The organism is Sphingopyxis sp. NFH-91 (assembly GCF_021401285.1).
GTDB classification, from domain to species: Bacteria; Pseudomonadota; Alphaproteobacteria; order Sphingomonadales; family Sphingomonadaceae; genus Sphingopyxis; species Sphingopyxis terrae_A.
On sequence record NZ_JACBGA010000003.1, the window covers coordinates 112,207 to 167,767 of the forward strand.

Sequence of the window (55,561 nt, forward strand, 5' to 3'; positions counted from 1 at the left end):
GTCCCCTTGCGGCGCTGGATCGCGATCGCGGAGGCGACGCGCTGGCGGCGCACCGGCTCCGGCCAGCGATTGTCCCAGCTGTCCATCGACAGGCCCCATGCGAGCCATGGCAGCATGTCGGCGGGGCAAGTCGCCGGGTTCCACAGACGGGTCGGCAGATCGACGTCGATATCGCCGACGCGCGCCGTCGCCTGTTCGATTGCGCGTTCGAGCGCCGTCGAGGTCGGCGGCAGGATCGATGGCCGGTCGGTCATTCACCCGTCCCGGCATGGGTCAAAGTGATCGCGGTGCAGTTCGACGCCTGCGTCCGCGACAGCTCGACATCGGCGGCGGGGCTGATCAGCGTCACCTTGCTCACGCCCTCGGCATGCAGGGCGGCGAAGATCGCCGATCGCACGATATCGCGGCCAAGGCGTTTCGACTGTTCCCGATAATCGGCGACGCGCGCCTCCGCCTCGGCGATGACGATCGTGCTGTCGGGACCGGCGAAGGTCTCGATTTCGGCCTCGATCGCAAAGTCGATGATCTCGGCGCCCTGCACGGTGACATGATCGGTCAGCGGGCGCACGTCGTCGGCGCTGACCGCCGCTTCGACGGTCGCGAGCAGATCGGGCGGCGCGGTGCCGTCGCCGGTGCGCGACAGGACGGTGACGACGACCTCGCCCGGCGTCGGCGAAGTGGCCGATGCGTCAAGGACGTCGGGATCGGCCGACAGGGCGTGAAAGATATAGGCCCCCTCGGGACCGGCGACCGAATAACCCTCGGGCGCGAGGATGATGCGCCGACGAAAGTCGGCGTCCGATTCCATCACCGCCGGGGTGCCGGTCAGCGGATCGGCGGGCGTGATTTCGAGGCGATAGGCGCCGAGCAGCGCGCCGAGATTGTCGAGATCGGCGCCGACCGCGAAGGCGACCAGGCACCCCCTCGCCCGCTCATTGAACGTCGCGCGCAGCAGCAGCTCACGATAGGCGCAAACCTCCAGCAGCTTTTGCACCGGGTCCGATTCCACCGCCGCCGAAAAGTCGGGGAAACGATCGAGCATGTCGGCGCGCAGCGCGGCGAGGATCGCCGCATAGTCGAGCTGCTCGACGATCTGCGGCGCCGGAAGCCGGGAAAGGTCGATCGCGGTGGCGGAGGTTGCGGACATGCCGCCATGGATCGCCCGCCGCGATCAAGGCGCAACGGGCTGCTCCTGTATAAGCGGGTTATACAGGAGTGGGGTTGAAACCCAGCGCCTCGCCAACATATCTGCAGCGGAGGAGATCCATAATGCCAAAGCGCGGATCGAAGGAAGATCTAGCAAAGGTTCGCAGCATTCTCCTGCGCGAAGTCGCAGCAGGGGCCTCATACGAGGAGGCTTTCAGAACCGCCTATGCGGAAGACCCTGATTCCTATCGACGTGCCGCTGGGATGAAGGCGCGCGCAAAATCGCGATAGCGCTCAGGCGTCCACGCCGTCCAGCACAGCTGCCAGCACGGCGTCTTCATCGACTGCGCTAAAGCCGAGCAGCTCGCGCGCCGGGTAGCGGACTTGCGGGGCGCCGCGGAAACGGGCGACGCGGTCGCGCAGGCCGAAATGGTGAACCTCGGCGGTGCGGGCGACCTTGGGCGCGAAGCGCAGCTCCACCTGGTCGGCCGTCGCATCGACGGTCATGTTGCGCGCCAGCTTGATCTTGGGGAACATGCGACCCTTGTTGCGGACTCGATCCTTTTTCCGGTCGCGCAGCGGGCGCTTCTTGCGCGGCTCCATCGCCGAGCCGTCCGGCTGGACATTCGCGGCGATGCGCGCGGCGTTGACGCGGCGGAGGGCGATGCCGATCTTGCGCGCGATCTTGCGCATATTGCCGTCGCCGAAGCGTTCGGCGATCGCCGCGACCCAAGGCGCGAGCTGGTCGAAATTGTCGCTCATGGCACATCAAGCGGCACGAGCCGTTCAGCCTTCCACCAGATTTCCTTAAGCGGCACCGGCGGCTGCGGGGCGAATTCGTCGGGGAAGCATTCGGGTTCCTCGACAATCTGCATGTCCCAGCCAGTACCATCCTCCCTTTCGACGCGGCGCACCGCCTCGGTCAGATCGAGGTCGATCGACAGGTCGATCGCGTCGTCGGTCATGATATCGGCTTCGAAGCTATAGCCGGGCGCCGCCTGACTGGCGACCAGATCGGGCTGATATCGGCGCAGCCATTCGTTGAGCAGCGCAAAGATGATCAGCGGTGCATGCGTCCAGTCGATAACGACGATGTTGAGCCGATAGGCGATCTCGAACGAAAAGCTGTCGGTCTGGCGGGTCCGGACGCTGCCCTTGTCGATCCACATGCGCAGCCGCTCGGGATCGCGGGCCAGCTCGGGCAGGCTGGCGGCGAGCATGGCGCGAATGGCGGCGGGCTTGAGCATCAGGGCGTCGCGGCTTCCACCACCGTCGCAGGCGCCGGGCTCGTCGGCACCGCGGCGGCGGCGGTCACGAAGCCGATCAACGCCTCTAGCTGGGCGAAGGCATCGGCAGTGCGGGCAAGGTCGGCGACAGGAACGATGGCCGTTCCGGCATCGTACACAGATCCGGCGGGCATGGCGGCAGGGCAGGACAGACCGGGTTCGCCGGAGCGACCCGGATCGGCTCGATCGGCTTCAGGCCGCAGCCACTGAGCAAGCAGAGCGCGATTGCGCTCGCGAAGAATTTCATTCGCATGTTGGGCCTCCTGATATTGGTCGCGCCACTTCGTTTCGACGTCGACCTTGTTGGCATTCGCCAGATCCTGCGCGCCGAGCGCCGCAGCGGCGACGCGCTCCTTGGTTTCCATGTGGGCCTTGCGCTCGGCCGTCAGCGAGGTTCGGAGCTTGTCGCGCGCGCCATCGATCGACCAGGCGGACCACCAGCCCGCGACCGCGGCGATCGCCAGCACGGCAATCAGCAGGCGCACCGGGCGTTCGGTGAGCCAGTCAACGAGATCGACGATCCAGATCAGCGGACGCCCCTTGAGCGCGACCGACAGGCCGATGAAGGCGACAGCGCCGCCAAGCGACGCGAGGGTGCCGAAGGAAAACATCAGCCGAGCGCCCCGATGCGGCCATCGACCCAGCCGGGCATGAAATCCTCGAACTTCGTCCCGCCCTTCGCCAGCCCGTAATAGTGCATGAACTGCAGGCCGTTGAGCGCCTTCAGCATCAGGCGGCGCGCGCCCGCATCGCCCCGCTTGCGGCGCAGGGCCTGAAAGGCGGCGATCGAGCCGCGCCCGATGATGCCGTCTTCGGCGATGTCGGCATAGTCGACGCCGCGGCGGTTGAGGACGTTGAGCGCCTGCTGAAACCACAGCGCCGCGCGCTTCTGACCGGCGTTGACGCCGCTGTCGATTACTTCCTCGGCAACCGCCGGGTCGATCTCGGCAATGCCGAGGAAGCCGGGCTTCACGATATATTCGCGGTAGTAGATATCGCGCGCGACCGCCTGCGGCATCACACGCATGTCGCCGGTGTAGCCATTGGCGCGGGCGACGCGTTCGGTGATTCCCCAGATGGTGGCGCCACCGGGGTCCGAGGGATGATTCACATATCCTTTTTCGCGCCCGATGATGCCGTCGATCATGGCCGCAATCTGCGGGTTCATGGCCTGTCTCCCTTTTCCTGACTGCGGAGCTGCGAATAGAGGCCGAGCGGGCGTTCGCCGCCGCGCCGAAGCTGGCAATTGTGCCAGACGGCCTTCACGCCCGCGCCGACCGAGAAGATCGACGCGAGCAGGACGAGGATGAGGATAGGGGTCGGAAGATCAGCCATAGCCATTGCCTCCATTGGAGTTGTCGCCCCCCGAAAGCGTGCCGCCGGGCGCGTCGGGCAGGCCGAGCCGCTGGCGGAAGAGCCACTGCACCCCGTCGAGCAGCATCGTGAAGCCGACCGCGCCCAGCGCCATGCTGATCAACACCGACAGGATCGGTTCGGCCTGCCGGTGAACGGTGATGGCGATCGCGATCGTCGCAAAGGCGGGCAGCGCCGACAGTTCGGCATAGGCGAGCCAGCGGCGCCGGCGGCGCCAGTGGGCGGCAAGCACCGGATCGCTCGGCGGGTCGGGCGCCATCTTCCACAACAGGACGCCCAGCTTGCCGCCCACGACCGTCGCCCCCGCGAGCAGCGAGCAGAACCACCAGAAAAGAAAATCACGCCAGTCGGTCACTTGCTTCAGCTCCACAGTTGGACAGTTTCGAGCATGCGGGGCGAAGGCGAGCGCGCGGGCAGGATGACCTCTGCGCCCTCCGGCAGCACGACGCTGGTCAGTCGTGGATTCAGGGCAAGCACCTGCTCGATCGCATCGGCCGAGCCGAGGGTGCGCCAGCAAAGGTGATCGAGGGTTTCGCCGCCGATGGCGGGCTCGACGGTGGTGAGGTCGGCCATCAGATCAGCTCCACCGCGACGCGCGTGGTGCCGAGCATGTCGCGCACGGCATGTAGGCCGATGCGCTTCATCTCGGCGGCGACCTGCGGCTCTTCCTCGATCCGGTCGGCTTCGTCGTTGGTGGCCGAGCTGTCGCGCGCCATGTCGGCCAGTTCGGCAGCGGCATAGAAGCGCACGGCGCGGACGAAGAGCAGCGAAAGGCGATGTTGTTCGTCGATCTGTTCGTCGGGTCGAACGTCGGCGAGCGCGGCGGCGCCGCCCGCAACCCACGTTGCCTTCCACGCCGCAAGCTGCATCGTGACGGTTAGGATCGCGCCGCGCAGCGCTTCGACCAGGCGCGGGTGCGGCACTTCGCCGCGCAGGCGCATCGCGTCGCGAACCATGTTGACGTCGATGTCGGGAAACCAGCCATCGGCCTTGACCGTCGCCGCGGGGGGCGATTGCGGGGCGGGCGGGTTCGCCACAAAGCCGGTCATGACAGGCGGTCTCCAAAACAAAGTGCGGGGGTGAGGAGCGCATAACCGGAGGCGGATAGTCCGACCGGTTCACGCACCGCCCCCGCGGCGCCGTGGGGCGTCAGGTTGGGGGCGCGAGCTTCTTCAGTTCGCGCTCCAGCTTTTCGATGTCCTTTTTCACGCCAACCTTGTCGTCGAGCGTGACCGCGCGGCGCAGCGCCGTAAGCGCGGCTTCCATGATCGCGGGCTTGCCGCCGGCGGGCGCGTTGTCCGATTCGGAGTCGAAGGCCTCGGCTTCGGCCGCGAGCTTGCAGCCGATCGCGCGCTGCAGCTTGGCGCACACTTCGTCGGGCATGTCCTGTTCGGCGGTCAGGATATCGGTCGCGACCAAGGTGCCATGATCAACCGCATCGATATCCTTGATGCTGGCGTCGGCGACTTCCTCGGCGATCACCGTTCCCGCGGTGCGTTTCACGAAGCGTTCGAGCGAAACGCCATGGGCAAGGACATGCGCGCCGATCTGCAGCGCATAGGTCCAATCCTGAATGTCGAGGCTCCAGATCAGCATCGCGGCGACGATGTCATCCTGCGCCGCCTTGCCATCGGCGCCGGCGCGCAGCGCGCCGTCGACCCAATCCTTGTATCGCTCGATCATCCCGCGCTTGGCGTCGATCTTGCGCTCGATCGACTGGATATTGTGGAGCGTGTGCAGATCCGCGCCCAGCACTTCGAGCAGCGCGGCATAGTCGGGATCGAGCGATTCGGGCGTCGCGGCGGGCGCGGCCTTGGCAGCTGCGGCGGCAACGCGGCCTGCGGCGTGGCGGGCGAGATGGCGGGAAACGAGGCTCATGCGGTGGCTCCATGAAAGTGGGGAAGGTTCGGGCGACCCTCCCCCGTTTTTCGTGGCTCCCCCATGGGCCGGCTCGCCCGCCAGCCCATGGGATCAACACCGTCCGGGGGTGTTATTCCGGGCGTCAGGGCTTCTTGCCGATGACGATGTTTTCGACGAAGGCGGTGATGTCGTAGTCTTCGACGACATAGGCTTCGTTGACGCTCTCGTAGTTGGCGATCCGGTTCTTTTCCGGTTCATCCTTCAGGAAGCGGCGGCGGGTGCCCTCCTGATAATAGATCGACAGATTCTTGAGCGTCGTGATCAGGATGGCATTGGCCGGGAAGAAGGGAACGCGGACAGCCGGCAGACCGCCGAGCTGCTTTTCGGAACGCAGGATGCGATCCGCCGCCTCGATCTCGGTCGCCTTGTCGCCGGTGGCATTGACGATGTTGAAATATTTTTCGTCGACCAGGTCATGCCCGACGACGACGACCAGATCGGTGTCACCGCGGCGCCATTCGGGGATCATCTTCTTGGCGTCGAGGACAAGCGCGTCGAGGTTCTGGTAATCGACTTCGACGCCGACTTCGCCGGGCGCAACATAGATCGCCTTGGCGGGCGCAACCGAAAGATCGCCATCGTCGAGGACATGCGCCGCCGCGTAGGTGCGGATCTTGTGCAGCCAGCCTTCGTTGACGTCTTCGAGATTGGGATTGGCAACCCGATCGGTGTCGTCGGCCGCTTCGATTCCGTGCCAGCCGATCATGATGCGATCGCGGCCCTGCTGCTTCGCGATGGCGTCGCGCAAGAGCGTCTGGAAGTCGGGCTTGTGGCGCCAAGCGTCGAGCTTCGAATATTTCAGCGAATAGTCGTAGTCGGTCTGGTAGCAGATATAGCGCCCCTTATCGCCGGTATCGGTCGGATCGCCCGGATCGCGACGCCCGGCGCCGCTGGTGTCGGTGCGACCCGCCATGGTGCGCGTGACGCCGACGCCGACCTTGTCGCCCATCTGCTGGATGACCGGCTCAATATTGATCTGCTGCAGGAACTCGCTGCCGTGCTTGATCACTTCTTCGAGCTTCTGTTCGACCGCCGGATCGACGGTGAACTGGGTAAGGGCGGACTCGACGTGGTTGAGTTCGGCGACGCGTGTCAGAAAGGTGGTGAAGAGCAGGCGGGTGCGATTCTGCATGACTTTGTTCCTTGGCGGCAGAGACGGTGCGGGTTGGGCTGGGTCAGCAGTCGGTCTGGACCATCTGCTCGGTGACGCCGGTCGAAATCGGGCGGCTGAGATGGCCGTTCTGCGGCGTGGCGTTGATCTGGTCGCGCAGCGTCTCGACCTCGCCGCGGATGCTGGTCAGCGACTGGGTGGTGCTGGTCGCGAGCTTGTCGATCGCGCCGGCCATCTGGCCGACCGCGAGCGCAATGGCGGCGACTTCGCCGCCGGCGGCGGGCTGCTGCGCCTCCTGTTGCCCGGCGGGCGGGGTGGTGAGCTGCTGCTGCTGCGCGGGCGGATTGAAGCGTTCGAGCAGGCCCTTGATGGCGCCGAAGACGCCGGTGGGATCGGCGTTCGGTGCGTCGTCGAGCAGCTCGATCGTGGTTTCGGTCGCGACCGAGAAATGATTTCCGGGCTGCTGCTTGAAGCGGGCGAGCGGGCTGTTGGCGCCGAGCTTGGCCGAAAATTCCAGCATTTCGGTGCCGAGCGATGCGGGCGTGTCGGTGACCGCGAGGCCCATCAGATAGGCCTTGCCGGTGTCGGCGAAGCTCGGGTTGACCTCGATCGAAGTGTAGAGCTTTTGCCCCTTGCGCACGAGTTCGACCAGCGGATCGAGCGCCTCGATCTCCGCGAACAGGGCGAGGCGCTTTTCGGTCTTGCCGCCGAGCGCGATGTCCACCGTCTCGGTCTTGACCGACAGGATGTCGCCATAGGCGCCGAACGGCGAGTTGTTGTTGCCGAGCGGCGCGATGCCGCGGATATGTTCGAGGTTCACGCGCGCCGCATAGGTGGTGCGGTTATAGGTCGCGGCCATTTCCTCCAGCCATTTCCGGTCGATCGTGCGACCGTCGACGGTGGCGCCTTCGACGGCGACGCGGAAGAATTTCGACTTGGGCATGACAGGCTCCGGGCTGGCGTGGTGCGGTTGATCCCGTGTTCACCACTGCCGCGCGCGAAGCCGCAACGACTTGCTCCTGTATAAGCGCGTTATACAGGAGCAGGAGGGAGGATGGATTGCCCGCCGCGCATAGTTTGCGCGGGCCATGGCCCCTCCGCCGCCCATCTTCATCCCGCCAGAGACGGCAACCGCGATCCGACCGCCGGAGGCGTCATCGACGCCGCCGCGGCGCCGTGCGCGCTCGCTGTATTGGCAAGGCTGGACGATCACGCAGATCGCCGAAGAGCTGGACATTCCGGGCAGCACGATCGCGAGCTGGAAGGGCCGCGACAAATGGGACGAGGCAAGCAGCGTCCAGAAGTGCGAAGATCATGTCGAATGCCGCCTTGGCCAGCTGCTCGCCAAGGAAAAGAAGACCGGCCATGATTTCAAGGAAATCGACCTGTTGTGGCGCGGTCTGGAAAAGGCGGCGCGGATCCGCAAGTTCGAGCGCGGCGGCAATGAAGTCGATCTGAACCCGAAGGTCGCAAACCGCAATTCGCCCGAGGTCCGCGAAAAGAAGAGCAAGGCCAAGAACCTGATCGACCGCGACGGGCTGGCCCAGCTCGAGGCGGCGTTCCACCGCGACAACTTCCTGTATCAGGAGACGTGGTGGGCGAACGTCAGCCGGCGGACGCGCTTCATCCTGAAGAGCCGCCAGATCGGCGCGACATGGTATTTCGCGCGCGAGGCGCTGCTGTGGGGCCTGAAGACCGGCAACAACCAGATATTCCTGTCGGCGAGCCGCAACCAGGCGAATATATTCCGCCAGTATATCGTGCAGTGGGTGCAGGAAGTCCTCGGCCTGTCGCTGAAGGGCAATCCGCTGGTGATCCAGCGCGGCGAGGACGAGAATGGCGAGCCGTTGCCGCCGTTCGAGATGCACTTCCTCGGCACGAATTTCCGCACCGCGCAGGGCTATCACGGCGACATCTATGTCGACGAAGCTTTCTGGATCTTCGGCTTCGAGCAGCTCAACAAGGTCGCGCAGGCGATGGCGACGCACAAGCGTTACCGCCGCACCTATTTCTCGACGCCCAGCGTCCTCGCGCACGAAGCCTATCCGCTGTGGTCGGGCGAGCGGTTCAACCGGCGCCGGGCGAAGGCCGACAAGGTCAAAGTCGATATCGGCCACGACGCGCTGAGGCATGGCGCCGAAGGCCCCGACCGCATCTGGCGCAACATCGTCACGATCGACGACGCGATCGCGGGCGGGCTGGGCGAGCTGGTCGATCGCGACGAGCTGGAGTTCGAACATTCGCTCGACGAATTCGACCTCCTGTTCCTGTGCCACTTCCTCGACGATACGCAGTCGGTCTTCCCCTTCCAGATGATGCGCCGCTGCGGCGTCGATGTCTTCGACGCGTGGAAGGATTTCAACGAGTTCGGGCAGCGGCCGTTCGGCGACGGCGAATGCTGGATCGGTTACGATCCCAACGGCGAGAGCGGCAACGGCGACGAAGCTGGGCTCGCCGTCCTCGCCCCGCCTGCCAAGCCCGGCGGCAAGTTCCGCATCCTTGAGCGCAAGCGGTTTCGCGGGAAGGATTATCAGGAGCAGGCGGCGGCGATCCGCGCCATGTGCGCCCGCTATCACGTCACGCATATCGCGATCGACACCACCGGCGTCGGCAGCGCGGTCTATAGCCTGGTCAGCGCGTGGTTCCCGAACACGCGCGCGATCCGGTACACGCCCGAGACCAAGGCCATGATGGTGTTCAAGGCCAAGAAGGTCATCGCCGACGGCCGACTGCAGTTCGCTGCGCATTGGACCGACATCATCAACAGCTTCATGGCGATCCGCCCCAAAGTTACGCGCGGCGGCAAGACCATCACCTTCGTCGCCAGCCGTTCCGGCGACACCGGCCACGCCGACCTTGCGTGGGCCGTCATGCACGCCCTGTTCAACGAAGCGCTCGACCCTGAAGCGGTCGCGGCGCGCAGCACCGTGGAGATTTGCTGATGACCGAAGACCAGACCAAGGCCGCTCCCGGCGGCGTCGAAGCGTTCACCTTCGGCGAACCGGAAAGCGTCCTCGATCGCAGCGAATTCCTGCTGATGCTGGAGGCGGCGGACGCGGGCCGATGGTATTCGCCGCCGATTTCGATGATCGGGCTGGTCAAGGCGCACCGCATGTCGGCGCATCATTCGAGCGCGATCACGCTGAAGCGCAACCTGCTCAGCATGTCGCTCAAGCCCACGCCGCTGCTAGCGCATGCCGAGTTCGAAAAACTGGTCACCAACTATCTGGCGACGGGCAACGCCTATCTGGAGCGGATCGACAATATCGCCGGGCGCGCGCTGCGCCTGAAGAACAGTCCGGCGATCCACACGCGCGTCGGCAAGGAGCCGGGGCAGTTCTTCTTCAACCAGCCCGGCAAGCCCGACCATGAATTCAAGCGCGGATCCATCTGCCACCTGCTCGAACCCGATCTGGCGCAGGAAATCTATGGCGTCCCCGAATGGTATGCCGCGCTTCAGAGCGGCCTGCTCAACGAAGCCGCAACGCTGTTTCGCCGCCGCTATTACAAGAACGGCAGCCATGCCGGATATATCTTCTATGTCAGCGAGGAAGGGCTGAGCGATCCCGACAGCGAGGCGATCCGCGAGGCGATGCGCCAGTCGAAGGGTCCGGGCAATTTCCGCAACCTCTATCTCCACATCCCGAAGGGGAAGGAAAAGGGCGTCCAGATCCTGCCGATCAGCGAGGTCGCGGCGAAAGACGAATTCGTCGGCATCAAGAATGCGACGCGCGACGATATCCTTGCCGCGCACCGCGTCCCGCCCCAGCTTATCGGCGTGGTGCCGACCAATGCCGCGGGCTTCGGCAGCATATCCGACGCGGCGCGGGTCTATTTCGATCACGAGATCGTGCCGCTGCAGCGCCGCTTCCTGCAGATCAACGAGTTCCTTGGATATGAGGCGATCGCGTTCAACGGCTACGCGCCGAGCAGCGCCGCCGCCTGACCGGATTTCCCGTCGCTGGCGCCGCCGGCGACGGGGGACGGGCTGAGGGAGTCAGCCCGAACCGGCGGTCCTATTATCCGCCATGGCCCCAACAGGATCCGAATCAGGGTCCACCCCGCCGTTGCCGGCGAGGGAACATATAGAGAACATAGAGCCATGGAGTCCAGAGTGCAGCTTTCCCCCGAATACCCGATGTCGCCCGCCCCCAAGGCCAAGCCGGTCGCCCCCTATATCGGCGGCAAGAAGAACCTCGCCGGGCGCCTGGTCGAACGGATCGAGGCCGTTCCGCATCATGTCTATGCCGAGGTGTTCGTTGGCATGGGCGGCGTCTTTCTGCGCCGCAAGCAGCGCCCGAAGGCCGAGGTCATCAACGACTGGTCGCTGGACGTGACCACCTTCTTTCGGATCCTGCAGCATCATTATGTCGCCTTCCTCGACATGCTGCGCTTCCAGATCACGACGCGGGCCGAGTTCGAACGGCTGTCGCGGGTTGACCCGGCGACGCTGACCGACCTGCAGCGCGCGGCGCGCTTTCTGTATCTGCAGCGCGTGGCGTTCGGCGGGAAGGTGCGCGGGCGCAATTTTGGGGTCGATACGGGCCGCTCGGCGCGGTTCGACGTGACGAAGCTGGCACCGATGCTGGAGGATCTGCACGTCCGGCTCGCGCCGGTGACGATCGAGCGCAAGCCGTGGGCCGACTTCATCATGACCTATGACCGCCCCGGCACCCTCTTCTATCTCGACCCGCCCTATTTCGGGTGCGAGCGGGACTATGGCGACGGCATGTTCGCGCGCGAGGAATTCGAGCAGATGGCGACCGTGCGGCGCGGCCTGAAAGGCCGGTTCCTCCTGTCGATCAATGACAAGCCCGAGGTCCGCGCGCTGTTCGACGGCTTTGCCATGGAGGAGGTAAGCTGCCGCTACACGATCGGCGGCACTGCCAAGGCCGGGACGTTCGGCGAGCTGATCATCTCGAACTGATCAGCGCGGGCGCCAGTCCTTATGGCGCAGCTTTCGCAATAGCTCCTCATAGGCGGCGGGAAGAGGTTTCTCTTTCCGCCGCGCCCTGTTCGAGTGGAAGAACGCGGCCACCTGATTGGCCCATGACAATTCGCGCGGCTGCGATTCCGGGGGCGGAGGGAGTGCCGCACTCGCCGGCAGGATCAGCACGTCGTCGCTCGATCGACAGCCGCGGCACCGGAAATGCTCGCGCGCCGATGCAAGGTCGAGTGGCCACCCCTTGGCGACGAACCGGGCCAGCACTTCGCCCGCGTCCAGCTCCGACGCCCGCGCGCAGGTGTAGCACCAGAGGCGCAGGCGCAGGCCGCGCCACGCTATGTCCTCGATCGTCTCGAATCGCCGCGCCATCGCCAAGGATGGAACATATCATGAACACATGCGCAAGCGTGGACCGCCGGGCAAGGCCCACCGCCGCGAGACCTCTCAACCCGACCCAGCGCGCCGCGCTCGCCCCCACGCCTCGCCTGCTCGCTCTTTTGGTGGTTTTGACGCAGCCGAGCGCCGAGCGATCCACCAAGAGACCCGCGCCATAGAGTGAGACATGGATCATGCCGAGCCGACGCAATTGATCGCAGATCAATGCAAACCCCTGCTTTTCGCGGGAAAATTCTCAGCGCCCGAGCGAAGGAATGCACCGATATCGGCGCGACCTAATTTTCCGAACTAGCATCCTTTTGCATATCTAACTGACTGTTTTTAAGCGATAAAAATATTAGAAGCGCCATCTTACCAGTGCCTAACTTTTCGGGCGCAGTCTCACTAAATCTCGCTAATTCAATAGGTTAGATAATTTTAAAAGTTAGATTGGTATATCCTAATCTGGTTAGGCAAAAATGCGGTCAAAATTAGGAGGTAAGGTATTGATATTACAGGCATGTTAGAAAGGTTAGGTCATCCCCGCGCGCACCCGGATAATGAATTGCGCTCTTCCGTGAATTTGTAATCACACGTCGATCGCGGATAATGTCATCGCGATCGGAGGTTCAATGTCAGATCGAACGGTGGAAGATGATGAGCGCGCCTATATGATTATGGGTGAGGACGAGAACGGCGACATGCACCTGGTCGGGACCAATGATCCGGCGCGCGCTCTATCGCACTACGTCCGCATGGCAGAGACCATGGCACACGTTCAGGGTAACGCTGCCTTCAGGGGCATAGCTGATCCAGCCCCGGGCCGCGCTAATTAGCATCCGAGACAGACCGGGAACATATTTCGGGAATTCTGCGGGACGCTCATGTCCCACCGTTTTCATTTGGTTCCGCTCAATGACGCCCGAAAGACCTTGACGGGCAGAGAAAATGCCCGCATTTGCGCCGCTCCCACGCGATGGGGCGCTTAGCTCAGTTGGTAGAGCATCTCGTTTACACCGAGAGGGTCGGCGGTTCGAGCCCGTCAGCGCCCACCATCCCCGGCCGGACCCGAATGGGGCGGGCCGCGTCTCTTGATCCAGCGCAATGACCGCGCGCCGCGCGCGCGTCAGAACTTCGGTGTCGCACATGCAATCGGGAGTCTGGAGATGTTTGCACGCAATGTTGGCACAATCGACCGCCTGCTGCGGATCGTCATTGGCGTAATGCTGATCGTTCTCGCCGCGTACGAGCGTATCGGCCCGTGGGGCTATATCGGGGTGGTGCCGCTGCTCACCGGCCTGTCGAGCCGCTGTCCCGCCTATTCGCTGCTCGGGGTCAGCACCTGTCCGCGCGGCTGAGGCGGCGCACGTTCCACAGCGTGAAAAGGCCGATCGCGGCCCAGATGATGTTGAGGCCGGCGGACGGCAGGGCACCGTTATAGCCCGAATTGATGACGAAGCCGGTGGCGCCGACGACGTTCATCCATTGATAGGCCGCGCCGCGCGGTTCGAGCTTGCCGAGCGAGAGCAGCACATAGCTTGCCAGAATGATCGCGGCCGCGGTCCAGCCGATCACCTCGATCATGATCTGAAGCAGGTTCATCGCCCTATTCCCAAAGAAAACGCCCGCCCCGGTAAGGGGGCGGGCGCGTGTTGCCGATTATCCTGCGGCAATCAGGCCGCGAGCTTGCGCAGCACATAGTGCAGGATGCCGCCGTTCATATAATATTCGACCTCGTTCGCGGTGTCGATGCGGCACAGCGTATCGAAGCTGAAGGTCGAGCCGTCGGGGCGCGTGACCTCGACCGTCACCGTCTGGCGCGGCTTGATGTCGGCGATACCCGTGATGGTGAAGCTGTCGTCGCCGGTCAGGCCCAGCGTCTCGCGGGTCTGCCCCTCGAGGAACTGGAGCGGCAGCACGCCCATGCCGACAAGGTTCGAGCGGTGGATGCGCTCGAAGCTTTCGACGATGACGGCGCGGACGCCGAGCAGGTTAGTGCCCTTCGCCGCCCAGTCGCGCGACGAGCCGGTGCCATATTCCTTGCCGGCGATCACCACGAGCGGGGTGCCATCGGCCTTGTGGCGCATCGCGGCGTCGTAGATCGGCATGACTTCCTGGCCATAACGCGACATGCCGCCTTCGATGCCCGGGACCATTTCATTCTTGATGCGGATGTTGGCGAAGGTGCCGCGCATCATCACTTCGTGGTGGCCGCGGCGTGCGCCATAGCTGTTGAAGTCGGCCTTGCTGACCTGATGTTCCATCAGCCATTTTCCGGCCGGCGAGTCCGCCTTGATGCTGCCCGCCGGAGAAATATGGTCGGTGGTGATGCTGTCGCCGAGGATCGCAAGCGGCTTTGCGCCGACGATGTCGCTGACCGGTGCCGGCGTCATCGACATGCCCTCGAAATAGGGCGGGTTGGCGACATAGGTCGAGCCAGCGCGCCACTGATAGGTGTCGCTGCCCTCGACCTCGATCTTCTGCCAGTGCGCGTCGCCCTTGTAGACGTGCGCGTAGCGCGCCTCGAACATGTCGCGGTCGACCGCGCCGGCGACCATGTCGGCGACTTCCTGGTTGGTCGGCCAGATGTCCTTGAGGAAAACGTCCTGCCCGTCCTTGCCGGTGCCGATCGGGGTGGTGGTGAAATCCTCGATCACCGTGCCCTTGAGCGCATAGGCGACAACGAGCGGCGGAGAGGCGAGGAAGTTGGCGCGCACGTCAGGCGACACGCGGCCTTCGAAGTTGCGGTTGCCCGAAATGACCGCCGCGGCGACGAGGCCATTCTCGTTGATCGCCTTCGAAATCGGCTCGGCAAGCGGACCCGAGTTGCCGATGCACGTCGTGCAGCCATAGCCCACGAGGTTGAAGCCGATATTGTCGAGATGCTTCTGCAGCCCGGCCTTTTCGAGATAGTCGGTTACGACCTGCGATCCCGGCGCGAGGCTGGTCTTGACCCACGGCTTGGGCTTCAGGCCCAGCTCGTCGGCCTTTTTGGCGACGAGCCCCGCGGCAACGAGAACGCCGGGGTTCGAGGTGTTGGTGCAGCTGGTGATCGCGGCGATGGTGACGTCGCCGTCGCCGATGTCGAAATCCTTGCCCTCGACCGGCACGCGCGTCTGCGCCTTGTTATAGACCTTTGCCATGTCGGCATTGAACACATCGTCGACATCGGGAAGCGAGACCCGGTCCTGCGGCCGCTTCGGCCCGGCGAGCGACGGGACGACGGTCGACAGGTCGAGTTCGAGCGTGTCGGTGAAAACCGGGTCCGCCGCGCCGTCGACGATCCACAGCCCCTGCGCCTTCGCATAGGCTTCGACCAGCGCGATATTTTCTTCGCTGCGGCCGGTCAGGCGCATGTAATCGATCGTCTTGTCGTCGATGCCGAAGAAGCCGCACGTCGCGCCATATTCGGGCGCCATATTGGCGAGCGTCGCGCGGTCGGCGAGGCTCAGCGAGGCGAGGCCGGGGCCGAAATATTCCACGAAGCGGCCGACGACGCCCTTGGCGCGCAGCATCTGCGTCGCGGTGAGCACGAGGTCGGTCGCGGTGACGCCTTCCTTCAGCTTGCCGGTGAATTTGAAGCCAACGACTTCGGGGATCAGCATCGACACGGGCTGGCCGAGCATCGCGGCTTCCGCTTCAATCCCGCCGACACCCCAGCCGAGGACGCCGAGGCCGTTGATCATCGTCGTGTGACTGTCGGTGCCGACGCAGGTGTCGGGATAGGCGACGGTGGTGCCGTCGGCATCCTCGCTCGACCACACCGCCTGCGCGATATGCTCGAGGTTGACCTGGTGGCAGATGCCGGTGCCGGGAGGCACCGCCTTGAAGTTCGACAGCGACTTCGACCCCCATTTCAGGAAGTCATAGCGTTCGCCGTTGCGATAATATTCAATCTCGACATTCTGCTCGAACGCCTTGGGCGTGCCGAATTCGTCGACCATGACCGAGTGGTCGATGACGAGGTGGACGGGGACGAGCGGGTTGATCTTGGTCGTGTCGCCGCCGAGCTTGGCAATCGCATCACGCATCGCGGCAAGGTCAACGACGCAGGGAACGCCGGTGAAATCCTGCAGCAGCACGCGCGCCGGGCGATACTGGATTTCGCGGTTCGAATGGGGATCCTTCTGCCAGTCGACCAGCGCCTGGACGTCATCGGTCGAAACGGTGAAGCCGCCGTCCTCGAAGCGCAGCAGATTTTCGAGCAGCACCTTCATGCTGAACGGCAGGCGCGAAACGTCGCCCAGCTTTGCTGCCGCCTTTTCGAGCGAATAATAGGCGTAACTCTTGCCGCCGACATTCAGCGTCGAGCGGGTTCCGAGCGTGTCGTGGCCGGTGGTGGTCATAGGTCAGCAGTCCCCATGTTGGCGCGGCGGGGAATGACGGCCGGCCGCCCAAGCCAGGAGAGCGGGGCAAGCGGAGTCGCACGCGCGGGTTTATGTCCGCGCCGCCTTACGCCGGAAGGCAGGAATTGCAAGGGGGTGGCGGTGGACGATGCACGCGAACCCGGCCTTTCGTCCACGGGCGGCGCCCGAAATTTCCCCGGACCAGGACACAAAGCGCCGCGGTCCCGAAGCTTTGTTATTCGGGATGACGATCCCGCCCGAACAATCGCGTCAGGCAGTACCGCGCACCGCGAGGCGGACGGGTATGCGGGTGCCGTCGCGGGCGTGGGCATCATCCTCCAGCGCCATGGCGACGAGCGCCTCACCCGCGGCGTCGAAATCGGGCTCGATCGTGGTGAGCGCTGGGTCGGCGAGCGTGCCGGCGCGAATGCCGTCGAAGCCGATCAGCGCGACGTCGCCGGGCACGCTGCGCCCCATATCCTTGATCCCCTGTAGCACCCCCAGCGCGAGCATGTCGCTGGCAGCGAAAATACCGTCGATGTCGGGATGCGCGGCGAGCAGAGCACGCGCGGCGGCGATGCCCTCTGCATGGCGATCTTCCGCCGGCGGCGGCTCGGCGAGGATGGGGGCGAGGCCTTGCGCGGCGAGCGCTGCGGTGAAGCCGTCGCGGCGCTCGTCGAACTGGCGCTGCGGCGAGCGCTGCGGGCCGACGAAGGCGAGGCGGCGACGGCCTGAGGCGACGAGATGATCGGCGGCGAGGCGCCCGCCCACCTCATTATCGCTGCGCATCCAGTGGAAGTCCCCGCCGGGGCTGCCCCAGCAGGTGAAATCATGCCCCGATGCCTGCGCCGCGGCGAAATAATCCCACGCGGCGCGGTTGCTGGTCGTGCCGATGACGATCATCGCGTCGGCGAGCCCCGAGCGAACGAAATCGGCGCGGAAATTGGCTTCGCTCTCCTGAAAGGAAACGAGCAGGTTGAAGCCGCGTGCCGAGGTGGCGGCGGCGATGCTGCCGAGCAGCGCAAAGTAGAAAGGGTTGATCGCGCTGCGGTCTTCGCCTGGGCGGCAGATAGTAACGAGCGCGATCGTCTCGCTGCTTTTGAGGCGGAGCGACGAGGCGTGGCGATCGACAACATAGCCAAGCTCGGCCGCCGCCTGCGCGACGCGGGCGCGCGTTTCGGCGTTGACGCCGGGGCTGCTGCGCAGCGCGCGCGAGACGGTCGACTGCGACACGCCCGCGCGCTCGGCGACGTCGAACGATGTCGGGCGCAGGGTTTTCATGTGCAGTCCGTCTCCCCTCTTACGCCGTCTCTTGCGTCCACGCCGGGGCTTGTCAATCGGCGAGGCCGTCCAATGCCAGGAGCGCGAAGCTCGCGAGCCAATGTTCGCCCATATAGTCGCCGGTGACGTGCGGGAGCGCGGCGGCGAGGTGCTGCTCGGCGGCAGCTTCGGCGACGGGGGCAACGGGGTGCGCCGCGCCGAGCTTGGCGGCGATCGCACGCCAGCACCAGGCGCGGCTGAGATTGAGGCCGTCGAGATGCGCGATCTTGCCGTCGCTGCGGTCCGACACGGTGGCGGGGGTGAAAAGCGTTGCGGGTTGATGCGCAGCGGCGCGGGGCAGGAAGACCTCGAACCACACCGGGAAGGCGTCGCCGAGCACGACCGCCATCAGATGCGCCTCGGTCAACGCCGAGGAGAGAAATTCGTCGCCGCCGGGTTCCCATGCCTGACAATCGCGGTCGCCGGCGAACCAGTCGCGCGCGCGGGCATCGATAAGCGCGACGAGCGCGGGGTCGCGGAGCGCGGCCCAGTGGCGCGCGAGGAGCAGCGCGAAAGCGATGTTGAAATGGGTGCCGACGCGCAAGGGATAGGTGAGCTTGGGCAGGAAGGCGTGGAAACGCGCCGCAAAGGCGAGCGCGAGCGGTTCGAGCGCGACGGCCCAGGGGGCGTTGTGCTGTTCGGCCTCTGCATGGAGCGCGAGGAGCCACGCCCAGCCATAGGGACGTTCGAAACCCGCCGACATCGGCCGGTCCAGAAAGGCAAGCTCGCCCGCGACCTTGCCCGGCACGAGCATCGCATCGGCGCGCGCGCGGATCTCGGCCGCAACGGGAAGATCGGGATAGAGGCGCGCAAGGCGAAGGATCTGCCACCAGCCATGGACGCAGCTATGCCAGTCGAAACTGCCGTGAAAGATCGGGTGATGCTCGCGCGGGGGCCGTGCGTCCTCCGGCCCGTTCAGCACCAGGTCCATCTTGTAGGGATATTCGCGGCCGAGATGCGACAGGGTCGCGGTGGCAAAGCGGACGGCGTGGTCGGGGGTGAGGTCGGTCATTACCGGAATTTCTCTATCCGTTTGTGCTGAGCTTGTCGAAGCACCGTTCTTGTCTTTCGACGCTGCAGAATGAAGAATGGCCCTTCGACGAGCTCAGGGCGAACGGAAATTTGAAAGCGGCGCTAAAACGCAAACAGCCAGATGAAGAGGATATTGACCGCGAGCAGCGGGATCGCGGTGCCGATCTGCACCTTGATGACGCCATAGGGGTTTTTCAGCTCGAGCAGCGCGGCGGGGACCAGGTTGAAGTTCGCCGCCATCGGGGTCATCAGCGTGCCGCAGAAGCCCGCAAGCATGCCGATCGCGGCGACGACCGCGGGGTTGCCGTCATATTGCTTGATGAGCAGCGGCATGCCGACCGCCGCGATCATCACCGGAAAGGCGGCGAAGGCGTTGCCCATCACCATGGTGAAGAGCGCCATGCCGAGCCCGAAGGCGACGACGGCGCCGAACAGGCTGCCTTGCGGGATCGCGGCGCCGATCAGGTCGCCGACGACTTCGCCGACCCCGGCGAGCGCGAACACCGCGCCGAGGCTGGCGAGCATCTGCGGCAGGATCGCCGCCCAGCCGACCGCGTCGAGCAGCCGCCGCCCCTGCTGCGCCGGGAGCAAGAGCGCGGGCCGCAGCTGCGCCATGCCTACGGCGAGCGCGATCACCACGCCGATGCCGAGCGAGATCAGCGTCGCCTGCTTCGGATCGGCGAGCCCCGGCACCCATTTGAAGAGGAAGGTGCCGGCGAGTGCGACCGCCGGGATGATGAGCGCGACGACAAGCAGGAAATTGCCGTATTTCGCTGCGCGTTCGGCCTGCACGCCCGCCGCCACGTCGCCGCCCGGCGCGCGGCCGATCTGGCCCGCCCCGGCGATCGCGACGAGTGCAAGCACGAGCAGCCCGTTGCCGAAATCGCCGAGCCGGTCGCCCGCGAGCATCGACAGTGCGAGCAGCCCCCAGAAGGCGGCGTTGCCAAAGCGTTTGGGATTGCTGCGATCACCGAGGCCGAGCGCGGCGAAGATCGCGAAGGTCAGTCCGGCGAGGACATAGACGAAACCGAGCGTGATCATGCGCCGATCCCTTGCCCCGGCGCGCGCAGCATCCGCTTTTCGAGCAGCCGCAGCCGGAAGCCGTGGATCAGGAAGGCCGCGATCGCGGTCGGGATCGCCCAGACCGAGAAATGCAGCGGTTCGATGACATAGCCATAGCCTTCGAGCAGCCCCTTCATCAGCAGGATCGACCCGATGGCGAGGAAGATATCTTCGCCGAAAAACAGTCCGACATTGTCGGTCGCGGCCGCATAGGCCCGGATCTCGTCGCGCTGGGCATCGCTCAGCGCGACGCCCTGCGCCTCCGCGGCGGCTTCGGCCATCGGCGCGACGAGCGGACGCACCGTCTGCGGATGCCCGGCCACCGACGTCAGCCCGACCGCCGACATCGCCTGGCGCAGCAGCAGATAGGAGGCGAGCAGCCGGGCGAGCGTCGCGCCCTTGATCCGCCCGATCAGCGAGCGCGCATGCTGCTGAAGCCCATAGGCTTCGAGCAGGCCGATGACGGGGAGCACGATCCAGACGATGCTGACATAGCGTGTGTCGTTAAACGCCTTGCCGAAGGCGGCGATGATCGCGGTGACGTCAAGCCCGGCGGCCAGACCCGTCGCGAGCGCCGACGCCATGATGACGAGCAGCGGATTGAAGCGGAGCAGGAAGCCCGCGATGATGATGGCAATCCCGATCAGGACAAGCATCTAATCCCCCTCCGCTTCGCCATAACCGCCGCCGCCGGGGGTTTCGATGACGAAGGCGTCGCCCGCGCTCAGGTCCGCGCTGGCAGTCGCGCCCAGTTCTTCGGTCGTCCCGTCCGCGCGCTCGATCCAGTTGCGGCCCGGTGCGCCGTCGGCCCCGCCCGCAAGGCCGCACGGCGCGATCCGACGACGATTAGCGAGAATATTCGCAGCCATCGGTTCGCGAAACCGGATGCGGCGCGTAGCGCCGTCGCCGCCGTGCCAGCGGCCCGCACCGCCCGAACCTTTGCGGATCGAGAATTCCTCGACGATCACCGGGAAGCGCGCCTCCATCACTTCGGGATCGGTCATCCGGCTGTTGGTCATGTGCGTCTGGATCACCGCGGTGCCGTCGAAGCCGAGGCCAGCGCCCGATCCGCCGGCGATCGTTTCATAATATTGGTAGGCCTCGTTGCCGAAGGTGAAATTGTTCATCGTCCCCTGCGCTCCCGCCATCGCGCCGAAGGCGGCGAACAGCGCGTCGGTGATGACCTGGCTGGTCTCGACATTGCCCGCGACAACCGCGGCTGGAAAGCGCGGCGAGAGCATTGAATCGTCGGGAACAATCAATGTCACCGGCGCCAGGCAGCCCTCGTTCATCGGTATCGGGTCGTCGAGCATCGTGCGCAGCACATAGAGCACCGCCGCGCGCACGACCGGCAGCGGCGCGTTGAAATTATCGGGGAGCGTCGCCGACGAGCCGGTAAAGTCGATGGTGACGTGGCGCGCCGCGCGATCGACTGACACGGTGACGACGACTTCGGCGCCATTGTCCATCGCATAGCGGAAATGACCATCGCCCAGCCGCGCGACGAGCTGACGCACCGCCGCCTCCGCCTGACGCTGACCATGTGCCATATAGGCGGCGACGGTCGCGCTTCCGTGCGCGGCGGCGAGGTCGGCAAGGCCGCTGGCGCCGCGCTGGCAGGCGGCGACCTGCGCCTTCAGATCGGCGATGTTGAGCGCCGGGTTGCGCGCCGGCAGGTCGCCTGCGGTCAGATGCTCCTGCACGGCGGCGTCGCGGAAATGGCCGTCATCGACGATCAGCATATTGTCGAAGATGATGCCTTCTTCTGCGATATTGCGGCTGCCCGGCGGCATCGATCCGGGCGCTATCCCGCCGAGATCGGCGTGGTGGCCGCGCGCCGCGACGAAAAAGGCGGGGGTATCGGCACCCGTATCGACGAACACCGGCATGATGACGGTGATGTCGGGCAAATGGGTGCCGCCGTCATAGGGGGCGTTGAGCGCATAGGCATCGCCGCGCCGGATGCCGCGTCCGTCGCGCGGGCGACCGTCGGCGCCCGGACCGCGCTGGCGCAATATGGTCCGCACGCTTTCGCCCATCGACCCCAGATGCACCGGCATGTGCGGCGCATTGGCGACGAGCCGCCCTTCGCCGTCGAACAGCGCGCAGGAGAAATCGAGCCGTTCGCGAATATTGATCGACGAAGCGCTGTGCTGAAGCGCGCCGCCCATTTCCTCGGCAATCGCCATGAACAGGCTGTTGAAGATTTCGAGGCGCACGGGATCGGGTGCTGCAGGATCGTCACTGCCTCCTTGCGATGGCAAGGCGACGGGACGAATGGCCGATGGCTTTGCGAGCCGCAGCGTCCCATCGGGCTCGACCGTTGCCGTCCAGCCGGGTTCGACGACGGTCGTCGACAGCGGATCGACGATGATCGCCGGGCCAGTGATGCTGCGGCCGGGAGCAAGCGCGCTGCGCTGATGAAGTGGGACGGCGCAGGGTCCGCCCGCGAGCCAGGCGGTGACGGTTTCCGCCTCGACCTCGGCCGCTGGCGCGGGCGCGGGAAGAGCCGCGGGCGCGCCGCCCGCTTCGGTCAGTTCGACACGGATGCGATCGACGACCAGATCGTCATGCGGCGCATAGCCGAAACGCCCGCGGAAGGCGTCGATGAAGGCAGCGCGCACCGTGGCGGGATCTCCGGTCGGCAGCTCGATCGCATTGTCGCTGTCGGCAAGACGCACGAACAGCAGGGTTTCGTGCGTCACCGTTACGTCGGGTGCAAGATCGCCGCGCGCCTGAGCGACGAGTTCGGCCTCCGCGCGGTACAGCGGTTCGACGCAGCTCGCGCCGAGCGGCAGCGCAAGCGTGCGCTCGCGGATCGTCGAGGGCCGTGCGAGGCCCATACCATAGGCTGACAACACCCCGGCGAGCGGGTGGAGCAGGATCCGGTCGATCCCCAATGCGTCGGCCACGAGGCACACATGCTGCCCCGCGGCGCCCCCGAAGCCGACGAGATGGTAGCCCTGTGTCACATCATGTCCGCGCGCGATGGTGATACGTTTGATCGCGTTCGCCATCTGCTGAACCGCAATCGCTAGCAGCCCCTCCGCAAGCGCCTCGGGCGTGATGTCGCCGACTTCGGCCGCCAGCGCAGCGAATTTTTCGGCGACGATGGCGCGATCGAGCGGCTGGTCGCCGGCCGGTCCGAAGAGCCTGGGGAAATGTTCGGGCTGAATCTTGCCGAGCAGCACGTTGCAGTCGGTGACGGTCAGCGGCCCGCCGCGGCCATAGGCGGCGGGGCCGGGATTGGCGCCCGCGCTTTCGGGTCCGACGAGCAGGCGCGCACCGTCCCAGCGGCAAATCGAACCGCCCCCGGCGGCGACGGTGTGGATACGCAGCATCGGCGCCCGGATGCGCGTGCCCGCGACGATGCTTTCGTTATCGCGTTCGAGCCGCCCGGCATAATGGCTGACGTCGGTCGAGGTGCCGCCCATGTCGAAGCCGATGAGGCGATCCTCGCCCAGCGGCGCGGCGCTGCCGACCATGCCGACGATGCCGCCCGCCGGACCCGAGAGAATCGCATCGCGGCCATGGAACGCCGCGGCCGATGCGAGCCCTCCCGAGCTTTTCATGAACTGCGGACGGCTATCGTCGCCAAGCTGGGCGCAGAACTGGCCGACATAGTGCCGCAGCACCGGCGACAGATAGGCGTCGGCAAGCGTCGTGTCGCCGCGCCCGACCAACTTGATCAGGGCGCTCACCTCATGGCTGACCGAAATCTGCGCGAAGCCGAGTTCGGCGGCAATCTCTGCCAGGCGCCGTTCGTGCGCGGGATAGCGATAGCCGTGCATCAATATGATCGCGATGCTGTCGATTCCCGCCGCACGCGCCTTTTGCAGCGCGGTGCGCGCGGCGTCTTCGTCGAGCGGGATCAGCAATTCGCCGTCGGGACCGACGCGCTCGGCGATTTCGGCAACTTGGGCGTGCGGCGGAGGTGTGCGGTCGAGCCGGCGCGCGAACAGGTCGGGGCGATCCTGATAGCCGATGGTCAGCGCATCGCCGAAGCCGCGCGTGATCGCGAGGAGGGTCGGCGCGCCCTTGCGTTCGAGCAGCGCGTTGGTCGCGACGGTCGACCCCATGCGCACCGCGAGCGGCGGCAGCGCGCCTGTCCCGGCGCCGGTCAGGTCGCGGATCGCACCCACCGCCGCGTCGCCAGGGCGCGCCGGGTCTTCGGAGAGATATTTGGCAGTGACGACCGCGCCCGCCGGCGAGCGCGCGACGACATCGGTGAAGGTGCCGCCGCGATCGATCCAGATATGCCAGCGCGGATCAGGCGGTGGCGACACGATCGGGCCAGCGAATGACGATGGACAGGCCGTGATCGGCGGCGGCGCGGGTCCATTGCCCCTTGAGCTGGCGTTCGATCAGCGAGCGGATGAACTGGGTGCCAAAGCTTTCGCTTTCGATGTGCGGGGTTTCGGGCAGGCCGCTTTCGATCCACGACAGCTCGACATCGCCGCCGTCGCGGCGCCAGCCGACCGCAAGATCGCCCTTCCCGCCGAGCGCGCCATATTTGACGCTGTTGGTCACCAGTTCGTGCACGGCAAGCGCAATAGCCTGCGCGCCCTCTTCGTCAAGCCGCACGTCCGGGCCTTCGACCGCGGCAAGCCGCTGTGCGTCCCAGCCCGCAATGTCGAGCTCGCGGCGGACGATACGGCCTAGGTCGACCGTATCGACCGCGCCGGTAACCAGCATCTGCTTCGAATCGGACAATGCGCGCAGTCGCCCGTCGAATTTCGTCTCGAACGCCTCGAGGCTGTCGACCTCGCGCAGCGTGATCCGCGCGAGCGCGCCGATGCGGGCGAAGGCGTTTTTCATGCGGTGCGCCATTTCGCCGATCATCAACTCACGATCTTCGGCATGACGCTCCTTCTCCTCCGCCAGCGCCTGCGCCGCGCCGAGGCGGCGATGCTGCAAGCGGTGCAACTGCACCGCGAGCCAGGCGAGCGCAGCGCCGAACAGCAGGATCGCGAGCGGACGGCCCAGCCGGTCGATGAAGCGGCCGTAGGACAGCCGCATCGTCCAGCGGCGATCGGCGACGCGCAGCGTCTCCTCATGCGCGTCCCAGCCAACCTTGCCATGACGGAAGACGAGCGGCGCCGACGGGCCTTCGCCGGCATAAACTTCGATCCCGTCGACCGTATCGAGCTGGTTTCCCAGCACCGCGCGCATCAGATTCTCGATGCGGAACGGCGCGTAGACAAAGGCCTCGATCGGTTGCCCGGCCGAGGGCGGCGGCACCGCCGAAGGCGCGGCGTCTGCAGCCACGGGCGGGTTGGCGTAGACGGGCACATAGATCAGGAAGCCCGGCTGCTTATGCTGCGCACTACGTTCCTGGATCAGTTCGACGATCCCGCTCGCTGCCGGCTGACCGGTCTGCCAGGCGCGGCGCATCGCCTCGCGCCGGATCGATTCGCTGTACATGTCGTAGCCGAGCGCCCCGCGGTTGCGAGCATTGTCGGGTTCGACAAGGACGATGGGAAAGCCGATCGGCTCACTTGTCCGCGGCCAGACCTTGATCTCCCTGCCGTAATTTTCGAGCAGCTGCGCTTCGGCCGCGGCGGGAGTATCCTGCTGGATCGCGACGGCGATGCCGACCCCCTGCATCCCCGGCGCGCGCACCTGCGGCCGCAGCGCCGCGAGGAAGGCGCGAACTCCCGGCCCGCTCGCCGCCGTGTCGGACTGATAGAGCGCGCGGACCCCTTCGAGCACCGCGAGCTGATCGCGCAGCCGGACGTTGACCTGCATCGCGACGCGGGTCGCCTGCTCATCCTCCTGCGCCTTGTTGTAGAAGAAGCTGGCGACCGCCGCGGCTAGGGCCGCTGCCAGGATGCCGAGCCCGACGAAGCGGACCGAAAGGGCCATCAGCCGATCTGCCCAGAGCGAAGGGCGCATTACACATATCCTGATGATTGCTGCCGTAGCAGCGCCCCCCTCTGTCACAAATAGGAGCATGCCAAGCGACCGATAGCAAGCAGCATTTCTTGCGCATCGCTGCAATCATCGAACAGGTTGCAGTGAGCAACCGACCGCCTATGCTCGGGCTGGAATCAGGAGGATGTCATGATGATAGTCTATGGGTCGATCGTATCGCCGTTCGTACGAAAATTGCTGGGGTTTCTGGGCGAAAAGGGCCTCGATTTCGAGCTCAAGGGCGTCGGCATCGGCGATCCTGATCCCGGCTTTCGTGCCGCTTCGCCGCTCGGCAAGATGCCGGCGATCGACGACGACGGCTTCCTGCTCGCCGATTCGAGCGCGATCATCCACTATCTCGAAGCGAAATATCCCGAACCGGCGCTGATCCCCGCCGACCCCGAAGCGCGCGGCCGCACCGTGTGGTGGGACGAGTTCGGCGACACCGTGTTCGCGGCCTGCGGCGGCAAGATGTTCTTCAATCGCATCGTCGCCCCCAAATTCCTGGGCCGCGAAGGCGACCTCGCCGCCGCCGCCGAAGCCGAAGCCGACGAACTGCCAAAATTGCTCGCCTATCTGGAAAGCGCGATCCCGGCGTCAGGTTATCTGGTCGGCGACCGGCTGACCCTCGCCGATCTGGCGGCGGTGTCACCGCTGGTCAACGTCCGTCACTGCGGCGTAACGATCGATGCCGCAACCTATCCCAAAATCGCCGCGTGGAGCGAGGCGATCCTGTCGCGCCCGAGCATGGCGCCCTGGATCGCCAAGGAAGAGCGGATGATGGCGAAGGTGCTGGCGGGTTGATCCGGACCGGCGCGGCGATCGCGGGCGCGCTGGCGCTCGCATCCCCGGCGGCCGCGCAACCGTCGATGCCGGTGGCTCGTGCCACCGACGCCGACCGGTTGCTCGTCGGCCTCGCGGACGAAGCGGCGGGCGAAGCGATCGTAACGCTGCGCCATGACGAAGCGAGCAACGCGCCGACGTGCAAGGCTGGCAGCGTGCGAGGCGGGCCGGCGATCGCCGATGCGTCCTGCGCGCTCGCGCTCAAAAAGCTCGGCTGGGCAGCGGCGGGGGTCGATCGCAACGGTAAACGGCAAGCATTGCCGCGCCTACGCATCGCCTGGACCAAGCCCGACAAGGCAGGCGCCGAGCCCGACGCCACCGACGACGATGGCCTGACGCCAATAAGCCCCGAGCGCTGGGTCCTGCCTGCCGATTATCCCGGTACACGGGCGCAAGGTGCCAGCGAGTTCATACTGGATGTTGCACCTTCGGGCCGCCCGACCGCTTGCCACATCACAAAATCGGCCGGCAGCGACATCCTTGATCGCAAGACCTGCGAGGTCCTGATGCGAAGCGGGCTGTTCCTGCCCGCCCTCGACGCGCAGGGAAAGCCGCGCCCCGCGCAGTTCCGCTCGCGGCTGAGTTGGGCCATCGAATAGCGGGGGGGGGGGCGGCCAGCGAGACGCAGCGTGTGCCGCTCTCGTCATCCCATGCGCTATCCAGGAAAGCGAAGCGGCAAAGGAATTGCGTTCGGCCAAACTTCGCCTTGAAATCCCTTGCATTTGCGAATCAGTCGCACTAGCGGCCTCCTCAACAGGAGTTGAGAATGATTCGCAAAATTGTCACTGCGGCGCTTGCCTGCACCGCACTTTCCTCCCCCGCGCTCGCGCAGTCCGCGGCGCCTGACACGAACGCCGAGGAACATATCGTCGTCACCGCGGCGCGCACGATCCTACCGCCCAACGCCCTGCCGCTGACGGTCGATGTCATCGGCAAGGACGCGCTCGATCAGCAGGTGCTGATTTCGGGATCGGTCACCGACGCGGTCGCAACGCTGACCCCCAGCTTTTCGCCGACGCGGCAGAAATTGTCGGGCGCGGGCGAGACGCTGCGCGGGCGCTCGCCGCTCTATGCCATCAACGGCATTCCCCAATCGACCCCGCTGCGCGACGGCAGCCGCGACGGCTTCACCATCGACGGCTTCTTCATCGACCGCGTCGAGGTCATTTATGGTTCGAACGCGCTGCAGGGGATCGGCGGCACCGGCGGCATCGTCAATCAGGTGACGGTCGGCGCGCCGAAGACCGAAGGCGTCAGCGGCCGGCTGCTGCTGCAGGGCACCGCCGACGACGAATTTTCCGAAGCCGGCATGGGCGGCAAGGCGGCGGGGCTGATCCAGTATCGGGCCGGTCGCTTCGACGCGTCGGTCGGCGCCGCCTATGAGGTGCGCGGGATCTTTCGTGACGGCGAGGGCCGCCCGGTCGGGATCAATCTGACGCAGGGCGAGACGCAGGATTCCAAGACGCTCTCGCTGTTCGGACGCTTTGGCTACGAGGTCACGGACACGATGCGGCTCGACCTGATCGCCAGCCGTTACGAGTTGAAGGGCGACGGCGATTATGTCGCGGTGGCAGGCAATCGTGCGACCGGCCTGCCGACCAGCGCAGCGCGCGGCACCCCGCCCGGCGATCCCGCCGCGAGCCGCACCGAAAGCCTGGCGCTGTCGTTGACCGACAGCAACCTTGGCGGCGGGAATTTCGTCGGCCAGATTTTCTGGAACCGTACCCGCGACACCTTCGGCGGCGAACCCAATCCGATCGCGACCTTCCAGGACGTCCAGATCGCGCCGGTCGGAACGCTGTTCGATCAATCGCAGAACCGCAGCCGCAAATATGGCGCCAAGCTGAGCTATGAGCGTGCGGTGCCCGGTTTCGAGGCACTGACGCTGATCGCCGGTTTCGACGCGCTGTGGGATTCGACCGAGCAGCGGCTGATCGCCACCGACCGCGTCTGGGTGCCGCCGACCGATTTCCGCAGCTTCGCGCCGTTCGGACAGGCCAATCTCAAATTGTTCGACGGGCTCGTCCGCGTCGCCGGCGGCGCGCGCTACGAGAATGTGAAGATCAGCATCGACGATTATACCACGCTCGCGAGCGCCGGCCGCACCTTCGTCAAGGGTGGCAGCCCGAGTTTCGACGACGTGCTGCTGAACGGCGGGGTTATCGTCGAGCCGATCCCCGGCATCCGCGCCTATGCGAGCTATGCCGAGGGCTATACCGCCCCCGACGTCGGCCGCATCACCCGCGCGGTGAGCACGCCGGGGGTCGAGATCGACAATTTCCTCAACATCCGTCCGATCGTTTCGAACAACCGCGAGATCGGTGTCGAGGTGAAGCGCGGCCCGCTCGATGCGAGCGCGACCTATTTCTGGTCGTCGAGCAAGGAGGGGCAATTGCTCGTCGCCCGGCCCGACGGCATTTTCGACGTGCTGCGCCAGCGCGTCGCGATCGAGGGACTGGAAATCAATCTGGCGGTCAAATTGCCGATCGACGGTCTGACCGTCTCGGCCGGCTATGCCCATCTCGACGGCAAATATGATGCCGACGGCGACGATGTGGTCGAAACCGACCTTGACGGTGCGAATATCTCGCCCGACCGGCTGAACCTCGCCGCCAGCTACGGCAAGGGGCCGCTGTCGGCGCGCGTCCAGACGCAATTCTATCTGGCGCGCAGTTTCACTGGCCCGACGCGCGACCCGCGCAACGATTTCGAGGGCTATAATCTGACCGACGCCTTCCTGCGCTACCAGACGCGGATCGGCGGCATCAGCCTGGCGGTGCAGAATCTGTTCGACCGGCAATATATCGCCTATGCGAGCGACACCCAGCGCCCGACCGACAATTTCTTCAACTTCGCCGGGCGCGGACGCACCTTCACGCTGGGCTGGGATTATCGCTTCTGATGCAGTTGCTCGACACGCTGCACCGCTGGACCGGCGGGCTGATCGGACTGGTGCTTGGCCTGCTCGGCCTCACCGGCGCGATCCTCGTCCACAAGGATGCGTGGATCGGGCTGCCGCATAGCGGCGATCCGCTGCGCAGCGACCTTGGCAGCGTGACGCGGGCGACCGAGGCGATCATGGCGCAGCCGGGCGCGCAGGGCATCATCTATGCCCGCGACGGCTTCGGTCTCCACCAGACCCGCTTCGACGAAGGCGCCGGCGCCTATGCCGACCAGTCCGGACAGATCGTCACCCGCTGGGCGAGCCAGTGGGAGCGGCCCGAGCTGTGGATCTTCGATTTCCATCATCATCTCTTCGCCGGCGACAGCGGCGAGTGGGTGATCGGCATCGCCGGCCTGTGCGGGCTGTTCTTCATCGTGTCGGGCATCATCCTGTGGTGGCGGACGCGCCGGACCTTCCGCCTGCGCCTGTGGCCCAAGCGGATGAGCCGGCCGGCGATCGTCACGCATCACCGCGACCTGGGGATCGTGATGGCACCGCTGTTGCTGCTTTCGGTCGTCACCGGGACGATGATGATCTTTCGCCCCTTCGCGATGGCTGTCGTCGCGCCCTTCGGTTCGATTGCCGCGGCAGAGAAGTCGATGGCGCCTCCCCAATATAAGGGCGGCCCGCTGGCTGCGAAGCCCGACTATGCGGCGATGCTCGCCGAGGCGCGCCGCCGCTTTCCGGGCGGCGAGTTCCGCATCCTCAGCCTGCCGCGCAAGGCGGGCGACCCGATCATGCTGCGGATGCGCCAGCAGGCCGAATGGCTTCCCAACGGCCGGTCGACGCTTTGGTTCGATGCGCAGACGGGCGAGTTGCTCGGCGCGCGCGACGCGCTCGCCATGGCGCCCGCCGCACAGGCGTTCAACAAGGCCTATCCGCTGCACGCCGCCAAGGTCGGGGGGCTCGGCTACCGTATCGTCATGACCCTGTCGGGGCTGACGATGGCGATGCTCGGCAGCTTTGCAGTGTGGACCTTCTGGTTCCGGCGACCGAAGCCCGTCCGCTCCCTTCCGCGCCGCACCGTCACCGCCTGATCTCCCGATCCGCCAGCGAAATCGCACCGCGCGGTGCCTGTCTCAATAGTTAGGCATTGACCTAAGTATTGGACCGAGCTAGGAGGGCGGGCGAAAGGAATGCGCCATGTCGACCATCCGGCCCGACGCCCCGATTGCGCCCGAACCGGCGATGATCGACGGCATCTTCCGCGCCCTCGCCGACCCGACACGGCGGCAGGTCCTCGAACGGCTGGGCGAACGACCGGCCTCGGTCAGTGAACTTGCGGCGCACCACCCCATGGCGCTCCCCTCCTTTCTCGCGCACCTCAAGGTGCTCGAAGGCTGCGGCCTCGTCCATTCGCGCAAGCTTGGCCGGGTCCGCACCTACAGCCTTGCCCCCGACCGGCTGCGGCTGGCCGAGGACTGGCTCGCGACCCAGCGCCGCCTGTGGGAAGGCCGGCTCGACCGCATGGATGCCTATCTGCTCTCGCTCAAGAACAAGAAGGAGACCTTCGAATGACCTTTCCGCTCAGCCCGGTCGACCCCGACCTCGACCTTGTCCTCGAACGCGTGATCGACGTGCCCGCCGACCTTGTATGGAAGGTCTGGACCACGCCCGAGCATCTGGTGCACTGGTTCGTGCCCAAGCCCTGGACGGTCACCGCTTGCGAGATGGACCCGCGCCCCGGCGGCGTCTTCAGCACGACGATGCGCTCGCCCGAGGGTGAGGAGTTTCCCAACAGCGGCTGTTATCTGGAAGTCGTGCCGGGCGAACGGCTGATCTTCACCGACACGCTGCTCCCCGGCTTCCGGCCGGCGCCGGCGCCCTTCTTCACCGCCGGCCTGTTCCTGACCCCGCAGGGCGACAGCACCCTCTATCGCGCCGTCGCGGTCCACGGCGACAGCGCCGCGCGCCAGAAGCATGAGGAAATGGGCTTCCACGACGGCTGGGGAACCGTGGTCGGCCAGATGGTCGACTATATCAAGGCGATGTGATCCGCCGGCGCACGTCGGCAGCGGACATCGGGTATCGGCTCGGCGAGGCATAGCGCGCTTTCCTATTTTCGCCGCGCTCCTATATCGTCATCGCTTCCATGACCCGCGCCCGCGTCCTCCTTCTGACCGCCGCCCTCGGCCCGCTCGACTATCGCGTCCCGCACGGCAGCGACGCGCCGCTCGGCAGCGTCGTCGTCGCGCCGCTCGGCCCGCGGCGGCTGGGCGGCGTGGTGTGGGAGGATGAAAGCTTCGGCGCCCCCGAACCCGTCGGCGACAACCGCCTGCGCAATCTGTTCGAGGTCGTGCCGGTGCCGCCGATCCGCGCCCCGCTGCGCCGCCTCGTCGAATGGACGAGCGACTATTATCTCGCACCCCCGGGATCGGTGCTGCGCATGGTTCTGCCCGGCGCCGCCTTTGCCGACGCGCGGCGCCCCATCGTCGAATATCGCGCCACGGGAGAGCTGCCGGCACGGATGACGCCGCAGCGCACCGTGGCGCTCGAAAAGATCGGCGCGCGCCAAGGCATTGTGCGCGAACTCGCGGCGCTGGGCGAAGTCAGCGAGGCGGTGATCCGCGGCCTCGTCCAGACGGGCGCGCTCGAGGCGGTGAGCGTGTCGGCCGATCAGCCCTACCCGGAGCCCAACCCCGGTTTCGCGCCGCCCGACCTCTCGGACGAGCAAGCGGCCGCCGCCGGGCAATTGCGCGACGCCGTCGCCGCCCGCGGGTTCGAGACGCTGCTGCTCGACGGCGTCACGGGATCGGGCAAGACCGAAGTGTATATGGAGGCGATTGCCGCCGCCATCGAAGCGGGCAGGCAGGCGCTGGTCCTGCTCCCAGAAATCGCGCTTACCGAACCGATGCTGACGCGCTTCGCGGCGCGCTTCGGCTGCGAGCCGGTGGCATGGCACAGCGGGCTGCGGTCGGTCGAGCGGCGGCGCGCCTGGCACGCGATCGCAAGCGGCGAGGCGAAGATCGTCGTCGGCGCGCGCTCGGCGCTGTTCCTGCCCTATGCCGATCTGGGCGTGATCGTCGTCGACGAGGCGCATGAAACCAGCTTCAAGCAGGAGGATGGCGTCCATTATCACGCGCGCGACGTCGCGGTGATGCGCGGCCATTTCGAGGGGCTGCCGGTGATCCTTGCGAGCGCGACTCCGGCGCTCGAAAGCCTCGCGCAGGTCGAGGCAGGGCGTTACCGCCATATCGTGCTGCCCGCCCGATATGGCGGCGCGACACTACCCGACCTGGCAGCAATCGACATGCGGCAGGATCCGCCAGATCGCGGCCGCTGGCTCGCCCCGCCGCTCGTTGAGGCACTCGCCGACCGGTTGCAAAAGGGCGAGCAGAGCCTGCTTTTCCTCAACCGCCGCGGCTTCGCGCCGCTGACGCTGTGCCGTACCTGCGGCCACCGCATCCAATGCCCTAACTGCACCGCGTGGATGGTCGAGCACCGGCTAGTCCATCGCCTCGCCTGCCACCATTGCGGCCATGTGATGCCGCCGCCGCGCCTATGCCCCGAATGCGAGGACGAGGACAGCCTCGTCGCCTGCGGCCCCGGCGTCGAGCGCGTCGCCGACGAGGTGAGCTTACGTTTTCCCGAGGCGCGCACCGCGATTGTCACCAGCGACACCTTATGGTCGCCCGCGAAGGCGGCCGAGTTTGTCGAGGCGGTCGAGGGCGGACTCGTCGACATCATCATCGGCACCCAGCTCGTGACCAAGGGCTATCATTTCCCCAATCTTACGCTCGTCGGGGTGGTCGACGCCGACCTCGGCCTCGACGGCGGCGATCTGCGCGCCGCGGAGCGGACCTTCCAGCAGATCGCACAGGTTGCGGGACGCGCGGGGCGCGGGGTGAAGCCCGGCGAGGTGCTGATCCAGACACGCGTGCCCGACGCGCCGGTGATGGCGGCGCTGGTCGCCAACGACCGCGAAGGCTTTTATGCCGCCGAAACGGCGGCGAGAAAGTTCGCCGGGGCGCCGCCCTATGGCCGCTTCGCCGCGCTCGTCATTTCGTCCGAGGATATCGAAGTCGCGCGCGGCGTCGCGCAGCGGCTGGGCGAAAAGGCGCCTGTCGCCGATGGTCTCGCTATCTATGGCCCCGCGCCCGCGCCGCTTGCGATGCTGCGCGGCCGCCACCGCTTCCGCCTCCTCCTCCACGCGCCGCGCAGTTTCGACCTGCAGGGCGCGATCCGCGACTGGATCGGTCGGATAGATTGGCCGGCAAAGGTGCGCCTCGCGATCGACGTCGATCCCTATAGTTTCGTTTAAGGCGAATCGGCATTTACAGGGCCGACATTGGGGCTAGACCTTTGTCATGTCCCGCTTGACCCTGCGCCTTGCGCTCGCCCTCGCCACCGGCCTCGTTGCCGTCAGCGCCACGCCGCTTCTTGCCGAGCCAATCGCGGTTCCGGTCGTCACGCCAAAGGATCTCGGCGATGAGGGCAGCGGGCGCCTGATCGTCTTCGCTCAAAAGGTCGAACCCGGCGCAAAGCCCCAGGACGCGGTCGACACGTCGCCGTTCGAGCCGACCGGCACCGCGATCGCGGCGATCGAAGTGAGCAGCCTCAAGCCGGGCCGGACCGCAATCGTCGGCACCGACGTCGATGCCTTTCCGGCCGCCTGGTCGACACTGGCGCCGGGCACCTATCGCATCCAGGCGGTGTTCGACCGCAACCATGATTATAATTATGGCGGGCGCGGCGCCGGCGATCTGGTTTCGCCCGTCGTCGAAGCCCGTCTGCCAGGGCCGGTGCCGACCTTGTCCCTCGATCGCGAGATCGCGGGCCAGGATTTTGCAGCCTGGCTTGCCGCGCTATCGCCCGAGGCGCGGGCGGGTATCGAACCCGGGCTGACGTCGGTCGAGCCGCTGTCCGTCCACAGCGCCGCCCTGTCGCGCTTCTGGGGTCGCGACACAGCGATCGAGGGATGGGTCGCCTTGCCGCCGGGCTATGCCAAGGGCGGCGACACCTACCCCACCGTCTATTCGGACGGCGGCTTCGGCAGCACGAGCGACAGCGCGCACGCAAGCGCTGCGCGCACAGCGGCGATGATGGCGAAGGGCGACCTTCCTCCGATGATCTGGGTCTTCCTCGACCATCATATCGCGACCGGAACGCACGAATTTGCCGATTCGGCCAACAACGGCCCGTGGGGAACGGCACTGACGACCGAGGCGATCCCCGCGCTGGAAATGAAATATCGCATGGACGCCCGTCCGTCGGGCCGCTTCCTGACCGGGCACAGTTCGGGCGGCTGGTCGACGTTGTGGTTGCAGGTCGCCTATCCGAAGCTGTTCGGCGGAAGCTGGCCGACCGCGCCCGACCCGAGCGATTTTCACGATTTCACGAATATCGACCTCTATGCGCCTGCCGCCAACGCCTATGCAGGCAGCGACGGAAACGACCGGCCGCTCGTTCGCGAGGACGGCAAGGTCGTCGCGACCTTTCGCCAGTTCGCCCAACTCGAGGCGGTACTCGGTCCCTATGGCGGCCAGCTTGCAAGCTTCGACTGGGTCTTTTCGCCCAAATGCCCCGATGGACGTCCCTGCCCGATGTTCAATCGCGTGACCGGCAAGATCTATCCCGCCGTCGTCACCTATTGGCGCGATCATTATGACATAGCGCATATCATCGCGCGTGACTGGGCACGGCTCAAACCCGATCTCGACGGCAAGATCCATCTTACCGTCGGCACCGCGGACACTTTTTATCTCAACCAGTCAGCCGAGCGGCTGAAGGCCGTCCTCGACGGCCTCGGCGCAAAGGCGAGCTTCCGCTTCGTTCCCGGCCGCACCCACTTCGATCTCTACAAGGAAGGCGACGATCGCTGGGCGCTCACCAAGACGATGGCAAAGGAAATGTACGCCGTGGCGCGGCCCGCAACGGCCGCTCAATAATCGGGTTCGCCGCCGCCCAGCACCTGCTGCGCCTGACCGGTCAGCCACGCCATCGCCGCCGCCCACGGCTGATGCCCATGACTGATCCGCGCGACGCCGAGCGCCGCCAGTTCGGCATGGGTCGGCCCCGCCTTGGCGCGCAGGATATTGACCGGTAGCGGCGACGCCGCGCAAATCGCGCCAATGCAGCGCGCATCGCCGAGGAAGGGGACGAACAGCGAGCCTGCGCCGGCATCGGCATAGGCGCGGGCGCGCTCAAGCACGGCGGCGACGAGCCGGTCGCCCTCCTTCGCCGCATCGGCGCCGCGAAAGACATCGCAGCGGGCGTTGACGAAAATTCCGGTATCGGCCGCGGCACGGTAGCGCGCCTGCGCCTCCGCGATCGGCAACAGATCGTTCCGGCCGGGCATCCGGTCCTCCATATTGATCCCCGCCGCTCCCGCCGCCCTTGCCCGCGCGACCGAGGCGCCAACGCTGGCGGGATCGGCGCCATAGCCCGATTCCATGTCGATCGTGACCGGCAAGTCGGTGACCGACAGGATGCGCGCGAGATTCTCGAACACATCGGCGAGCGGAAAATCCTCGCCATCGGCGCGGCCCTGCGCGCCGGCGACGCCATAGCTTCCGGTCGCGATCGCCTTGACCCCCGCGGCGGCGACCGCCTTCGCGCTGCCGGCATCCCAGATATTGACCAGAATCAGCGGGTCACCGGGAATGTGAAGCGCACGGAAGGTCGCGATTTTGTCGGTCATTTAATTTCCCTTTTCAGAAGTTCGCGCTTGATCGGCAGGCCATAGGCATAGCCGCCGAGCGAGCCGTCGCTGCGCACGACGCGGTGGCACGGGATGAGGACCGCGACGTTGTTCGCACCATTGGCGCTGCCCGCGGCGCGCACCGCCTTGGGCTTGCCGACCGCGGCCGCGATGTCGGCGTAGCTGCGCGTCTCGCCCGCCGGTATCTTGCGCAGTTCGCGCCAGACCGCTTCCTGAAAGGCGGTGCCCTTCACATCGAGCGGAATATGGTCAAAACCGGCCGCCGGCGCCTCTACCGCATCGACCACCTGCTGCAGCAGCGCGGTGAAATCGGCGCCGCCCTCGACCAGTTCGGCGGCCGGGAAGCGCGCCTCAAGCGCATCGCGCCCTTCCGCAAAGCTGAGGCGGCACACGCCCTTTGCGGTCGCCGCGACGAGCATGTCGCCAAGGCTCGTCGATACCACCGCCCAGTGAATCGTCGCGCCCTTGCCGCCATTCACCCATGCCGAAGCGGTCATTCCCATGCGTCCCTCCATCGTGTCGTAAAAGCGCGACGGCCCCGAAAAGCCCGCGTCATAGATGGCGTCGGTCACGCGCCCCGCCTCGCTCAACGCCGCCCGGGCGCGCTCCTCGCGCAGCGCCCTTGCATAGGCAGCTGGCGAAAGGCCGGTGTGACGGGTGAAGACGCGCTGAAAATGGGTCGCCGAATAGCCGGTACGCGCCGCAAGATCGGCGAGCGCGAGCGGCTCCTCGCTGTCCTTGATCGCGGCGATGGCGGCGATCACGGCGCCTTCGTCGCGCGCGACATCGTCTGGCAGGCAACGCTTGCACGGGCGCAGTCCGGCGGCGCGTGCTGCGGCTCCGTCGGCGAAGAAGCGGACATTCGCGCGCGCCGGATGCCGCGCCGCGCAGCTCGGCCTGCAATAGATGCCCGTCGTCAGCACACCGGTGACGAAGCGTCCGTCGAGCGCACGGTCGCGGCGCTGCACCGCCGCCCAGCGATCGGCATCGGTCATGCTGTCGGCGCTCATGGCTCGGCTCCCTCGCTCGCATCCCGCTCGATCCGCGCGGCAAAGCATCCGTACGCGGCATTATGGGCGTCGATATAGGCGATGCCGGCGTCCGCGAACAGGTCGCGGATTGCGGCATCGGCTTCGCCCGGCCCTGCGACCCGCGCGGTTCGCAGCATGCCGTCGGCACCAAAGGCACGCATCGCGAGCGGGCGCCCCTCGAACACCGGCGGCGTCCGGTCGCGCCACATCGTGCGCGCCGCGCCGCGCCGGACATAAATGGCATAGGCGCTGCGATAGGGCGTGGCGACGTCGTGGCTGAGGTGATGCAGCAGTACTAGTTCCTCGCCCGCCCTTGCGTCCTCCAGGCTGACCCGGCAGGGAAAGCCGCGGTCGGCGGTGGCAATGACGCGGCGGGCGTTCCGCGCGCTCAGCGCCTCATCGTCGAGCGCGAAAAGCGGGGCGAAGGGCGCGGGGTCCAGCCCCTGAATTCGATAGCGCATTCGATCAGTCATATGCGGCTCCTTTGTCTGCTCGCCGATTTGTCATGCCAGGCGCGGCGATGCGTCCCGATGCTTGCGCTCAAAGCCGGACGATGCGCTCGCCTCTGATTTTTTCCACCAAACCAACAGTTTCGATGGCCGGCATCGACGGATGACATCGGAGACTATCGTATGACGACCATCGACGTATCGCAGACCGGCGGAAAGCGGGCGGCGCCGCGCGACTGGCTCCGGCTTTCCGCTACCCTCTGCTTCCTGTCGATCGCGGCGGGCCAGTTGCTCTTCACCGCCTTCATCCTGCTTTTCTACTACCCGTCCTCCTTGTCGGGTGACTTCGCCGCGTGGAATGCCAAGCCGCTGATCAAGGGCTTCGTGCCCGGCGATGTGGGCGGCAATCTCTTCTTTGCGGCACATGTGCTGATGGCGGCGGTCATCACCTTCGGCGGACTGGTGCAGTTGGTGCCCGCGATCCGGGGACGCTGGCCCGCCATCCACCGCTGGAACGGCCGGCTCTATCTGCTCAGCGCGCTGGTGCTCGCGCTCGGCGGGCTCTGGCTGACCTGGGTGCGCGGCACTTGGCTGCACTGGGCGGGCGCGGTGGGAATCAGCCTCGATGCGCTGCTCATTCTTCTCTTCGGCGCGCTTGCATGGCGGGATGCCCGGGCGCGCCGGTTTGCGGCGCACCGGCGCTGGACGCTACGCCTGTTCGCGGTGGCGAGCGCAGTCTGGTTCATGCGCGTCGGCTATATGACCTGGGGCATCGCGGCCGGCGGCGCGGGGATCGGCACGGCGATGGACGGCCCGTTCGACATCTTCCTGGCTTTCGCCAACTCGCTGCTGCCGCTCGGCGTGACCGAACTCTATTTGCGCACCGGCGCGCGGGGCAGGCCCGCGGTGCGATCCGCCGTGACCGTAGTGCTGGCGACGAGCGCGATCGCCATTCTGGTCGGCAGCGCCGGGGCATGGCTGATCATGTGGCGCCCCTACCTCTAACTTGCCTTCGCGCGCGCAGCGACTAGGTTCGCGGCCATGACCCGTCTTCTCGCATTCTTCTTCGCCCCCCTGCTTGCCCTCGTCGCCTTCGCGGTTCCGGCCCGCGCTGCCGACGATATCAGCGCGGTTTCGCGCAGCGTCGTCCGCGTCGTCACCGTAGCGATGGTCGATGGCGAAGTCGTCGGCTTCGGGCATGGCAGCGGCATCGCCATTTCGCCGACCCGCATCCTCACCAACGCCCATGTCGTCGAATCGGCGGCCAAATATCCGAACAATGTCGCGCTCGGCGTCGTCCCCTCCGAAGGGAAGAAAAGCTATGCCGGCAAGCTGATCGCGATCGATACCAAGCGCGACCTGGCGCTCATCGAAATGACCGAGGGGCACGTGCCCGCCGCGGTCATCTATTCGGGGCCGTTCGAGGCGGGGGCAGAGGTCGTCGCGCTCGGCTATCCGGGCAATGTCGACCTTGCGACCGCGCAGAGCGCGACCGATTATATCACCCCGCGCAGCCCGGTGCGAAGCGAGGGCAATCTGTCGAACACCCAAGCGATCGAGGGCATCGCCACCTATGTCCACACGGCGAAGATCGCGCGCGGCAATTCGGGCGGACCGCTCGTCGACAGTTGCGGGCGCATCGTCGGCATCAACACCTTCATCACCCGCGCCGACGACGGCGATTCGCCCTTCGCCTTCGCGATCGCGGGCCGCGAGGTGACGCGCTTCCTTGGCGACGCCGGACAGAGTTTCGCGAGCGTCGGAACGCCGTGCCTGACGATGGCCGAGGCCGACGCCCGCGACCGCGCCGCGCTGGAAGCCGATGCCCGCGCGCTGGCGCAGGCCAATGCCGCGCGCGACGAAGCGGCGAAGCTCGACCATGACCTCAAGGCCGCGCGCGCCGAGGAAGCGGCGATGACCGCGCGTGAGAACCGCATGGCGCTCGCCGGGGTGCTGTTCGTGATCGGCGCGCTCGGCGCCGGGGCGGCGCTGATCTTCTACAATCAGAAGAATATGCGCCGCGCCAAGATCGCGGGGAGCGCCGGGGCCGCGCTGATGCTGTTCGCGGCGCTGCTCTTTGCGACGCGGCCCGATGCGCATGCGGCGCTCGACGCGGTCGAAGGCGATACGGCCGATACGGCGAAGCCCGAAGGGGCCAAGCTTGCCGAAGGTAATTATCTCTGCACGATCCGCCCTGACCGCAGCCGCATTACCGTGTCGTCGACCACCGACGTGCCGGTCGCGATCGCCGCGAACGGCTGCGTCAACGACCGCACCCAATATGCGATGGGCGCCGATGGCCGTTGGCAGCGTATCCTGGTGCCCAATGAGGAGGCGACCGTGACCGTCGCGTCGATCGATCCGGGGGCGAAGGATTATCGCGTCGACCGCTATCTGCTCGATGCCGACACCATGAAGCTCGCGCGCGAGGCGCGGGCGGGGATCACGCTCAAGGCCTGCACCACCGACCCCGACGCGCTTGCCGGGCTCGCGACGCAGCAGGATGCAATTCGCGCCGTACTGCCCGCCAGCCCGAACGAGCGGCTCGTCTACCAGTGCCAGAAGGCGGCGGCAGGGGCGGGAGCAAAGCCAGCGCCCTGATGCTGCGCGGGGTCGCGGCAGCGTCTGCTATCCCCCGCACGCCTTGAACAGCATGAGTGTGCGGTCCCTCGCGAGGTCGGCGCTCGGTTCGTGATAATCCTTGCGGCGGTCGCTGTTGAAGCCGTGGCCCGCCTCATAGACGAAGATTTGCGCGGTCGGATGATCGCGCGCGATCAGCGTCTCGACGCCGTCCATCGGAATGCCGCCGTCGAAGCGGCCGAAATGGGCGATGGCGGCGCACCCCGGCGCCTCATCCTTGAACATTGTCGGGACGAGGCTGCCGTAATAGGAGGAAGCGGCGGCCAGATCGGGGCTGATCTGCGCCATTCGCCACGCGACCGACCCGCCGTAGCAATAGCCGGTGATGAAGACCGGCCCCTTCGCCTTCAGGGCATCGATACAGGTCTGCGCGTCCTTCAGACTCTGTTCGAACGGATGGAGTTCGCGCGCCAGCTGCACCGCGCGCTCGAACTGCGGCCCCGAATAGTCGCTTTCGAACCCCGGATGCTCGCGGTCGAACAGCGCGGGCGACAGCACCTCATAGCCGTCGGCCGCATATTCGTCGCACAGCTCGCGAATATGATCGGTGACCCCGAAGATTTCCTGGATCAGGACGAGCCCGCCGCGGCGTTCGCCGACTGGCTGGGCGTGATAGACCGCGATTTCCGCGCCGTCGTCCATTGTCATACGGATCATTTCGCCCATCGGCCTTGCCCTCTTCCGTGCTTGCCGCGCCAGTCGTGGCGCGATCCGACTTTCGCGCCTGTTTGGAGAAAGTCGGCCGCTTCGACAAGCGCGACGCAAAGGGGGGCGGAAGGTGAAGCGGATTCCTCCCACCGCCACCTTGCATTGCAACAGAATCGTTGCTAGGCGCGCCGCGACTTCGCGCGGGGGTGGTTCGTCGAATTTCCCCGAAAACCGCGCGACCAAATCCCCCACGGGATCGTAGAGAAGGACTTTCGCGCGTGGAGAATTCCGGCGGCATTCAGGGCAACATCACGGCGGGCCTCGCGGGCCGCTATGCCAGCGCGCTGTTCGATCTGGCGAGCGAATCGAAGGCAATCGACGGCGTTCAGGCGAGCCTTGCAAAGCTGCAGACCGCGCTGACCGATTCGGCCGATCTGGCGACCCTGATCTCGAGCCCCGTCGTTACCCGCGGCGATGCCGAAAAGGCAATCGAGGCGGTGGCCAAGGCGTTGAAGCTCGATTCGCTGACCGCCAAATTCCTGGGCGTGCTCGCCGAAAATCGCCGCCTTGCCGATCTGCCCGCGATGATCGACGCCTATCATGCGATCGTCGCGGCGCACCGCGGCGAAGTGACCGCCAAGGTCACCAGCGCCCACCCGCTGAGCGCCGAGCAATTGAAGGCGCTCGCCGCCAACCTCAAGACCCGTGTCGGCCGCGACGTGAAGATCGCGACCACCGTCGACCCCGCCATTCTCGGCGGCCTCGTCGTCCAGCTGGGCAGCCAGCTGATCGACGGCAGCATCCGTACCCGTCTCAACAGTTTCGCCCAGGCGATGAAGGGCTGAAAAGCCCGACGCCAAATTGCCCGATGAAAGGCTGAATAATGGAAATCCGCGCCGCTGAAATCAGCAAGGTCATCAAGGACCAGATCGCCAATTTCGGGACCGACGCCACGGTCAGCGAAATCGGTTCGGTGCTCTCCGTCGGTGACGGCATCGCCCGCGTCTATGGCCTCGACAATGTCCAGGCCGGCGAAATGGTCGAATTCGCCAATGGCGTGAAGGGCATGGCGCTCAACCTCGAAGCCGACAACGTCGGCATCGTGATCTTCGGCTCGGACAGCGAGATCAAGGAAGGCGACACCGTCAAGCGCACCGGCACGATCGTCGACGTCCCCGTCGGCAAGGGTCTGCTCGGCCGCGTCGTCGATGGCCTCGGCAACCCGATCGATGGCAAGGGCCCGATCAAGGCCGACAAGCGCATGCGCGTCGAAGTCAAGGCGCCGGGCATCATCCCGCGCACCTCGGTTCACGAACCGGTCCAGACCGGCCTCAAGGCGCTCGACGCGCTCGTTCCCGTCGGCCGCGGCCAGCGCGAACTGATCATCGGTGACCGTCAGACCGGCAAGACCGCCGTCGCGATCGACACATTCATCAACCAGAAGGACGTCAACAAGGGCGACGACGAATCGAAGAAGCTCTACTGCATCTACGTCGCCGTCGGTCAGAAGCGTTCGACCGTCGCGCAGATCGTTCGCCAGCTCGAAGAAAATGGCGCGATGGAATATTCGATCGTCGTCGCCGCGACTGCGTCGGAACCCGCGCCGCTCCAGTATCTCGCCCCCTATGCCGGCGTGACGATGGGCGAGTTCTTCCGCGACAACGGCATGCACGCCGTGATCGTCTATGACGATCTGTCGAAGCAGGCCGTCGCCTACCGCCAGATGTCGCTGCTGCTCCGCCGCCCGCCGGGCCGCGAAGCCTATCCGGGCGACGTTTTCTATCTGCACAGCCGCCTGCTCGAGCGCGCTGCGAAGATGAACAGCGACAATGGTTCGGGCTCGCTCACCGCGCTGCCGATCATCGAAACGCAGGCGGGTGACGTTTCGGCGTACATCCCGACCAACGTGATTTCGATCACCGACGGCCAGATCTTCCTTGAAACCAACCTGTTCAACGCGGGTATCCGTCCGGCGATCAACGTCGGCCTGTCGGTGAGCCGCGTCGGCTCGGCCGCGCAGACCAAGGCGATGAAGAAGGTGTCGGGCTCGATCAAGCTCGAGCTTGCACAGTATCGCGAAATGGAAGCCTTCGCGCAGTTCGGTTCGGACCTCGACGCCTCGACGCAAAAGCTGCTCAACCGCGGCGCGCGCCTGACGCAGCTCTTGAAGCAGCCGCAGTTCCAGCCGATGCCGTTCGAAGAGCAGACCGCATCGATCTTTGCCGGCACCAACGGTTATCTCGACGCTGTCGCGACGACCGACGTGTCGCGCTACGAAGCGGCGATGCTCGCCTATCTGCGCAGCGACCATGCCGATGTGCTGAAGGCGATCCGCGACACCAAGGATCTTGGCGACGACACCAAGAAGAGCCTGGTCGCGGCGCTCGACGCCTTCGCCAAGATTTTCGCGTAAGCCAAGTTACCGTGAGCCCGGCCTCCTGCGCCGGGCTGACGAACAAGAGGGGCCGTAATGGCATCGCTTAAGGAACTCAAAGGGCGGATCGTCTCGGTCAAATCGACCCAGAAGATCACCAAGGCCAAGAAGATGGTTGCCGCCGCCAAGCTGCGCAAGGCGCAGGCCGCGGCCGAAGCTGCGCGGCCCTATGCCGAGCGGCTCGAAGGCGTCGTCGCCAGCCTCGCCTCCAAGGTCGGCGCGTCGGATTCGGCGCCCAAGCTGCTGTCGGGTACCGGCAAGAGCGACACCCACCTGCTGGTCGTGCTCAACAGCGACCGCGGCCTTGCCGGCGCGTTCAACTCGAACATCGTCAAGGCGGCACGCGACAAGGCTCTGGCGCTGCAGGCCGAAGGCAAGACGGTTCGCTTCTTCCTCGTCGGCCGCAAGGGCCGGCCGGTGATCGCCCGCCTCTTCCCCGGCCAGATCATCGAGAATTACGAAACGACCGGCATCCGCGATATCGGCTTCGATCAGGCGAACGAGATTTCGGCGAAGGTGATGGAGCTTTACGAAGCCGGCGCCTTCGACGTCGCGCACCTCTTCTATTCGAAGTTCCGCTCGGCACTGCTTCAGATCGCAACCGGCCAGCAGATGATCCCGGTTCCGCCGCCCGCTGACGTTCCGGCGTCGAGCGGCGCTGCGGTCGAATATGAACCGGGCGAGGAAGAAATCCTTGCTGACCTCTTGCCGCGCAACGTCACCATCCAGATCTTCAAGGGCCTCCTTGAAAACGCCGCGTCCGAACAGGGCGCGTCGATGACTGCGATGGACAATGCGACGCGCAATGCGGGCGAGCTGATCAACAAGCTGACCATCGTTTACAACCGCACGCGTCAGGCGGCGATCACCACCGAACTTATCGAGATTATCGCGGGCGCCGAAGCGCTCTAACCGATCAACCCAAGGAAGAAGACCATGGCTACCGCTCCCGCTGAAAAGAAGGCTCCCGCCAAGAAGGCCGCCGCGCCCAAGGCTGCTGCGCCGAAGAAGGCCGCAGCGCCGAAGGCTGCTGCGACCGGCACCGCGACCGGCCGCGTTGCACAGGTCATCGGCGCCGTCGTCGACGTCCAGTTCACCGGCCCGCTGCCCGCCATTCTGAACGCGCTCGAAACCGACAACAATGGCAACCGCCTCGTCCTCGAAGTTGCGCAGCACCTTGGCGAGAACACCGTCCGCACGATCGCGATGGATGCGACCGACGGCCTGACCCGCGGCCAGCCCGTCACCGACACCGGTGCGCAGATTTCGGTTCCCGTCGGCCCGCAGACGCTCGGCCGCATCCTCAACGTCATCGGTGACCCGATCGACGAGCGCGGCCCGGTGAACAGCGACATGACCGCACCGATCCATGCCAAGGCTCCCGAATTCGTCGACCAGTCAACCGAAGCGGCGATCCTGGTCACCGGCATCAAGGTCATCGACCTGATCGCGCCCTACGCCAAGGGCGGCAAGATCGGCCTGTTCGGCGGCGCCGGCGTCGGCAAAACCGTTCTCATTCAGGAACTGATCAACAACATCGCCAAGGGCCACGGCGGCGTGTCGGTGTTCGCGGGCGTCGGTGAACGCACCCGCGAAGGCAACGACCTCTATCACGAATTCCTCGACGCCGGCGTTATCGCCAAGGACGCCGACGGCAACCCGACCCCCGAGGGGTCGAAGGTGGCGCTGGTGTTCGGCCAGATGAACGAACCCCCGGGTGCGCGTGCTCGCGTCGCGCTCTCGGGCCTGACCATGGCCGAATATTTCCGCGACCAGGAAGGCCAGGACGTTCTGTTCTTCGTCGACAACATCTTCCGCTTCACGCAGGCGGGTTCGGAAGTGTCGGCGCTGCTCGGCCGTATTCCTTCCGCCGTGGGTTACCAGCCGACCCTGTCGACCGACATGGGCGCGCTTCAGGAACGCATCACCTCGACCACCAAGGGCTCGATCACGTCGGTGCAGGCCATTTACGTCCCCGCGGACGACTTGACCGACCCGGCTCCCGCCACCTCCTTCGCTCACTTGGACGCGACCACGACGCTGAGCCGCGCGATTTCGGAACTCGGCATCTATCCCGCGGTCGACCCGCTCGATTCGACCAGCCGCGTGCTGACCGCCGCGACGGTCGGCCAGGAGCATTACGAAACCGCCCGCCGCGTTCAGGAAACGCTGCAGAAGTACAAGTCGCTGCAGGACATCATCGCGATCCTGGGCATGGACGAGCTTTCGGAAGAAGATAAGCTGGTCGTCGCCCGCGCGCGCAAGATCCAGCGCTTCCTGTCGCAGCCGTTCCACGTCGCCGAAGTCTTCACCGGCATCCCCGGCAAGTTCGTGCCGATCGAGGAAACGGTGAAGTCGTTCAAGGCCGTCGTCGACGGCGAATATGACCATCTGCCCGAAGCAGCCTTCTATATGGTCGGCGGCATCGACGAAGCGGTCGCCAAGGCCGCGAAGCTCGCCGAAGACGCGGCCTGAGGATAACGGCCCCTCCCTTTCGGGGGAGGGGTTGTAGGAATAGAGATATGGCTCTGAAGTTCGAACTCGTTACCCCCGCCCGCCTCGAGCGGTCGAGCGACGTCTATATGGTCACCGTGCCGGGCAGCGAAGGCGATTTCTCGGTGCTCGAAGGCCATGCGCCCTTCATGGCGACGCTGCGCAACGGCCCGCTGACCATCTATGCGACGAACGGCGCCCAGCCCGAAACGATCGAGGTCGAAGGCGGCTTTGCCGAAGTGAACGAAGCCGGCCTCACCGTCCTCGCCGAACATATCGCCGGCTGACGCCGCGCGTCGCTTGCCGGATCGAAAAGGGGCCTTGCGGCCCCTTTTTTTGTCGGCGGTGCCGGGGCGGGTCGCCTAATCGCGCTGCGCCGCGAGGCGATCGAGCGCCGCAGGGTCGCGGATGGTAATGCGGTTGTAATCGATGGCGATCAGCCCCGCCTCCTCGAACCCGCGCAACAGCTTGTTCACGCTCTGGCGCGTGACGCCGAGCATCGCGCCCAATTGCTCCTGAGGCAATCGCAAACCCAAGTCGGTCCCCTGTTCGCCCGCGATGCCGTGGATGCGCGCGAGGTCAGCGAGCGTCCACGCCATGCGCTGGTCGAGCGATCCGAGCTGCTGGTCGTTGAGCAGCCGCAGGCTGTCACCCTGCCGCGCGCACATGAGCAGCGCGATGTCACGCCACAGGATCGGATCGGTGTCGAGGATCGCGCGCAGCCCGGCCACCGGCAGATGCACCAGCGTCGTATCCTTATGCGCGCGGTAGGCGAAACGGATCGGCGGATTGTCGAGCAGACGAACGAGCGCGAGCACTTCGAACGGTCCCGACAGGCTGAGCACGAACTTGCGTCCGGCGGCGCTGCCCCGGCTGACCTCGACCCCGCCTGCCGCGATCACGAAAATGTCGCGTTGTTCGGGATCGCGCGCGAAGATTTCGGCGCCGCGCGGATAGTCGGCGGTGCGCGCGATGCGGGCGAGGTCGGCAAGCCGCGCCTCCGGCCAGGCAGCGAAGAGCGGACAGCGGCGCAGCACGGCCAGCCGGTCGCCGTGCGTCGGCGCTGTGTCTTCCCCCACGCTTTCCCGCGACCGCGACGCCATCACCCGTCCTCCCGGCGCCCATAGTAGGATGCGGCGGCAATTTTCCCAACGAGATTGTCGGCCCGATGACAGACTGCGCCCGCCTGCCCCGCTACGGCGCCAATGCAAAGGTGGAAAGAGGAGTGAGGACCTATGAAATATCTGTTGGCGCTGCTGGCGATGCTCGCGGGCACGCTGTCGGGCCCGGCCGTGCAGGCGGCCCCCGCGAGCGAGGAGGAGGCCTATGAGATCGGCCTCGACGCCTATACCTATGGCTATCCGATGGTGCTGATGGACACGACCCGGCTCGTATCGACCAATGCCGGTGCGCCCGGACGGCTGCGCGCGCCGATGAACGATTTCTCGCATATGCGAACCTATCCCGACGCGACCTTCAAGGATGTCGTGCGCCCCAACGCCGACACGCTTTATTCCTCGCTATGGTATGACGTCGGCAAGGACCCGCTCGTCCTGACGCTGCCGAAGACCGCCGGCCGCTATCATGTGGTGCCGATCATGGACATGTGGACCGAGGTGTTCGCGACGCTGGGCACGCGCACCACGGGCAACGACGGTGGTACCGTCGCGCTGGTCGGTCCGCATTGGCAGGGCAGGCTGCCCCAGGGGATGCGGATGGTGCGCAGCCCGACCGACATGGGGTGGATCATCGGGCGCATCCAGACCAACGGCCCCGCCGATTACGACCATGTCCACAGCCTGCAGGCAGGCTATGATGCTGCGCCGCTGTCGCAATGGGGCAAACCGCGCGCCGTCACAATGCCGAAGGTCGACAGCAGCGTCGACATGAAGACCCCGCCGGTGATCCAGGTCGCACAGATGACGCCCGGCGCCTTTTTCGCGCGCTTCGCTGAGGTGATGAAGCGCAATCCGCCGCACGCGACCGATTACGCGATCCTGCTGCGCATGGAGCGCGTGGGTCTGGTTCCGGGACAGGATTTCGACCTCGCAAAGGCCGATCCGGCGGTCCAGCGCGGCCTGACGCGCGCCGCGGCCGACGCCTATCAGCGGATGCTCGATCGCCGTAAACGGCTGGCGCTGACGCGCAACAATTGGGTTGCGCTGGGCAATGCGCTGGGCGTCTATGGCAATGACTATCTGCAACGCGCCTTCGTTGCCTATGCCGGACTGGGTGCGCTGCCGCCCGAGGAAGCCATCTACCCGATGGCGCCGCTCGACAGCGAGGGCAAGCCGCTGACCGGTGCCGCACGCTATGTGCTGCATTTCGACAAGGACCAGCTTCCGCCCGCCGACGCCTTCTGGTCGCTGACCATGTATGGCGAAGATCAGTTCTTCGTCGACAATCCGATCGGCCGCTATGCGATCGGCGATCGCGACAAGCTGGCGTTCAATGCCGACGGATCGCTCGACCTCTATATCCAGAAGGACGACCCCGGCGCCGACAAACAGGCCAACTGGCTGCCCGCCCCCGCCGGGTCCTTTTCGATGAACCTGCGCCTCTACCTGCCCGAGCGCGCGGCGCGCGAAGGCCGCTGGACGCCGCCTGCAATCAAGCGGCTGCCCTGAAGCGGATTGAGGTAAGGCGAAGCGGGCCTGCCGCGCCGACGGCTATTTGTCGACGACGAGGCAGGCCTGTCCGCTCTTCTGGAGCGTAGCGCAAAAGCCCTGGGCATCGGCGCGGGTGGCAAAGCCAGTGGCGTGAAGCCGCGTGACCGACCCCGCCTTGACATAGGCGGGGGTCTGGGCCGCGACGGCGGGATATTTGCGCGCCAGCGTCGCCCACAATTTCTTCGCATTGCCATCGACCGCAAAGGCGCCGAGCTGTGCGCGCCACGGGCCGGAGGTTGCGACGCGCACCGGCGCGGGCTTGGCCGCGGCATCGGGCGTCGCCGCCGGTTCGACGCGGATACGCTTGGGCGCCGGAGCCGCGGCCGGGGTTGCCGGCAGCGGGCCCGCCAGCGGCGGCGCAGCATAGCTGGTCCCTGGCTTGGCGGCGGCCGTCGCGGCGACGCCATCGGCTCTCGCTTCGCTCGCGGCGGTGGCGGCGTCGCGCGACTTGGCGGGCTTCGCGGCGGAGGGCTGCGGTTCGATCAGCGGCGGCGGCGTATAGCTCGCGCCCGGTTGGGAGGCCGGCAGGCTGGCCGTGCGGATCGTCGGCGCGGGCGCTGCGTCGGGCGCCGGGGCGCCCGCACTGACCGCCGCGAGACGCGCACGCGCTTCGTCCTTTTCCATCTGCGGCAGCATGGCGAGCCCGCGCTGACGCTGGTCGAGCGGCACGAGCTGGTCGAGCTGGACCAGCCGCGCCGAGGCGACAGTCAGCCCGGCATCGCTGGCGCGTTTCGTCAGCGCATAGCTGCGCGGCCAGTCCTTGGCGATGAGGTCGCCGTTGAACAGCGCGGTGCCGAGTACATATTGCGCGCGCGGCTCGCCGCGTTCGGCCGAGCGGATGATATAGGGCATCGCCTCCTTCTGCCGCCCGGCGGTGAAGATGACGAGGCCAAGATTATCCTCAGCCTGGAGATGGCCCTGTTTTGCGGCGCGGCGATACCAGCTTTCGGCCTGCACCAGATCGACCGCCACACCGCGCCCGAGCTTGTACGCCTGGCCCAGATTGAACTGCGCATCGGCATCGCCGGCGAGCGCCAGCGGCCGCCATTCGGCCACCGCCTTCGCAAAATCGCCGGCCTGCCACGCGTCGACGCCATCCTTGACGTCCGCGTGAGCGGGCAGCGCGAAAGCGAGGGCCGAAGCGATCGGGAGCGCGAGGCGCAGCGCAGTGCGAAATGAACGCATCTTATTCTCCAATGACTTGCGCCGCACCGGGCGGGCGGCCGTCGCGGCAGCCGGTCCTAACCCCAAATGGCTAACAGCCCCTTAGCATAGAGGCCGGGCGCAGCGAAGTTGCCCCGCTTCGGCACATGTCGTTACTGACGCCTTGTTAACCAGATTTCTGCGCAATTCGTTCACCTTCTTTTTATCATCGTTAACCCAATTTTAGCTCCCTGCATGGCATTCCCCCGCCAATTCGTTGATTTTTTCAGGGGGACAGCAGTGCGCGTTCTGGCATTGGCTTCACAAAAGGGCGGGTCGGGCAAGACGACCCTGTCGGGGCATCTGGCGGTGCAGGCCCAGCTTGCAGGCGCCGGTCCGGTCGTCCTGATCGACATCGATCCGCAGGGTTCGCTTGCCGACTGGTGGAATGAACGCGAGACCGATCTGCCGGCCTTTGCGCAGACGACCGTCGCGCGGCTGGCGTCCGACCTCGAGATATTGCGCCAGCAGGGCTTCAAGCTCGCGGTCATCGACACACCGCCCGCGATCACCATGGCGATCCAGAGCGTGATTTCGGTCGCCGAGCTGATCGTCGTCCCGACGCGTCCGAGCCCGCACGACCTGCGCGCCGTCGGCGCCACCGTCGACCTGTGCGAACGAGCGGGCAAGCCGCTGGTGTTCGTCGTCAACGCGGCAACCCCGAAAGCCAAGATCACAAGCGAAGCGGCGGTTGCGCTGTCGCAGCACGGCACCGTCGCGCCGGTAACGCTGCACCATCGCACCGATTATGCGGCTTCGATGATCGATGGCCGCACGGTGATGGAGGTCGATCCGAACAGCCGTTCGGCCGACGAGATCCGCCAGCTTTGGACCTATATAAACGACCGGCTGGAAAAGAATTTCCGCCGCACCGTCTTCTCCGCCCCGATGTCGGCACAGCCCGGCTACGGCACCGTCCGCCCGATGGGCGGCGGTTTCGGCCGCCGCATGGCCGGCCAGTGAACGGGGGAGTAGAAAAAATGGGCGAACCCAAACCCCTCGCATCGCTGAGCGCCGGACTGCTGGCCCGCAAGGGCGCTGCACGGCCTGCCATGCGCCGCCAGCCACTCGGCAGCGGCCCCGCCGCGACCTTCGGCCAGCAGGGCTATGACGATCTGGGCTGGAACGACATGGGCTATGATGTCGATCCGCAGCAGTCGACGGAACCGGCACGTATGGTCGATCTGAAGCCGCTGCTCGCCGGATCGGTGCTCGATCACAATGCCGCTGCCGAACATGCGGTCGACGCCAGCACCGGCCACGAGCTGATCGCCGAAGAAACGGCCGACCTGACGCCCGCCGACATGGCGCCGCTCGATCCGACGCCGGTCGATCTGACTGGCGCGCCGGCGGCCGACTTTGCTCCCGAAGCAGTCGAAGTTCCCGAAATCGTTCGCCAGCAGGAATCGCTGATCGAGCGCGTCGCGGCCGTCGCCCGCAAGGTCGAGGCGCGGCCCGAGCCCAAGGCGAAGAAGGACAAGGCGCCGCGAACGCAGCGCGCTCGCGAAAAAGCGGCGTTCACGCTCCGCCTCGATGCCGAACGCCATTTGCGCCTGCGCCTTGCGAGTGCGGTGACCAACCGGTCGGCGCAGACGATCCTGACCGAACTGCTCGACGATTATCTGTCGGCCTTGCCCGAAATCGACGCGATGGCGAGCCGCCTGCCCGCCGCGCGCCCGCTGCGCAAGTCGGCCTGATCCGGACCAGAAAAAGGGGGACCTGACATGAACCGCAACATGCTGATGAAGCTGGCCGTTTCGGGCTTTGTCCTGGGCGTTACCACGACCGGGTGCGCCGCACCGGGCAAGGTCGCCGCGGGGCCGAACGACGCCGCGGGCAAGCCCGAGGTTGCCGCCGCGTCGGCCGAGAAGGCGCGCGCCGCCCTTGAGGATGGCAAGGTCAGCAAGGCGGTCGGTCTTGCCGAAGCCGCGGTCGCGGCGAGCCCACGCGACGGCCATTACCGCGCGCTGCTCGGTCAGGCCTATCTGAACGACGGACGCTTCGCCTCGGCGACCGACGCCCTGTCGGAAGCGATGGAGCTGGGCGTCAAGGACAGCAACACGGTGCTCGCAATGACGCTGGCGCATATCGCGCAGGGCAAGACATCGCAGGCGGTGTCGCTGCTCAAGGAAAATTTCGATACCGTTCCGGCCCCCGACCTCGGCCTCGCGCTCGCGCTGGCCGGAGACACCGAATCGGCAATCTATATCCTGACCGAAGCCGCGCGCGCCGAAGGTGCGACCGCGCGCACGCGGCAGAATCTGGCGCTGGCGCTTGCCCTGTCGGGCCGCTGGGCGCAGGCGCGCATCGTCGCGTCGCAGGATCTGTCGCTCGCGAAGGTGGAAACGCGCATGGCCGAATGGTCGAAACTGGCCGAACAACCCAATTCGCAGCTTCGCGTCGCGAGCCTGATCGGCACGACGCCGCAACAGGATGCCGGTATGCCGGTGCGCCTTGCGCTCAGCAACTTCGCCGGTACGCAGATGGCCGCCGCCGATACCGCGCCGGCCGCCGACGCCCCGGTTCTGGCGAGCGCCGATCCCGCGCCGGTCGGTCAGTTTGCGCCGCCGCCGCCGCTGCTCGCCAGTGCCGACAGCGCGATCCGCACGGTCGAACTGCCGATGCCGCAGCGCGACGCCAATGGCGTCGTGCCGGTCACCGATCTGCCGCAGCCCAAGGCCGCGCCCGTCATCATGGCCGACGCCAAGCCCTATCGCGCCGCGCCGCGCGTCGCGGGCGATTTTGTTCGCAAGCCGTCGCCCGAAGCGAAGGAACTGGCCGCGAAGGTCATGCCGCGCGTCGCCGCCTTCGATGCCGCCAGGCCGCAGGGCTGGGCCGTCCAGCTCGGCGCCTATGACAGCCTGGGCATCGCCAAGGAAAAGTGGGGCGTGTTGAAAAAGCGCAACGGCGTGCTGGCCGCTTATCCGGCTTCGAGCCATTCAGCGGTCGTCGATGGCCGCACCTTCTTCCGCTTGACCGTCAACGGTCTCGGCTCGCGCGCCGACGCCGTGAAGCTGTGCCGCAGCCTCAAGGCCCAGGGCCAGAGCTGCTTCGTCCGCGAAATGGGCGGCAGCGAGGCGATCCAGTGGGCATCGGCGGGCAAGCCGGTGCGCATGGCCGCGCGCTGAACAAAGTTATCCCCTTCCACCAGAGGAAGGGGTTGAGGGGGGAAAGGGGCGTAGCCGGGGGGCCGCGCCCCTTTCGCGTCTGCAGGCGCTCTCCCTGGCGCGCCAGCGCCTATTCGCCGAGCGCCGACAGGCGGTAAGAAGGTCCGATCGGAACTTGTTTTGTTCTCATCGCCGTGCCCCCTTGGCGACGATCCCTGTCGCCGACAGGCAGCGATGCGATCAACAACGGGCGATCGCCCGCTTTGCGCCACGCGCTTTTACGGCTAGGGCGAGCGGATGAACGGACTTTTCCCTGTCATGGTCGGCGGTGCGATCGGCGCGGGTGCGCGGCACCTGGTCGGCCAGATCCTGCTCGCGCGGCTTGGCCCCGGCTTTCCCTGGTGGACCTTGTCGGTCAATATCGCCGGCAGCCTGATGATGGGGCTGCTGATCGGCTGGCTCGCGCGTAGCGGCGGCAGCGATCAGGCCCGACTGTTCCTGGGCGTCGGGGTGCTGGGCGGCTTCACCACCTTCTCGTCGTTCAGCATGGAGTTTTGGACGCTGTTCGAACGGGGCCAGATGGCGCAGGCGGCGGCCTATGTCGGCGCGTCGGTCATCATCGGTATTGCGGCGTGCGGCGTCGGAATGGCCATGATGCGGCAGCTTCCCGCATGAGCGGCGACAGCGCCATTGTCGCCGAGGAGGATGACGGCATCCGCCTCGACCGCTGGTTCAAAAGGCACCGGCCGGGCACGCCCCACGCGCTGATCGCGCGCTGGGCCCGGTCGGGTGAACTGACCATCGACGGGCGCAAGGCCGATGTCTCGGACCGGATCGAGGCTGGGCAGACAATCGCGATGCCGGTACCGCCCACGGCGCCAACCGGCCCCCGGCCGCGCAAGGAAAAGGCGCTGTCGCCCGCCGATATCGCGCTCGCCGAAGCGATGGTCATGCACCGCGACAAGAGCGCGCTGGTGCTCGACAAGCCGCCGGGCCTCGCGACGCAAGGCGGAACCAAGACCGACAGCCATGTCGACGGCCTGCTCGGCGCCCTGCAGGGCGATGCCGCCGTGCGTCCCAAGCTGGTCCACCGGCTCGACAAGGATACGTCGGGCGCGCTGCTCGTCGCGCGCACTCCGCGCGCCGCCGCCTGGTTCGCCAAGGCCTTTTCGAACCGCAGCGCTCGCAAGACCTATTGGGCGATCGTTGTCGGCGTCCCCGACATCGCGCAGGGCGAGATCGACCTGCCGCTCGCCAAGCAACCCGGATCGGGCGGCGAGAAGATGCACGTCGACGAGAAAGGCCTGCCGTCGAAATCGCGCTATCGCGTCATCGAACGCGCGGGGAACAGTGCGGCGTGGGTCGAACTGCAGCCGCTGACCGGCCGCACGCATCAATTGCGCGTCCATATGGCGGCGATCGGCCATCCGATCGTCGGCGACGGCAAATATGGCGGCAAGGGCGCGTTCCTGACCGGAACCATCAGCCGCAAACTGCACCTGCACAGCCGCCGGCTGCGCATCGACCATCCCGACGGCGGCGCGATCGACATCAGCGCGCCGCTGCCGCCGCATTTCGCCGAAAGTCTGGAGGCGCTGGGCTTCGACCCGCTGCTCGGCGACCTGCTGACCGAAGAGGCGCCGCGCGTATCGACCAAGACGGTGCAGAAGGCGAAGGCCAAGGCGCATGCGAAGCAGGTGCGCAAGGCACGACGCGGCGAACGGCGCGGCCGTGCCGAGGCGAAGGTCCAATCGAAACCGGGGACGGCGAAAGCAGCGAAGTCGAGACCGGGGACGGCGAAATCCGGCGCACCGAAGCCGGGCGGCAAACCGTCCGCAAAGCGCGGCCCGGCGAAGCCCGGCGCCGCCAAGACGGGCGCCCGCGGTCCGGCGCCGCGGAAGCCGCGCTGATGCACCCCAATCCGGCGTTCCGGCCCCGGCAGGACGATCTCGCCGCGCTGCTGGTGCGCGAGATCGGCTTTGCCGCCATTTTCGCGGCGACGCCCGACGGTCCGCGCGTCGCCCACGCGCCCGTCGTGCTCAGCGCCGACGCGACGACGCTGCAATTCCACCTCGCGCGCGGTAACGGGCTGACGAAGCATCTTGCCGGCGCGCCGGCGCTCGCGGTAGTGCAGGGCCCCGATGCCTATGTCAGCGCCAACTGGTACACCGACGCCGCAACCGCGGTGCCGACATGGAATTATGTCGCGGTCGAGATGGAAGGCGTGCCGCGCAAGCTCGGCGATGCCGAACTGGTCGCGCAGCTCGACACGCTGTCGACGCTGCACGAGGCACGCGTTGGCGAAAATCCGCCGTGGACGCGCGCCAAATTGGACGCCAGCCATTTCGCGCGGTTGACCAGCGCAATCACCGGCTTCGAGATGCGGATCAGCGCATGGCGGCCGACGGTGAAACTGTCGCAGAACAAGGATGCCGCCGAGCGCGAGCGCGTGGCAGCGGGAATCGAGCGGACGGGCCACGGCGCCCTGGCGCATTTGATGCGCCAGCTCGCAGGCGATAAGGCGGGGGCATGAGCAACGAACAGGACCGGCTGGCCAAGAAGCGCTTTTTCGCGCTGTCGGCGATGCGATTCGTCGGCGCGCTTTTCAT

55 protein-coding genes and 1 tRNA gene (2 of these 56 running past the window's edge) are annotated in these 55,561 nt (G+C 66.4%); 28 read left to right on the forward strand and 28 right to left on the reverse strand.

The genetic code is table 11. The features are described 5' to 3' along the window. From L0963_RS08695 to L0963_RS08755, 13 genes are all read right to left on the reverse strand, one after another. Positions 1-254, reverse strand: partial view of a phage tail protein I gene (locus tag L0963_RS08695; RefSeq protein ID WP_003043273.1) — the start only. Its footprint begins 298 nt before the window's first position; 254 of the gene's 552 nt are visible here — the first part of the coding sequence; it begins with the start codon at positions 252-254; its stop codon lies off the left edge, out of view. Next, the gene (locus tag L0963_RS08700) at positions 251-1,147 is read right to left on the reverse strand and encodes a baseplate assembly protein (protein ID WP_234179217.1); all 897 of its coding nucleotides are present in this window, start codon (positions 1,145-1,147) and stop codon (positions 251-253) included. Before L0963_RS08700 ends, L0963_RS08695 begins: the two co-directional genes overlap by 4 nt. Before the next feature lie 293 nt (positions 1,148-1,440). Next, positions 1,441-1,908 (reverse strand): phage virion morphogenesis protein, encoded by a 468-nt coding sequence (locus L0963_RS08705; RefSeq protein ID WP_003043279.1) that lies wholly within the window; start codon positions 1,906-1,908, stop codon positions 1,441-1,443. After that, positions 1,905-2,393, reverse strand: a complete 489-nt coding sequence (locus L0963_RS08710; protein ID WP_234179219.1) for a phage tail protein — start codon at positions 2,391-2,393, stop codon at positions 1,905-1,907. The genes L0963_RS08705 and L0963_RS08710 overlap by 4 nt, the downstream gene beginning before the upstream one ends. Continuing rightward, the gene (locus L0963_RS08715; protein WP_234179221.1) at positions 2,393-3,043 is read right to left on the reverse strand and encodes a hypothetical protein; all 651 of its coding nucleotides are present in this window, start codon (positions 3,041-3,043) and stop codon (positions 2,393-2,395) included. The genes L0963_RS08710 and L0963_RS08715 overlap by 1 nt, the downstream gene beginning before the upstream one ends. After that, entirely contained in the window at positions 3,043-3,600 is a 558-nt protein-coding gene (locus tag L0963_RS08720) for a glycoside hydrolase family 108 protein (RefSeq protein WP_234179222.1), read from the reverse strand. The genes L0963_RS08715 and L0963_RS08720 overlap by 1 nt, the downstream gene beginning before the upstream one ends. Beyond that, entirely contained in the window at positions 3,597-3,767 is a 171-nt protein-coding gene (locus tag L0963_RS08725; RefSeq protein ID WP_234179224.1) for a hypothetical protein, read from the reverse strand. The genes L0963_RS08720 and L0963_RS08725 overlap by 4 nt, the downstream gene beginning before the upstream one ends. Continuing rightward, the gene (locus tag L0963_RS08730; protein ID WP_003043290.1) at positions 3,760-4,161 is read right to left on the reverse strand and encodes a hypothetical protein; all 402 of its coding nucleotides are present in this window, start codon (positions 4,159-4,161) and stop codon (positions 3,760-3,762) included. Before L0963_RS08730 ends, L0963_RS08725 begins: the two co-directional genes overlap by 8 nt. Before the next feature lie 5 nt (positions 4,162-4,166). Next, on the reverse strand, positions 4,167-4,379 hold the full coding sequence (locus tag L0963_RS08735; protein WP_234179226.1) for a tail protein X: 213 nt from the start codon (positions 4,377-4,379) through the stop codon (positions 4,167-4,169). Continuing rightward, positions 4,379-4,855: a head completion/stabilization protein gene (locus tag L0963_RS08740; protein ID WP_003043294.1), complete on the reverse strand. Its 477-nt coding sequence runs from the start codon at positions 4,853-4,855 to the stop codon at positions 4,379-4,381. The genes L0963_RS08735 and L0963_RS08740 overlap by 1 nt, the downstream gene beginning before the upstream one ends. Before the next feature lie 100 nt (positions 4,856-4,955). Beyond that, the gene (gene gpM / locus L0963_RS08745) at positions 4,956-5,684 is read right to left on the reverse strand and encodes a phage terminase small subunit (protein ID WP_234179228.1); all 729 of its coding nucleotides are present in this window, start codon (positions 5,682-5,684) and stop codon (positions 4,956-4,958) included. A gap of 124 nt (positions 5,685-5,808) precedes the next feature. Beyond that, positions 5,809-6,858 (reverse strand): phage major capsid protein, P2 family, encoded by a 1,050-nt coding sequence (locus L0963_RS08750; RefSeq protein WP_003043300.1) that lies wholly within the window; start codon positions 6,856-6,858, stop codon positions 5,809-5,811. A gap of 43 nt (positions 6,859-6,901) precedes the next feature. Continuing rightward, complete coding sequence (locus L0963_RS08755) at positions 6,902-7,780, reverse strand: GPO family capsid scaffolding protein (RefSeq protein ID WP_234179230.1); 879 nt, start codon at positions 7,778-7,780, stop codon at positions 6,902-6,904. Positions 7,781-7,925: 145 nt separating this feature from the next. Between L0963_RS08755 and L0963_RS08760 the strand changes: the two genes are divergently transcribed. The 3 genes from L0963_RS08760 (at position 7,926) to L0963_RS08770 (ending at position 11,764) form a co-directional block, all read left to right on the forward strand. Then, positions 7,926-9,779 (forward strand): terminase large subunit domain-containing protein, encoded by a 1,854-nt coding sequence (locus L0963_RS08760; RefSeq protein ID WP_234179232.1) that lies wholly within the window; start codon positions 7,926-7,928, stop codon positions 9,777-9,779. Further along, positions 9,779-10,783: a phage portal protein gene (locus tag L0963_RS08765; RefSeq protein WP_003043311.1), complete on the forward strand. Its 1,005-nt coding sequence runs from the start codon at positions 9,779-9,781 to the stop codon at positions 10,781-10,783. Before L0963_RS08760 ends, L0963_RS08765 begins: the two co-directional genes overlap by 1 nt. A gap of 156 nt (positions 10,784-10,939) precedes the next feature. Beyond that, a complete protein-coding gene (locus L0963_RS08770) occupies positions 10,940-11,764 on the forward strand; it encodes a DNA adenine methylase (RefSeq protein ID WP_234179233.1) in 825 nt (274 codons plus the stop codon). Here the strand turns inward: L0963_RS08770 and L0963_RS08775 are convergent, their stop codons facing one another. Next, positions 11,765-12,151 carry a hypothetical protein gene (locus L0963_RS08775; RefSeq protein WP_234179234.1) on the reverse strand — a complete coding sequence of 129 codons (387 nt, stop codon included), beginning with the start codon at positions 12,149-12,151 and terminating at the stop codon, positions 11,765-11,767. 985 nt (positions 12,152-13,136) lie between these two features. Between L0963_RS08775 and L0963_RS08780 the strand changes: the two genes are divergently transcribed. Further along, positions 13,137-13,212, forward strand: a tRNA-Val gene (locus L0963_RS08780). A gap of 111 nt (positions 13,213-13,323) precedes the next feature. Further along, complete coding sequence (locus L0963_RS08785; protein ID WP_062903031.1) at positions 13,324-13,515, forward strand: YgaP family membrane protein; 192 nt, start codon at positions 13,324-13,326, stop codon at positions 13,513-13,515. Here L0963_RS08785 and L0963_RS08790 read toward each other — a convergent pair. The 8 genes from L0963_RS08790 to L0963_RS08825 form a co-directional block, all read right to left on the reverse strand. After that, on the reverse strand, positions 13,493-13,759 hold the full coding sequence (locus L0963_RS08790; protein ID WP_003043326.1) for a CBU_0592 family membrane protein: 267 nt from the start codon (positions 13,757-13,759) through the stop codon (positions 13,493-13,495). The genes L0963_RS08785 and L0963_RS08790 overlap by 23 nt on opposite strands. A 71-nt stretch (positions 13,760-13,830) precedes the next feature. Next, positions 13,831-16,503 carry an aconitate hydratase AcnA gene (gene acnA, locus L0963_RS08795; protein ID WP_062901122.1) on the reverse strand — a complete coding sequence of 891 codons (2,673 nt, stop codon included), beginning with the start codon at positions 16,501-16,503 and terminating at the stop codon, positions 13,831-13,833. 270 nt (positions 16,504-16,773) lie between these two features. Then, positions 16,774-17,784, reverse strand: coding sequence for a LacI family DNA-binding transcriptional regulator (locus tag L0963_RS08800; RefSeq protein ID WP_234179235.1), 1,011 nt, complete (start codon positions 17,782-17,784; stop codon positions 16,774-16,776). 52 nt (positions 17,785-17,836) lie between these two features. Continuing rightward, positions 17,837-18,835, reverse strand: coding sequence for a DUF2891 domain-containing protein (locus tag L0963_RS08805; RefSeq protein ID WP_186401244.1), 999 nt, complete (start codon positions 18,833-18,835; stop codon positions 17,837-17,839). Positions 18,836-18,957: 122 nt separating this feature from the next. After that, the gene (locus tag L0963_RS08810; RefSeq protein WP_062901125.1) at positions 18,958-19,896 is read right to left on the reverse strand and encodes a DUF979 domain-containing protein; all 939 of its coding nucleotides are present in this window, start codon (positions 19,894-19,896) and stop codon (positions 18,958-18,960) included. Continuing rightward, positions 19,893-20,573, reverse strand: coding sequence for a DUF969 domain-containing protein (locus L0963_RS08815; protein WP_062901126.1), 681 nt, complete (start codon positions 20,571-20,573; stop codon positions 19,893-19,895). The genes L0963_RS08810 and L0963_RS08815 overlap by 4 nt, the downstream gene beginning before the upstream one ends. Then, a complete protein-coding gene (locus tag L0963_RS08820; RefSeq protein WP_186401245.1) occupies positions 20,574-24,203 on the reverse strand; it encodes a hydantoinase B/oxoprolinase family protein in 3,630 nt (1,209 codons plus the stop codon). Next, a complete protein-coding gene (locus L0963_RS08825; RefSeq protein WP_186401246.1) occupies positions 24,187-25,812 on the reverse strand; it encodes a CHASE domain-containing protein in 1,626 nt (541 codons plus the stop codon). Before L0963_RS08825 ends, L0963_RS08820 begins: the two co-directional genes overlap by 17 nt. Positions 25,813-25,980: 168 nt before the next feature. On the opposite strand from L0963_RS08825, the gene L0963_RS08830 reads away from it, so the two are divergent. From L0963_RS08830 to L0963_RS08865, 8 genes are all read left to right on the forward strand, one after another. Then, entirely contained in the window at positions 25,981-26,634 is a 654-nt protein-coding gene (locus tag L0963_RS08830; protein ID WP_409574522.1) for a glutathione S-transferase family protein, read from the forward strand. Further along, positions 26,631-27,272 carry an energy transducer TonB gene (locus L0963_RS08835; RefSeq protein WP_062901129.1) on the forward strand — a complete coding sequence of 214 codons (642 nt, stop codon included), beginning with the start codon at positions 26,631-26,633 and terminating at the stop codon, positions 27,270-27,272. The genes L0963_RS08830 and L0963_RS08835 overlap by 4 nt, the downstream gene beginning before the upstream one ends. A 167-nt stretch (positions 27,273-27,439) precedes the next feature. Next, positions 27,440-29,575, forward strand: coding sequence for a TonB-dependent receptor (locus L0963_RS08840; RefSeq protein WP_186401247.1), 2,136 nt, complete (start codon positions 27,440-27,442; stop codon positions 29,573-29,575). Then, entirely contained in the window at positions 29,575-30,654 is a 1,080-nt protein-coding gene (locus L0963_RS08845) for a PepSY-associated TM helix domain-containing protein (RefSeq protein ID WP_186401248.1), read from the forward strand. Before L0963_RS08840 ends, L0963_RS08845 begins: the two co-directional genes overlap by 1 nt. Before the next feature lie 106 nt (positions 30,655-30,760). Continuing rightward, complete coding sequence (locus L0963_RS08850; RefSeq protein ID WP_062901132.1) at positions 30,761-31,135, forward strand: ArsR/SmtB family transcription factor; 375 nt, start codon at positions 30,761-30,763, stop codon at positions 31,133-31,135. Next, positions 31,132-31,611 (forward strand): SRPBCC family protein, encoded by a 480-nt coding sequence (locus L0963_RS08855; RefSeq protein ID WP_186401249.1) that lies wholly within the window; start codon positions 31,132-31,134, stop codon positions 31,609-31,611. Before L0963_RS08850 ends, L0963_RS08855 begins: the two co-directional genes overlap by 4 nt. A gap of 98 nt (positions 31,612-31,709) precedes the next feature. Continuing rightward, positions 31,710-33,878, forward strand: coding sequence for a primosomal protein N' (locus L0963_RS08860; RefSeq protein WP_062901133.1), 2,169 nt, complete (start codon positions 31,710-31,712; stop codon positions 33,876-33,878). Positions 33,879-33,924: 46 nt separating this feature from the next. After that, positions 33,925-35,505 (forward strand): alpha/beta hydrolase, encoded by a 1,581-nt coding sequence (locus L0963_RS08865; protein ID WP_234179236.1) that lies wholly within the window; start codon positions 33,925-33,927, stop codon positions 35,503-35,505. On the opposite strand, the gene L0963_RS08870 is transcribed toward L0963_RS08865, so the two are convergent. The 3 genes from L0963_RS08870 to L0963_RS08880 are packed head-to-tail and all read right to left on the reverse strand — an operon-like array spanning position 35,499 to position 37,782. Further along, entirely contained in the window at positions 35,499-36,257 is a 759-nt protein-coding gene (locus tag L0963_RS08870; protein ID WP_062901135.1) for an isocitrate lyase/PEP mutase family protein, read from the reverse strand. The two genes, L0963_RS08865 and L0963_RS08870, sit on opposite strands and share 7 nt — an antisense overlap. After that, entirely contained in the window at positions 36,254-37,288 is a 1,035-nt protein-coding gene (locus tag L0963_RS08875) for a bifunctional transcriptional activator/DNA repair enzyme AdaA (RefSeq protein WP_082819837.1), read from the reverse strand. The genes L0963_RS08870 and L0963_RS08875 overlap by 4 nt, the downstream gene beginning before the upstream one ends. Continuing rightward, positions 37,285-37,782 (reverse strand): DUF1203 domain-containing protein, encoded by a 498-nt coding sequence (locus L0963_RS08880; protein WP_082819838.1) that lies wholly within the window; start codon positions 37,780-37,782, stop codon positions 37,285-37,287. The genes L0963_RS08875 and L0963_RS08880 overlap by 4 nt, the downstream gene beginning before the upstream one ends. 159 nt (positions 37,783-37,941) lie before the next feature. Here L0963_RS08880 and L0963_RS08885 point away from each other — a divergent pair, with 159 nt between their 5' ends. After that, positions 37,942-38,763, forward strand: a complete 822-nt coding sequence (locus L0963_RS08885) for a DUF2306 domain-containing protein (protein ID WP_062901138.1) — start codon at positions 37,942-37,944, stop codon at positions 38,761-38,763. A 36-nt stretch (positions 38,764-38,799) separates the two neighbouring features. Further along, positions 38,800-40,359 (forward strand): S1C family serine protease, encoded by a 1,560-nt coding sequence (locus L0963_RS08890; RefSeq protein ID WP_186401252.1) that lies wholly within the window; start codon positions 38,800-38,802, stop codon positions 40,357-40,359. Positions 40,360-40,386: 27 nt separating this feature from the next. On the opposite strand, the gene L0963_RS08895 is transcribed toward L0963_RS08890, so the two are convergent. After that, on the reverse strand, positions 40,387-41,064 hold the full coding sequence (locus L0963_RS08895) for a dienelactone hydrolase family protein (RefSeq protein ID WP_186401253.1): 678 nt from the start codon (positions 41,062-41,064) through the stop codon (positions 40,387-40,389). A gap of 260 nt (positions 41,065-41,324) precedes the next feature. Here L0963_RS08895 and L0963_RS08900 point away from each other — a divergent pair, with 260 nt between their 5' ends. The 5 genes from L0963_RS08900 to L0963_RS08920 are packed head-to-tail and all read left to right on the forward strand — an operon-like array spanning position 41,325 to position 46,260. Continuing rightward, positions 41,325-41,891 carry a F0F1 ATP synthase subunit delta gene (locus L0963_RS08900; RefSeq protein WP_062901141.1) on the forward strand — a complete coding sequence of 189 codons (567 nt, stop codon included), beginning with the start codon at positions 41,325-41,327 and terminating at the stop codon, positions 41,889-41,891. Positions 41,892-41,929: 38 nt separating this feature from the next. Continuing rightward, positions 41,930-43,459, forward strand: a complete 1,530-nt coding sequence (gene atpA, locus L0963_RS08905; protein WP_003043389.1) for a F0F1 ATP synthase subunit alpha — start codon at positions 41,930-41,932, stop codon at positions 43,457-43,459. 57 nt (positions 43,460-43,516) lie between these two features. Next, positions 43,517-44,392, forward strand: coding sequence for a F0F1 ATP synthase subunit gamma (locus L0963_RS08910; RefSeq protein ID WP_062901142.1), 876 nt, complete (start codon positions 43,517-43,519; stop codon positions 44,390-44,392). A 24-nt stretch (positions 44,393-44,416) separates the two neighbouring features. Then, positions 44,417-45,955, forward strand: a complete 1,539-nt coding sequence (gene atpD, locus L0963_RS08915) for a F0F1 ATP synthase subunit beta (protein ID WP_082819839.1) — start codon at positions 44,417-44,419, stop codon at positions 45,953-45,955. Between the two features lie 47 nt (positions 45,956-46,002). Further along, positions 46,003-46,260, forward strand: coding sequence for an ATP synthase F1 subunit epsilon (locus tag L0963_RS08920; protein WP_003043394.1), 258 nt, complete (start codon positions 46,003-46,005; stop codon positions 46,258-46,260). 75 nt (positions 46,261-46,335) lie between these two features. Here the strand turns inward: L0963_RS08920 and L0963_RS08925 are convergent, their stop codons facing one another. After that, the gene (locus tag L0963_RS08925; RefSeq protein ID WP_217373045.1) at positions 46,336-47,052 is read right to left on the reverse strand and encodes a Crp/Fnr family transcriptional regulator; all 717 of its coding nucleotides are present in this window, start codon (positions 47,050-47,052) and stop codon (positions 46,336-46,338) included. A gap of 156 nt (positions 47,053-47,208) precedes the next feature. Between L0963_RS08925 and L0963_RS08930 the strand changes: the two genes are divergently transcribed. Beyond that, positions 47,209-48,600 carry a DUF1254 domain-containing protein gene (locus L0963_RS08930; RefSeq protein WP_062901144.1) on the forward strand — a complete coding sequence of 464 codons (1,392 nt, stop codon included), beginning with the start codon at positions 47,209-47,211 and terminating at the stop codon, positions 48,598-48,600. A gap of 42 nt (positions 48,601-48,642) precedes the next feature. On the opposite strand, the gene L0963_RS08935 is transcribed toward L0963_RS08930, so the two are convergent. Continuing rightward, positions 48,643-49,827 carry an SPOR domain-containing protein gene (locus L0963_RS08935; protein ID WP_234179237.1) on the reverse strand — a complete coding sequence of 395 codons (1,185 nt, stop codon included), beginning with the start codon at positions 49,825-49,827 and terminating at the stop codon, positions 48,643-48,645. A 258-nt stretch (positions 49,828-50,085) separates the two neighbouring features. On the opposite strand from L0963_RS08935, the gene L0963_RS08940 reads away from it, so the two are divergent. The 7 genes from L0963_RS08940 to L0963_RS08970 all read left to right on the forward strand — a co-directional run. Next, on the forward strand, positions 50,086-50,808 hold the full coding sequence (locus L0963_RS08940; protein ID WP_234179238.1) for an AAA family ATPase: 723 nt from the start codon (positions 50,086-50,088) through the stop codon (positions 50,806-50,808). A 17-nt stretch (positions 50,809-50,825) separates the two neighbouring features. Next, on the forward strand, positions 50,826-51,542 hold the full coding sequence (locus L0963_RS08945) for a hypothetical protein (RefSeq protein ID WP_062901146.1): 717 nt from the start codon (positions 50,826-50,828) through the stop codon (positions 51,540-51,542). Between the two features lie 27 nt (positions 51,543-51,569). Next, entirely contained in the window at positions 51,570-52,973 is a 1,404-nt protein-coding gene (locus L0963_RS08950; protein WP_234179239.1) for an SPOR domain-containing protein, read from the forward strand. Positions 52,974-53,249: 276 nt separating this feature from the next. Beyond that, positions 53,250-53,627, forward strand: coding sequence for a fluoride efflux transporter CrcB (gene crcB, locus L0963_RS08955; RefSeq protein WP_062901148.1), 378 nt, complete (start codon positions 53,250-53,252; stop codon positions 53,625-53,627). Next, positions 53,624-54,862 carry an RluA family pseudouridine synthase gene (locus tag L0963_RS08960; RefSeq protein ID WP_234179240.1) on the forward strand — a complete coding sequence of 413 codons (1,239 nt, stop codon included), beginning with the start codon at positions 53,624-53,626 and terminating at the stop codon, positions 54,860-54,862. Before crcB ends, L0963_RS08960 begins: the two co-directional genes overlap by 4 nt. Then, complete coding sequence (locus L0963_RS08965) at positions 54,862-55,485, forward strand: FMN-binding negative transcriptional regulator (RefSeq protein ID WP_234179241.1); 624 nt, start codon at positions 54,862-54,864, stop codon at positions 55,483-55,485. The genes L0963_RS08960 and L0963_RS08965 overlap by 1 nt, the downstream gene beginning before the upstream one ends. Continuing rightward, positions 55,482-55,561 carry the 5' portion of a hypothetical protein gene (locus tag L0963_RS08970; RefSeq protein WP_234179242.1) on the forward strand. 157 nt of this gene lie beyond the right edge of the window, so only the first 80 of its 237 coding nucleotides appear in the window; the start codon lies at positions 55,482-55,484; its stop codon lies off the right edge, out of view. The genes L0963_RS08965 and L0963_RS08970 overlap by 4 nt, the downstream gene beginning before the upstream one ends.

Bases quoted from the DNA above. Each gene is read 5' to 3' on its own strand.
- L0963_RS08700 (WP_234179217.1), bottom strand. From the start codon at position 1,147: ATGTCCGCAACCTCCGCCACCGCGATCGACCTTTCCCGGCTTCCGGCG.
- L0963_RS08705 (WP_003043279.1), bottom strand. From the start codon at position 1,908: ATGAGCGACAATTTCGACCAGCTCGCGCCTTGGGTCGCGGCGATCGCC.
- L0963_RS08710 (WP_234179219.1), bottom strand. From the start codon at position 2,393: ATGCTCAAGCCCGCCGCCATTCGCGCCATGCTCGCCGCCAGCCTGCCC.
- L0963_RS08715 (WP_234179221.1), bottom strand. From the start codon at position 3,043: ATGTTTTCCTTCGGCACCCTCGCGTCGCTTGGCGGCGCTGTCGCCTTC.
- L0963_RS08720 (WP_234179222.1), bottom strand. From the start codon at position 3,600: ATGAACCCGCAGATTGCGGCCATGATCGACGGCATCATCGGGCGCGAA.
- L0963_RS08725 (WP_234179224.1), bottom strand. From the start codon at position 3,767: ATGGCTGATCTTCCGACCCCTATCCTCATCCTCGTCCTGCTCGCGTCG.
- L0963_RS08735 (WP_234179226.1), bottom strand. From the start codon at position 4,379: ATGGCCGACCTCACCACCGTCGAGCCCGCCATCGGCGGCGAAACCCTC.
- L0963_RS08740 (WP_003043294.1), bottom strand. From the start codon at position 4,855: ATGACCGGCTTTGTGGCGAACCCGCCCGCCCCGCAATCGCCCCCCGCG.
- gpM (WP_234179228.1), bottom strand. From the start codon at position 5,684: ATGAGCCTCGTTTCCCGCCATCTCGCCCGCCACGCCGCAGGCCGCGTT.
- L0963_RS08750 (WP_003043300.1), bottom strand. From the start codon at position 6,858: ATGCAGAATCGCACCCGCCTGCTCTTCACCACCTTTCTGACACGCGTC.
- L0963_RS08755 (WP_234179230.1), bottom strand. From the start codon at position 7,780: ATGCCCAAGTCGAAATTCTTCCGCGTCGCCGTCGAAGGCGCCACCGTC.
- L0963_RS08760 (WP_234179232.1), top strand. From the start codon at position 7,926: ATGGCCCCTCCGCCGCCCATCTTCATCCCGCCAGAGACGGCAACCGCG.
- L0963_RS08765 (WP_003043311.1), top strand. From the start codon at position 9,779: ATGACCGAAGACCAGACCAAGGCCGCTCCCGGCGGCGTCGAAGCGTTC.
- L0963_RS08770 (WP_234179233.1), top strand. From the start codon at position 10,940: ATGGAGTCCAGAGTGCAGCTTTCCCCCGAATACCCGATGTCGCCCGCC.
- L0963_RS08775 (WP_234179234.1), bottom strand. From the start codon at position 12,151: ATGGCGCGGCGATTCGAGACGATCGAGGACATAGCGTGGCGCGGCCTG.
- L0963_RS08785 (WP_062903031.1), top strand. From the start codon at position 13,324: ATGTTTGCACGCAATGTTGGCACAATCGACCGCCTGCTGCGGATCGTC.
- L0963_RS08790 (WP_003043326.1), bottom strand. From the start codon at position 13,759: ATGAACCTGCTTCAGATCATGATCGAGGTGATCGGCTGGACCGCGGCC.
- acnA (WP_062901122.1), bottom strand. From the start codon at position 16,503: ATGACCACCACCGGCCACGACACGCTCGGAACCCGCTCGACGCTGAAT.
- L0963_RS08800 (WP_234179235.1), bottom strand. From the start codon at position 17,784: ATGAAAACCCTGCGCCCGACATCGTTCGACGTCGCCGAGCGCGCGGGC.
- L0963_RS08805 (WP_186401244.1), bottom strand. From the start codon at position 18,835: ATGACCGACCTCACCCCCGACCACGCCGTCCGCTTTGCCACCGCGACC.
- L0963_RS08810 (WP_062901125.1), bottom strand. From the start codon at position 19,896: ATGATCACGCTCGGTTTCGTCTATGTCCTCGCCGGACTGACCTTCGCG.
- L0963_RS08815 (WP_062901126.1), bottom strand. From the start codon at position 20,573: ATGCTTGTCCTGATCGGGATTGCCATCATCATCGCGGGCTTCCTGCTC.
- L0963_RS08825 (WP_186401246.1), bottom strand. From the start codon at position 25,812: ATGCGCCCTTCGCTCTGGGCAGATCGGCTGATGGCCCTTTCGGTCCGC.
- L0963_RS08830 (WP_409574522.1), top strand. From the start codon at position 25,981: ATGATGATAGTCTATGGGTCGATCGTATCGCCGTTCGTACGAAAATTG.
- L0963_RS08840 (WP_186401247.1), top strand. From the start codon at position 27,440: ATGATTCGCAAAATTGTCACTGCGGCGCTTGCCTGCACCGCACTTTCC.
- L0963_RS08845 (WP_186401248.1), top strand. From the start codon at position 29,575: ATGCAGTTGCTCGACACGCTGCACCGCTGGACCGGCGGGCTGATCGGA.
- L0963_RS08850 (WP_062901132.1), top strand. From the start codon at position 30,761: ATGTCGACCATCCGGCCCGACGCCCCGATTGCGCCCGAACCGGCGATG.
- L0963_RS08855 (WP_186401249.1), top strand. From the start codon at position 31,132: ATGACCTTTCCGCTCAGCCCGGTCGACCCCGACCTCGACCTTGTCCTC.
- L0963_RS08860 (WP_062901133.1), top strand. From the start codon at position 31,710: ATGACCCGCGCCCGCGTCCTCCTTCTGACCGCCGCCCTCGGCCCGCTC.
- L0963_RS08865 (WP_234179236.1), top strand. From the start codon at position 33,925: ATGTCCCGCTTGACCCTGCGCCTTGCGCTCGCCCTCGCCACCGGCCTC.
- L0963_RS08870 (WP_062901135.1), bottom strand. From the start codon at position 36,257: ATGACCGACAAAATCGCGACCTTCCGTGCGCTTCACATTCCCGGTGAC.
- L0963_RS08875 (WP_082819837.1), bottom strand. From the start codon at position 37,288: ATGAGCGCCGACAGCATGACCGATGCCGATCGCTGGGCGGCGGTGCAG.
- L0963_RS08880 (WP_082819838.1), bottom strand. From the start codon at position 37,782: ATGACTGATCGAATGCGCTATCGAATTCAGGGGCTGGACCCCGCGCCC.
- L0963_RS08885 (WP_062901138.1), top strand. From the start codon at position 37,942: ATGACGACCATCGACGTATCGCAGACCGGCGGAAAGCGGGCGGCGCCG.
- L0963_RS08890 (WP_186401252.1), top strand. From the start codon at position 38,800: ATGACCCGTCTTCTCGCATTCTTCTTCGCCCCCCTGCTTGCCCTCGTC.
- L0963_RS08895 (WP_186401253.1), bottom strand. From the start codon at position 41,064: ATGGGCGAAATGATCCGTATGACAATGGACGACGGCGCGGAAATCGCG.
- atpA (WP_003043389.1), top strand. From the start codon at position 41,930: ATGGAAATCCGCGCCGCTGAAATCAGCAAGGTCATCAAGGACCAGATC.
- L0963_RS08910 (WP_062901142.1), top strand. From the start codon at position 43,517: ATGGCATCGCTTAAGGAACTCAAAGGGCGGATCGTCTCGGTCAAATCG.
- atpD (WP_082819839.1), top strand. From the start codon at position 44,417: ATGGCTACCGCTCCCGCTGAAAAGAAGGCTCCCGCCAAGAAGGCCGCC.
- L0963_RS08920 (WP_003043394.1), top strand. From the start codon at position 46,003: ATGGCTCTGAAGTTCGAACTCGTTACCCCCGCCCGCCTCGAGCGGTCG.
- L0963_RS08930 (WP_062901144.1), top strand. From the start codon at position 47,209: ATGAAATATCTGTTGGCGCTGCTGGCGATGCTCGCGGGCACGCTGTCG.
- L0963_RS08935 (WP_234179237.1), bottom strand. From the start codon at position 49,827: ATGCGTTCATTTCGCACTGCGCTGCGCCTCGCGCTCCCGATCGCTTCG.
- L0963_RS08945 (WP_062901146.1), top strand. From the start codon at position 50,826: ATGGGCGAACCCAAACCCCTCGCATCGCTGAGCGCCGGACTGCTGGCC.
- L0963_RS08950 (WP_234179239.1), top strand. From the start codon at position 51,570: ATGAACCGCAACATGCTGATGAAGCTGGCCGTTTCGGGCTTTGTCCTG.
- crcB (WP_062901148.1), top strand. From the start codon at position 53,250: ATGAACGGACTTTTCCCTGTCATGGTCGGCGGTGCGATCGGCGCGGGT.
- L0963_RS08960 (WP_234179240.1), top strand. From the start codon at position 53,624: ATGAGCGGCGACAGCGCCATTGTCGCCGAGGAGGATGACGGCATCCGC.
- L0963_RS08965 (WP_234179241.1), top strand. From the start codon at position 54,862: ATGCACCCCAATCCGGCGTTCCGGCCCCGGCAGGACGATCTCGCCGCG.